Here is a 57092-nt window from a genome sequence, read left to right as displayed (position 1 = left end):
GCTCAGCCGCAGCGTCTCGTACGAGAAGGTCGAGTAGGTCGTCAACGCCCCGCACAGCCCCGTCCCCAGCAACAGCCCTACGTCCTCGGACGCCGCGCCGTGGACGACGGCGCCGGTCAGCACCCCGATGACCAGGCAGCCGGTGACGTTGGCGGTGAACGTGCCCCAGGGGAAGGCGGTGTCATGCCGGGCCTGGACCGCCCGGTCGGTCAGGTAACGCAACACGGCCCCGACCATGCCACCGGCCACCACCAGGAACCAGTTCACCGGACGCCCTCACGCGCGGGACGTCTCCAAGCGATCAGGCGGCGGGTGACGGTCGCCGCGAACCACACCGCCGCCAGCGCGACCAGGACCGTGCCCGCCAGGTACGCCAGGGCGGTTCGGGCGTGACCGCCGTCGAGCAGGCGTTGGATGTCGGCGGCATAGGTGGAGAACGTGGTGAAACCGCCGAGCACCCCGGTGCCGAAGAACGGGCGCACCAGCCGATGGGCGGCCCACACCTCACTGATGATCACCATGAACACGCCGATGACCGCGCAGCCGACCGCGTTCACGCCCAGCGTCGTCCACGGGAAGGCGTCCGGGCCGCTGGGCCAGATCAAGGACGCCGCGTAACGGGCCGCGGCACCCAGACCACCACCGCCCGCGACCGCCGCGACCACCGACGCCCGCACCCGCTGAGCGGGCACCGCCGGTTCGACGTCGGGGTCGACGGGCTCGGCCACAGGGGCACCTCCAAGCACGTCGCCCGGCACCGGCGGCAAAGGAGGGACCGTTCCCGGCCCGCTGCCGCCACCGTAACACGCCCCCCAGCAGCACGAACCGCACCGGACTCCGAGTTAAATATGAAAACTAATAGAATAGAATAAACATTGACTTTATTAATGACTCAGAAATAATCTGGCAGTGATTCTCGGGCCCGCCAGGATCTTCGTGGCCGTGCTGGAAACGGCATGGCCGTCCCCCCACGTCCGACCTGGAAGGCTGCCATGTTGAACACCGGACGCGTCCTGCCCGCCATCTTGGGCGCCACGCTCGCGCTGCCCGCCCTGACCGCCACAAGTGCCGGCGCCGCGGTCACGGACCCCCCACCGGACGGAGTGACCGTCGAGGTAGCGGTGGTCAACGGCACGGGCTGCGTGCAGGGAGGGATGTCGGTCTACTTCTCGGTGGACAAGCAGGCCCTCACCCTTCTGCGGGACGAGGTGCGCGTCGAGGTCGGCGGCGGCAAGAACCCGGCGACTGACAGGAGGACCTGCCAGGTCCTCCTGCGGATACACGTTCCGCAGGGCTACAGCTACGCCATCAAGCCGGCCGTCGACTACCGCGGCTACGCAGAACTTGAGGCGGGTGCCTCCGGTGTGCTGACGTCGTCCAGCCACCTTCAAGGCACGCCGAATCCGGCGCCGAAGACCTTCAAGCTCGACGGTCCGTTCTCCGGCCCCTGGCGATTCCAGCCCCCGGACTCCGACCCGGTTTTCAAACCGTGCGGGGAGCAGCGCAGTTTCGTCATCAGCTCGGACTTGCGGGTCAGCCTCGGCACCTCCGACAAGACCAAGATCAGCTACATGACGATGGAGGGTAAAGAGGTCTACCCGATGGTCTGGAAGCGCTGCTCCACCACGTAGTCCCCGCGAACGGGCGACGGCCTGACGCGGCGGCACCGATCGGGGGACGCCAGAGGGCCCCGGTTCCTGAAGCAGCGGCGGCTCAGGAATCGAGGCCTCGTGGTGGGCGACCGGGCCTGCCTCCGTCGGCGTCCGGCTTCGGTCAGGCGGGTGGGGGCTCGTAGTCGAGGCCGAGTGTCGCGGCCAGGTCGCGGAGGCATTCCTCGTAGAGGAACTCCATGTCGGTGTAGATGTAGTCGAGCTGGTTGAGAACCTCCATGCACAGGATGCCGTAGAGGCGGATCCAGCAGGACGTCGTCACGTAGACGGCCTCGACGGGTAGCTCGATGCCGAGTTTCTCCGTGTAGGCGCGCAGTTGCTCCCGGATCGCGGGCGGGAGGTCGTCCGGGACGGGAAACGGGCGCGTTTCCCACAGCTTCGCGATCTCGTCCTGGAAAACGCGTTCGAAGTCGCGTCCGGCGAGGTTGCGGGCGGAGTCCGGGGCCCGGGTGACCGAGGACGGGACGGGGCTGGTGAAGATCCAGCCGAACTCGGCGGGATGCGCGATCGCCCAGGCGCGCATGGCGCGACAGGCGGCGAGGAGGCGGGCGGAGATCGAGCCGCCGGGCCGGGCGTCGCGGGCGGCCCGCATCGCCGCGGCGAGCTCGGCGAAGAAGTCGGCGGTGACGGCCTGGACCAGCTCCTGGTGACCGGAGAAGTAGTGGTAGAGGGCCGGGCCGCTCATGCCGACCTCGCGGGCGACCGCGTTGATCGTCACCGCGGCGGTGCCCCGGGTGGTCAGCAGGGTGCGCGCCGCTTCGCGGATCTCCGTCAGGGTGCCGTCCCGGAGCCGGTCGCGGCGACTGGTGTTCATGGGCGTCCTCCCGGGGTCGATGGCGTTGACAGTCTATGGCTTCTATGTTTCCTTAATACCTCTAAGAAAATCTAGGAGGGATAAGGAGCATGGCCCGTAACCCGCTGAACCGGCTGGTCGGCCGGTACGCGATCGGAGCGACGGTCACCGCTGTCGGGGAGGTCACGCCGACGATGAAACGGATCCGGCTCGTCGCCGAGGCGCCGATCACGTTCCCCTACTCGCCCGGCCAGCACGTGCGGATCCAGATCCACGACCCGCTGTCGATGTACGGGCTGCTCCACCCGGTCGAGACCCTCCGCACCTACACGATCTGGGAGTTCGACCGGGGCGCGCGGACGTTGGAGCTTCGCGCGCACCTCTACGACGGCGACGGCGTCGGGCTCCGATGGGCGCGGGCGGTCCAGGTCGGCGACGCGGTGACGTTCTGGTGGCCGCAGGGAGACTTCTTCGTCCGGGACGCCGAGCACCACGTGTTCGTCGGGGAGGAGACCGCGTCCGTCGCGTTCGGGGCGATGCTGCGGGAGTTGGACGCGTCCGCGCGGGTCTGCGGGGTGGTGGAGAGCGAGACCCCCGAACTCGATCCGCCGCTGCCCGGACCGCACCGGCTGCACCGCGTGCACCGCGAGGGGCGGCCCGCGACGGCGTCCACCGTCATGCTGGACGCCGTGTCACGCCTTGAACTCCCCGAGGGCCCGGGGGCCGCCTACGTGGCCGGGGAGGCGCGAACGTGCCAGTTGATCCGCGATCATCTGGTGCGCGACCGGGGATGGCCCCGGACGTCGATCAAGGTCAAGCCGTTCTGGGCGCCCGGCAAGCGCGGCCTGCACTAGACGCGGTCGATGATCAAGGGGAGGAGGGTCGGCTTGCCGTCGGCGATCTCGTAGGCGCCGTCCAGGGATTCGAGGGCGCGGGGCAGGCGGGCCTCGTCGTCGGTGTGCAGGGTCAGCAGCGGCCGGCCCTCGGTGACGGTGTCGCCCGGTTTGGCGTGGCAGATGATGCCCGCCGCGGCCGAGACCGGGTCCTCCTTGCGGGCCCGGCCCGCGCCGAGACGCCACGCGGCCACCCCGACGCCGTAGGCGTCCAGGCGGGTCAGGACGCCGCTCGACGGGGCGACGACCGTGTGGGTCTCGCGGGCGGACGGGAGCGGCGCGTCCGGATCGCCGCCCTGGGCGGTGATCATGCGGCGCCAGACGTCCATGGCGGACCCGTCCTTCAGCGCGTCGGCCGGATCCCTCGACTCCAGACCGGCGGCCGACAGCATCTCCCGCGCGAGGGTCAGCGTCAGCTCGACCACGTCGGCCGGGCCTCCCCCGGCGAGCACCTCCACCGCCTCGGCGACCTCGACGGCGTTGCCCACGGCGTCGCCGAGCGGACGGTCCATCGCGGTGAGCAGCGCGGTCGTGCGCACGCCGTGGTCGGTACCGATCGCGACCATGGTCTCGGCCAGTTCGCGGGCGTTCGCCACGGTCTTCATGAAGGCGCCGGAGCCGACCTTGACGTCCAGGACGAGGGCGCCGGTCCCCTCGGCGATCTTCTTCGACATGATCGAGGACGCGATCAGCGGGATCGACTCGACGGTTCCGGTCACGTCGCGGAGGGCGTAGAGCTTGCGGTCGGCGGGGGCGAGGCCGCTGCCCGCCGCGCACACCACGGCCCCGGCGGCGCGCAGCACGTCCAGCATCTCGGCGTTCGTCAGGGACGCCCGCCAGCCCGGAATGGACTCCAGTTTGTCGAGCGTGCCGCCGGTGTGGCCGAGGCCGCGTCCCGACAGCTGGGGAACGGCGGCGCCGCACGCCGCCACCAGCGGCGACAGCGGCAGGGTGATCTTGTCGCCGACCCCGCCGGTGGAGTGCTTGTCGGTGGTCGGACGGTCCAGCTCCGCCCAGTCCATGCGCTCCCCGGAGCGGATCATCGCGTCCGTCCAGCGGGCCACCTCGGGACGGGTCATGCCGTTCAGCAGGATCGCCATCGCCAGCGCCGCCATCTGCTCGTCGGCGATCGCGCCGCGCGTGTAGGCGTCGACGGCCCAGTCGATCTGCTCGGGGGTGAGGGCCGCGCCGTCCCGTTTGGCGCGGATGACGTCGATGGCGTCCACGATCTCAGGCTCTTTTCACGAGGTCGTCGGGGCCGAACGCGTCCGGCAGGACGGCCGACATGGGCAGGATGCCGGTGGTCGTCTCGATCAGCATCGTGGCGCCGCCGTGCTCCCAGAGGAGCTGGCGGCAGCGCCCGCACGGCATCAGAGTGTCACCGTTGCGGTCGACGACCACGACCGCGACGAGCCGGGGGGCGTCGGACTTGCCGGGGCCGTGCAGGGCCGACACGAGCCCGCACTCCGCGCACAGCGTGTTGCCGTACGCGGCGTTCTCGACGTTGCAGCCGGTGATGATCCGGCCGTCGTCCACCAGACCCGCGGCGCCGACGGGGAAACCCGAGTACGGACAGTACGCGCGGCTCAGCGCCTCCCGCGCGGCGTCGCGCAGTGCAGGCCAGTCGATCTCCATCTCCTTATCGTGCCTCACCGCGCCGGTAACGGACCCCGTTCGCGGCGGGCATGCGGAGCCGTTGGCTGGCCAGCGCGAGGACGAGGAGCGTCGTCAGATGCGGCGTGAACGAGACCAGCTCACCCGGGACGATGTCGCTCATCAGGAACCAGACGAGCAGCGCGACGGCCGCGACCAGCGCCAGCACGGAGCTGAGGGACGCGTTGCGGACCTCGCGGCGACCGAGGTCGGTGACCGCGTCCGGACGCAGCCGGTTCGCCCGCACCGCCTGCCAGACCGCGACGCCGACCAGCAGGATCGCGACGAACAGCAGCAGCGCGTGCACCGACTGCCCGCCGCCGCGCACGTTCATCGCGTCGGTGTACCCGAACAGCAGCGAGCCCGCGGTGAGGCCGCCCGGACGCCAGTTCCCGAAGATCATGGCGGCGAGGCCGATGAAGCCGCGCCCGTTGGTCTGACCGTCCTGGTAGACGGAACTGATGGTGACGAGGAACGCGCCCGCCAGGCCGGAGAACGCGCCGGAGATGATCACCGCGGCGTACTTCATGCGGTACACCTGCACGCCGAGGGACTCGGCGGCGTACGGGTCCTCGCCGCAGGAGCGGACCCGCAGCCCGAACGGCGTCCGCCACAGCACCAGGAAGGTGAGCGGCACCAGGAGCAGCGCCACGAACGTCAGCAGCGACATGTCGCTCGTCAGACCGCGCAGGATGCCCGCGAGGTCGGACACCAGGAACCAGTGGTGGTCTTCGAGCGAGCCCAGCCAGTCCGGGCTCTGCCAGCCGCCGATCTTGCCGCCGGACAGCACCGGCAGCGTCAACGTCGAGATCGCGTCGACGGGCGGCGACTGGCGCGGGCCGCCGCCGAGCGCCTTCGCCTCGCCCTGGTCGAAGATCAGGTCGGCGAGGAACTGGGTCAGCCCGAGCCCGAGGATGTTGATCGCGACACCGGACACGATGTGGTCGACGCCGAACGACACCGTCGCGATGGCGTGCAGGAGGCCGCCGAGCGCGCCGCCGATGACGCCCGCCAGCACGCCGATCCAGGGACCCCACTGGTAGCCGGCCCACGCGCCCGTCCAGGTCCCGAGGATCATCATGCCCTCAAGCCCGATGTTGATCACGCCGGAGCGCTCCGACCAGAGCCCGCCGAGGCCCGCCAGGAAGATCGGCACGGCGAGGCGGAGCGCGGCGCTGACCGTCCCGCTGGACGTCACCGGGTCCGCGTCGTCGATCACCCGGACGAGCGACAGCAGCACCAGCAGCCCGGAGGCGATCAGCAGGTAGTGGGGCCAGCGCAGCCGGCGCCCGCCGTTCGGGGCCTTCTTCGCGGGCGCCGTCCCGGTCGCGGTGCTCATGAGGTGCTCCCCTCGCGGGCCAGGTCGTGGCCGGTGGCCAGCTCGGCGGCGACGGCCCGCTGCTGGAGCCGGATCTCCCAGCGCCGGACGAGCTCGTACACGATGACGACGGTCAGCACCACCACGCCCTGCATCACCCCGACGATCTCCTTGGGCACGTCGACCTCCTGGAGCACGTCGGAGGTCTGGTCGAGGAACCCGAACAGCAGGGCGGCGAGCGCGATCCCGACCGGATGGTTGCGGCCGAGCAGCGCGACCGTGATACCGGTGAAGCCGAGGCCCGCCGGGAAGTTCAGCGAGTACTCGTAGGACGCGCCGAGCAGCTCCGGCATGCCGATCAGCCCGGCCACCACCCCGGACGCCACCATCGTGTAGACGACCATGCGGCGGGCGTCGACGCCGCTGGCCCGCGCGGCCGACGGCGACAGCCCCGACACCTTGAGATCGAACCCGAACCTGGTGTGGTTGAGCACGACCCAGAACACGATGCCGACGACGATCGCGAGCGGCAGCAGCCCGTACACCTCGCCGGGGAGGTCGATCCCGATCGCGGACAGGAAGCCGTTCAGCGAGCCGACGCGTCCCTCGTCAGGAATCCGCGGCGTCGCGACATTGTTGCTGCCCGGCCGCACCTCCGCGAGCCGCTGGTCGTTCAGCAGGTACGCGATCAGGCCCGTCGCGATCGCGTTCAGCATGATCGTGGACAGCACCTCGCTGACCCCGCGGGTCACCTTCAGCACGCCCGCGATCGCCGCCCACAGCCCGCCGACCACCATCGCCGCGACGATCACCAGCATCTGCCCGAACGGCGCCGGCAGGGTGAGCGCCCCGCCGAGCGCGGCGGCGAGGAACGCGGCGAGCCGGTACTGGCCGTCCACGCCGATGTTCAGCAGCGCCATCCGGAACCCGATCGCGACCGCGACCGCCGACAGGTAGTAGCGGGTCGCGCGGTTGACGATGTCGACGATCGAGTTCTCGGTGGTGCCGTAGTCGACCATGCTCTGCACCGAGCTGAACGGGTCGGCGCCGGTGACCCGCAACAGGATCATCGTGATGACCAGGGAGATCAGCAGCGCCAGCACCGGCGCGCCGATCCGCAGGCCCAGCCCCCGCGGGCCGAGCCCCCGCAGGATCGCCTGCCACGCCGGAACCGGCTCCGGACCGGACCGACCGGACGGATCGGACCGATCGGACGGGCCGGACGGGTCGGCGTCCTTTCGGGGGGACGGCCCTTCGCCCCCGCCGTTCGGTTCGCTCATGAGCGCGCTCCGGCGCCGGTCATCGCGGAGCCGAGCTCCTCCGGGGTGACGGTCCGCGGATCGACCTCCGCGACCAGCCGTCCCCGCAGGATCACGTGCAGGGTGTCGGACATACCGATGAGTTCCTCAAGGTCGGCGCTGATCAGCAGCACGGCCAGCCCGTCCGCGCGGGCCTGCCGCAGGTGGTCCCAGATGGCGGCCTGGGCGCCGACGTCGATCCCGCGCGTCGGATGCGCGGCGATCAGCAGGCGCGGCTCCCCGGACATCTCCCGCCCGACGATGAGCTTCTGCTGGTTGCCGCCCGACAGCGCGGCGGCGGGCACGTCGATCCCCGGCGTCCGCACGTCGTACGCCTGGACGATCCGGGTCGTGTCGCGGCGGGCGCCGCGCCGGTCCACCCACGGGCCGCGGACGTTCGGCGGCCGCGTCTGGTGGCCCAGCATGCGGTTCTCCCAGAGCGGCCCCTCCAGGACGAGCCCGTGCCGGTGCCGGTCCTCCGGGATGTAGGCGATGCCCGCCTCGCGACGCCGCCGCGTCGTCCAGTGGGTGACGTCCTCGCCGCCGAAGAGGACCGTCCCGGCGTCCGCGTGCCGGATCCCCATGATGGTCTCGATCAGCTCGCTCTGACCGTTGCCCTCGACGCCCGCCAGACCGACGATCTCGCCGCGACGGATGCGCAACGACACGTCGTCGACGACGGGACGGCCCTCCGGGGTGAAAACCGTCAACCCGGACACGTCGAGCTGGACGTCCTCGGTGACCGTGGACTCGCGCAGCTCCGGGGTCGGCAGCTCCGATCCGACCATCAGCTCCGCCAGCCGCCGGGACGTCGTCTCGCGCGGGTCGAGCCGCGTCGCGACGGTGGTGCCGCGCCGGATCACCGAGATCGTGTCGGCGACGGTCAGCACCTCGTCGAGCTTGTGGGAGATGAACAGCACGGTCAGGCCCTCGGCGCGCAGCTCCCGCAGGTTGCCGAACAGCTCGTCGACCTCCTGCGGGACGAGCACGGCGGTCGGCTCGTCCAGGATCAGCACGCGGGCGCCCCGGTACAGCACCTTGAGGATCTCCACGCGCTGCCGTTCGCCGACGCCGAGCGTCTCGACCAGCACGTCGGGGTCGACGCGCAGCCCGTACGCCTGCGCCATCTCCCTGATCTTGGCGCGGGCGGAGGCGAAGTCGATCCGGCCGAACCGGCGGGGCTCGGCGCCGAGGATCACGTTCTCCAGGACGGTCAGGTTGTCCGCCAGCTTGAAATGCTGGTGGACCATGCCGATGCCGCGGTCGATGGCGTCGGCGGGCGTCCGGAACGACACCGCTTCGCCCTCGACCTCGATGGTGCCCTCGTCCGGCCGCTGCATCCCGTAGAGGATCTTCATCAGCGTGGACTTGCCGGCGCCGTTCTCGCCGCACAGCGCGTGCACCTCGCCGCGCTCGATGGTGAGATCGATGTCGCGGTTGGCGACCACGCCGGGAAACCGCTTGGTGATCGATGTCAGTCGCACGGCCGGAACCTGGTCAGGCACGAGCGCCCCCTCCGCCTCGAACTCCGCCTCGAAACGTCCCGTCCGGACGTGATGTGCCGCGGCACCGGACGTCATCGGGTCGACGACGCCCGGCGCGCGTGGCTCCAGCCGGACGAAACCGGATCAGACCTTGGTCGGGACCTGGATCTCACCGCTGACGATCTTGGCCTTGAGCTCCTCCAGCCTGGCCTTGATGTCGTCGACGTTGCCCCCGGACGGCGCGTAGCCGACGCCGTCGTTCTTCAGGTCGTACTGCTTGGTGCCGGCCTTGAACGTGTTGTTCGCGACGCTCTCCACGAAGTCGTACACGGCGAGGTCGACGTGCTTGACCATCGAGGTGAGGATCTGCTGCTTCACCCCGGCGACGGCGGGCTGGTTGTACTGGTCGGAGTCGACGCCGATCGCCCACTTGCCGGCCTGGCCGACCGTCTTGATGACGCCGATCCCGGCGCCGCCCGCGGCGTGGTAGATGACGTCCGCGTCCTGGTCGAGCTGGCCCTTGGCGGCCTCGTTGCCGAGTCCGGTGTCCTTGAAGCCGTTGAAGTTCGGCGGCTGCGTCAGGTACTTCGGCGGCAGGACCTTGATGCCGGGCTTGGCGGCCTTCGCCCCGGCCTGGTACCCGGCGAAGAACTTCTGGATCAGCGGCACGTTGACGCCGCCGATGAACCCGATCGTGCCGGACTTGGACTTCAGCGCCGCGGCGGCGCCGACCAGGTAGGAGCCCTGCTCCTCGGAGAAGCAGGCGCCGCTGACGTTGGCGCCCTCGACCTTGCACTGGTCGGCGTCCACGACGAGGAACTTGGTGTTCGGGAAGTCCTTGGCGACCTTGATGATCGCGGTGGTGTACGCGAAGCCGACGCCGATGACGGGGTTGTAGCCCTTGTTCGCCATCAGCCGCAGCCGCGACTCCTTGTCGGCGTCCGGCTCGTCCGGCTTGGCGGAGATCTCCTCGGTCTGGACGTTCAGATTCTTCTTGGCGCGGTCGAGCCCGGCGGCGGCGGAGTCGTTGAACGACTGGTCGCCGCGTCCACCGATGTCGAAGGCGAGACCGATCTTGAGGGACTTCTTGTCGCCTCCGCCGCCGTCATCGCTGTCGGCCTTCTTACCGCCGCAGGCGGACGCGCTGAGCGTCAGCGCCGCACCCGTCACGGCGACGAGCGTAATCTTCAGTCCACGGCGCAACGTCGCGCTCCTTCCGTCCCACCTTCGCTGTGGCGGCCCGGTCAGGTCACCGAAAACGCTGCGGACGCTACCCCTCGAACAAGGGCAAACTTCTCGCGTGCATCGATTCGCAACAGGTCCGTTACCAACGCGTAGGCATCTCGCCATGGACCGGACAGAACGGTTGGTACCGCAGGTCAGCGCAGGATCAGGACATGCGACGGCCCCGCCGCACCGGCACCGGGGCCGGTGGGCGGAACCGTGACATTCGGGCGGCGCGCGTCGGGAAGGGGACGGGCCGTGGTCAGGGACTAGGCCAGTGCCGCGCCCTCGATCGTCGTCTCCGCGTCGCCGGGACGGCCGCCCTCCCACAGCGCGGTCAGCGCCGTCGCGCTCAGCACCCGCACGCCCACGGCGAGGCAGCGCTCGTCCACGTCGAAGTCGCCCCGGTGCAGGTCGTACTCGCCGGGCGAGCCGGGGGTGCGGACGCCGAGCCGGGCCAGCGCGCCGGGGATCGACTCCAGGTACCAGCCGAAGTCCTCGCCGCCGAGGCTCTGCGGGGTGGGCACCACGCCGTCCTCGTCGATGACCTGCGCGGCGGCGTCCCGGAACATCTGCACGCTGGTCGCCTCGTTCACGGTCGGCGGGACGCCCCGGACGTACTCCAGCGACGCCTCCACGTCGTACGCGGCGGCGACCGACTGCAACAGCGCCTTCATCATCTCCGGCGCCCGGTGCCACGCCTCGTCGTCCAGGCAGCGGACCGTGCCCTCGGCGATCCCGTCGTCGGGGATGGCGTTGGCGACGGACCCGGCCGACACCCGTCCCCACACCAGCGACAGGCTGGAGCGCGGGTCGACGCGGCGCGACAGCGCGGACGGCAGCTCGGTGACGATCTTCGCGAGGGCGTAGACGAGGTCGGCGGTCAGATGCGGCCGGGCGGTGTGCCCGCCGGGCCCGGTGACCTTCACGTACACCTTGTCGCACGCGGCGGTGATCGGACCGGTGCGCAGGCCGAGCTGCCCGACCTCGATCCGCGGGTCGCAGTGCAGCGCGAACGCCCGGTCGACGCCGACGATGCCGCCGGCCGCCATCACGTCCAGCGCCCCGCCCGGGGTCTCCTCGGCGGGCTGGAACAGCAGCCGGACCCGGCCGGGTAGCAGCCCCGCCTCCGCCTGCTGCGCGAGGAACAGGCCCGCGCCCAGCACCATCGCGGTGTGGACGTCGTGGCCGCACGCGTGCGCGACGCCCGGGACCGTGGACCGGTACGGGGCGTCCGCCTTCTCGTCCTGGAGCGGGAGCGCGTCGATGTCGGCGCGCAGCGCGACCGTGCCGCCGTCCTCGGGCCCGATGTCGCAGAACAGCCCGGTGCCCTTCGGGAGGATCACCGGCTTCAGGCCCGCGGCGCGCAGCCGCTCGGCGAGCTTGCGCGTCGTGCGGTGCTCGGCGTAGCCCAGCTCGGGATGCATGTGCAGGTCGCGGCGGAACTCGATCAGCTCGTCCTCGTGGGCGGCCAGGAAGGCGTCGAGCTGCGGTTGCAGCACCGCGCCGCCGAGAACCGCCGATCCCGCGGACGCGGCGCCCTCCACCGGGGCGCCCGGCACGATCTCCCCCGTTCCGGGCCCCTGCGGGACGATCCCCGGTGCGAGGGTTTCGTCCGGGACCGTTCCTTCCGGAATACTTTCGTCCGAACCGTCCTCCCCGCCGGACGTGTTCCCGGTCACCGCGCCCCCGCCGATCCCGGTGGCGCCCATCCCCGTGGCGCCCATCCCCGTGGACGGCACCTTGGACTCCACGGGGGACGGCACGGGCGACGACACGGTGGGCGGCACCGTCTCGTGGCGGCCCGCGGGACTCGCGGGCCCCGGGGGGTTGGGTGGTTCAAGGCCGGGCATCACCCCGGGCCCCGGATGTGTCATCTGCGCCCCCTGTGTCACGGCGGAGCCGGAGGGTCCCCGCCCTGTGGTGTTCATGTTCTGTTTCCCGGATTCGGCTTCCCGACCGGGGAACGCCTCGCGTCCCGGCGCGGGTTCCGCCCGGCGTACCTGTGCGCGCGCCGGCCCACGTCCCGGCGCGTGTCCCGGCTCCTGTCCCGCCATGTGTCCCGGTCGGTGTCCCGGGGCGGGTGCCGGCGCGTGGTCCCGGTCGTCCACGGGGGCCGCCGCCTCGCGGGCGGGGACGGCGGCGGCGCCGGGTGGGTTGCCCGGAACGGCCGGTTCCTCAGGTGCCGGCATGTGCGACCTCCCCAAGTGTGACGAACCTGTCCTCCGCCAGTTCGACGATCGCCGCGTCGACGATGTTCTCCAGCGTCCCGCCTTCGGCGCGGATCGCGCGCTGGCGTTCGTACGGCGCGCCGTACTCCAGGATCTCGCCCGCCACCTTGAGCTCCTCCGCGCAGCCGAGCCGGTCGGCCACCGGCTCCAGCTCCCTGATCAGCTCGTACAGGTCGTCGCGGAGGGGTGCGGTGTTCCCCGCGTCATCGGTGATCACGATGGCGTCGAGCCCGTACCGCGTCGCGCGCCACTTGTTGTCGCGCACCACCCAGGCGGCCGGTCGCGGCAGCGTGTAGCCGCGGTCGAGCTGCTGGTCGAACAGCGTGACCAGGCTCTGGCACAGCGCCGCGGCCATGCCCACCTCGCGCATGGTCGGAATCCCGTCGAACATTCGGATCTCGACCGTGCCGAAATCCGGATGCGGACGGATGTCCCACCAGACCTCCTTGATGCTGCGAATAGTTCCAGAACGCAGGAGCGTGTCCATGTAATCCTCGAACGCCGCCCAGTCGTCCAGCAGGTGGGGCGGCCCCGCGGTCGGGAGCTGCCCGAAGACGACCGCCCGGCAGGACGCGAGGCCGGTGTCGCTGCCGCTCCAGAACGGGCTGGACGCGGTGAGCGCCAGGAAGTGCGGAAGGTAGGACGAGAGCGCGTTGACGATCGGGATCGCCTTCTCCGCGTCGGAGACGCCCACGTGGACGTGCACGCCGAACGTCTGGATGCGCCGCGCCAGCCACTGCATCTCCTCGATCAGCTCGGCGTAGCGGCGCATCGGCGCCATGACCGCGTCGCGCCAGTCGCTGATCGGGTGGGTGCCGGTACAGGCCAGCGCGATGCCGCGTTCGGCGGCGGCGGACCGGAGGGCGGCGAGGGTCCCGGCGAGGTCGTTCTTGGCCTCGCCGACCGTGGAGCAGATTCCGGTCACGACCTCGACCGTGGACTCCATCAGCTCGTGGCGGACCGGCGGGTTCTGGTCGTCCTCGCTGAGGGTGGGCAGGGCGGCGAGCACCTCGCGTGCGTCCTGCCGCAGGTGCCTCGTCACCGCATCGACCAGCTGAATCTCCCACTCGACGCCGAGCGTCGGACCGTTCGATGCGTTGAAGTCAATGGCCACGGCCAACCTCCGTCCACAATCCTTGCAGGTCGTTGCGTGGCACGTGGCGCAATTCAGCCAGCGGGTCCTTAAGCCTGGACAAACGCCGGTCCAGGTCACGTGTTCGCACCATGATGACGTCCGTTCTCGCCGTCCTGCCGGGTGTCCATGCCCTTTGCGGGTCAATTGACTCATGCGGACGGTCAGCGGGCGGTCGGGCGTCCTACCTTTCGGTCATCGATCTTGTCTACGACACCATCCGATCGAACTAGTCAGTGCGTCCCAAAATACCGCCGATTACGGACTGTCACCGAAACGGGCCGTCCCATATGTCCCAAAGATAGCGTCCCGTACCTTCCATCACGTACATCCCGTGCTTGTGGCGTTCACCGTCGGGTACCCCTTCGCCGGATAGGTCGCCTAGTCTTTCGGGGGAGTCATGGGCGCCACGCGCACGCGCGGCGGGAGCGATCGCGCTGCCACGGGACCAAGGAGCGTCGGAAGCTTGCGACCAGAGCGACGGGAGCGGACGAGCGTCCGCCGCGCCCTGATGGTGATCACAGTGCCGCTGACGGCGACGTCCCTCGCCACCGGACCCGCGCTCGTGGCGGCGCCCGCCACGGCCGCGCCCCGGCTCACCGAGCCGCGGACCGCCGCCACCCCCTCGTCCGGCACGCCGCGGGAGACCGTCGGCGGCCAGCAGCTCGCCGGACGCGGCGTCGTCGTCAACCAGACGCCCGGCGTCCCCCCGCCGCCGAACATCAAGGCGGCCTCGTACCTGATCGCGGACGCCGACACCGGGGACGTCCTGGCCGCCAAGGACCCGCACGGCCGGTACCTCCCGGCGAGCACGATCAAGACGCTGACCGCGCTCGCCCTCGTGCCCAAACTGGATCCGAACCGGCTCGTGCGGCCCTCCCAGGCGGCCTGCGACGTCGAGGGCACCAAGGTCGGGCTCACGCCGAAGATGAGCTACAAGGTCTCCGACCTGTTCCACGCGATGCTGATGATGTCGGCCAACGACGCCTCGGTGACGCTGGCCGAGGCGTACGGCGGCATGGACGCGACGCTCGCCGCCATGAACGCCGAGGCCAAGCGCATCAACGCGCACGACACCAAGGCCGGGTCACCGAACGGGCTCGACAAGGACCTCGGTCTGGACGTCCGCACGCAGCACACGTCCGCGTACGACCTGGCGCTCATCCTGCGCGAGGGCATGAAGAACCCGGCCTACCGCCGCTACATGCAGGCGATCGACCACCAGTTCCCGGCTCCGCCGACGAAGAAGGAGCGCCAGAAGGGCAAGAAGGTCGGCGGGTACCCCATCCACACCCACAACCGGATGCTGCCGGGCGAGCGGGACGCGTACGCCGGGATGCTCGGCGGCAAGAACGGCTACACGGTCGCCGCCAGGCAGACCTTCGTCGCGCAGGCGCAGCGCGACGGGCACACCATCGTGATCTCGCTGATGCGGGCCGAGGAGCGGCCGTCGAAGTACGCGACCCAGCTGCTGGACTGGGGGTTCGCCGCACGCGGCAAGACCGAGCCCGTGGGCGCGCTCGTCGCCCCCGGCACCCCGAAGTCGGCGGAGAAGGACGACGAGTCCGACGGGGTGCTGCCGAACGCCCCGCTCGCCTCCGACGACACGTCCCGCACATGGCTGCTCGTCAGCGGCGGCACGGTCGGCGCCCTGCTGGCCATCGCGGTCCTGTTCGTCGTGCTGCGCCGTCGGCGCCGCCTGGAGGCACTGCGCTACGGAACGCCCGCCGCCACCGACGACACCGGTTCCTGACCCTGGGCCGAACGCGCGGTAAAGGTTCCCTCAGGGGTCGCCGGGACGCTGGCCTGACGAGGGACACGGGCTTACGCTCACGGTGGCGCCGGTGAAGGAGGAAGCGCGCCATGCCCGACACGCACACGCCCGACACGCACACGCCCGACCCACACATGCCCGGCACGCACGTCCCCGGGGCCGCCGGTGAACATCCGAACGTGTCGCTGCTGAAGGACGGCTACACGGCCTTCGCCAAGGGCGACATGACCTTCATCCGTGATCTGCTCGCCGAGAACGTCGTGCACCGCGTGCCGGGACGCGGGCCGCTGTGCGGCGAGTACCGCACCCCGGAGGAGGTCCTCGGTTTCTACGTCCGGCTGTTCGAGCTGTCGGGCGGGACGTTCCGCGCCGAGCCGTACGCGGTGATGGCGAACGAGGAGTACGGCGCGGCGCTCGTCCAGACGTACGCGGAACGGCCGGGACGTCCGGGCCAGGTGCTGGACGGCCGCGCGGTCGACCTGTTCCGCATCGAGGACGGCAAGATCACCGAGATTCGCACGCTGGCCGAGGATCAGTACGCCGACGACGCCTTCTGGTCCTGAGCCGGAGGCCGCTCCCGTCCTGACGGCTCGTCTCGCGCCGAGGGCGGTTCCTCACCCGCTGGCGGCGCCTCCGCCCGTTCCGGGTTCTCCGCGTCGGCGGTGAGGACGGCGCGGCGGGTGGCCGTCCACGCGGCGACGTACAGGGCGAACCGCGAGACGACGTTGATCCACACCATCAGCCCGACCAGGACGGCGAACGCGCCGTAGACGGGGTTCTCCGTCGTCCGGGCGATGAGCAGCGACGCGATCTGCTTGAGGATCTCGAAGCCCACCGCACCGAACAGCGCGCCGCGGATGATCCGCCGCCAGGGCGCCCGGGTGCCCGAGAGGCGGGTGAACAGCACCAGGAAGACCACGGTGTTGAACGCGGTCGCGCAGGCGAGGGACAGCAGCCGCAGCACGGTCCCGGCGCCGGTGACGTCCTCCATCCCGAACCAGCCGAGGACGGTGTGCGTCGCCGACGTCGTGACGGTCGACACGGCCATGCCGCAGATCAGGACGACGCCGAGGAAGCCCAGGACGGCCATGTCCCACAGCCGTTTGACGGCGTAGTTCCCGCCGCCGCCGGGCTCGTTGCCCCACATGTCGCGCAGCGCCTCGCGCAGGACCTGCACCCAGCCCTGACCGGTGATCAGCAACGCGACCAGTCCGATGATCCCCACGGCCGTCTTGGACTGGGCGATCTGCTCGACCTGGAGCTGGTCGGACAGCCCGGGCAGCTGGGAGTTCACGGCCCGGACGAAGTAGTCGCGGGCCGCGCCGCTGAAGCCGACCAGGTAGCCGAGCAGCGAGTACGCCAGCGCCAGCAGCGGGAAGAACGACAGGAACGCGTAGCAGGTGAGTGCGGCGGCGAGGCGGTCGCCGCGCCGCTCCCGGTACCGCGACAGCGCCCGCGCCTGGTGGTCGAGCCAGGGGCGGCGTTCCCGGGCGCCGTTCAGCCGGTCCTTGGCGTCCCCGAACAGGGCCTCGCCGCGCCGCTGCGCCCGGTTGATCACCTGCCGCATGTACGCAAAGTACCCACAAACCGTGACTCGATGTTCACCCGGCGGGACGACCTTCGGAAACGCGTGGGGCACGCCGAGGGAACGCGCGTGTCACGACGCGGGCCGGTCGGCCCGTGACCTCGGCCCGGGATCGGGGAACACGAAGTCGCGCTGCGGACGCCACACGCCGTCCAGACCGTGCTCGTAGAGGGAGAAGCCCCACACGTCGAAGTCGGCGCTGTACCCGGCGAGCTCCTTGAAGGCCCTGTCCATGACGTCGTCGGGCAGATGGTGGGCGATGGTGACGTGCGGGTGGTACGGAAACGGCAGCGGCCGGGCGAGCGGACCCGTCAGAACCCTTGCCTGAATCCGTTCACAACCGCCGATTCCTTCGGCTAGGGCGACGAACACGACCGGAGAGACGGGTCGGAACGTTCCGCTACCACGGAGCTTGATCGGGAACGGTTCCTCGGTACGGGCGATCTCCCGCAGATGCTCCTCGACGGCGCCGAGCGCGGACTCGTGCACCTCGGTCGGCGGGAGCAGCGTGATGTGCGTGGGAATGGCGTGCGCCATGGGGTCGCCGAACGAGGCGCGCTTCGCCTGCAACCGCGCCCCGTACGGGTCGGGGATCGGGATCGCGACACCGATCGCGCGAAGCCCGTCCTCGCCCGCGTCGCGGGGAGTCGCGGGGGGCGTCTCCTCGGGGCCCTCCGCGGCGTCGTGGGGTCGGCGGTCAGCGACCACGTCCCACGAATCCCACCCGTTCGCGCACGATCTCCATCGTGCGCGCGGCGACACCGGACGCGCGTTCGGCGCCCTGCGCGAGGACCCGGTCGAGCTGCTCCTCGTCGTCGAGCAGCTTGAGCGTGCGCTCCCTGATCGGCGTGAAGGTGTCGACGACGACCTGCGCGAGGTCCTTCTTGAACTGCCCGTACCCGGAGCCCTCGTAGCGCCGCTCCAGGTCGGGGACGGACGTGCCGTCCAGCGCGGAGAAGATCCGCAGCAGGTTGGTGACGCCCGCCTTCTTCTCCTCGTCGTAGACGACCTCCGTACCGGTGTCGGTGACCGCGCGCATGATCTTCTTGCGCATCGGGCCCGGCTCCTCCAGCACATCGATGATCCCCTGCGGGGAGGACGCCGACTTGCTCATCTTCGCGTCCGGCTCCTGGAGATCGGTGATCTTCGCGGCGCCCGGGGGGATATGGGCCTCCGGCGGGACGAACGTCTCGCCGAACCGGTGGTTGAAGCGCTGCGCCAGCGTGCGGGTCAGCTCCAGGTGCTGCCGCTGGTCCTCACCGACGGGGACGCGGATCGCCCGTCCTTCGGCGCCCGGGTCGGGCGTGTAGAGCAGGATGTCGGCGGCCTGGAGGATCGGGTAGGTGAACAGCCCCACCGAGGTGCCGCCCGTCCCCTGCTTGGACGACTTGTCCTTGAACTGGGTCATGCGCCCGGCCTCGCCGAACCCGGTGAGGCAGCCGAGCACCCACGCCAGCTCCGCGTGCTCCGGGACGTGGCTCTGCACGAACAGGGTGGCGCGGTCGGGGTCGACGCCCATCGCGAGGAGCTGCGCAATGGCGACCTTCGTCCGGCGGCGCAGCACCGCCGGATCGTGCTCGATGGTGATCGCGTGCAGGTCGACCACGCAGTAGAAGGCGTCGTGCGTGTCCTGCATCGCGACCCACTGCCGCAACGCGCCCAGGTAGTTGCCGAGGTGGAACGAGTCGGCGGTGGGCTGGATCCCGGAGAACACGCGGGGCCTCACCGCGCCGTTCTGATCGGATGCTGCTGCGGCGCTGGACGCTTCGGACATGTGCACGGACCGATTCTCTCAGGTGTCGGCGGGGTCACCGGTGGCAGCCCGCAGGGTCGCGGGCGGGGTGGCGAGCGGCGCCGCGACGACCTGCGGCGTCACCCGGGGGACGACGCGCACGCGGGCCACCCTCCGGCCGTCCATCCGGGCCACCAGGAGGCGGTGCCCGCCCGCGTCCACCGAGTCGCCCTCGGCGGGCACGCGGCGCAGCGCCGCCATGATGTGCCCGGCGACCGTCTCGTAGGGCCCGGCGGGCAGCCGGATGCCGGTCTCGGCGGCGAAGTCGTCCAGGTTGAGCAGGCCGTCGACCTCGACGACGCCGCCGTGCAGGCGCCGTGCCTGCGCGTCGTGGACATCATATTCGTCGCGGATGTCGCCGATCAGCTCCTCCAGAAGGTCCTCCATCGTGACGATCCCGGCGACGCCGCCGTACTCGTCCATGACGATCGCCAGGTGGCAGCCCTCGCGGCGCATCTCCGACAGCGCCGGAAGGACCCGCTTCGAGGACGGCAGGAACTTCACCGGACGCGCCAGACCGCCGACCGGCCCGTCCCTCCCCGCGGGCCCGGGCGCGAGGAGATCACGGATATGGACGAAGCCGATCACCTCGTCGTGGGACTCGCGGCACACCGGAAAGCGCGAGTGCGGGCTGTTCGCGGCGACCCGGGCCGCGGCGGCCACCGGGAGCGCCGCGTCCAGGAACGCGACCTCGGTGCGCGGGACGAGGACCTCCCGCAGCGGCCGCTCCCCCGCCGCGAACACCTCCTCGATCAGTGCCCGCTCGTCGGCGGTGAGCTGGGTGTTCTCGGCGACGAGGGCTCGCATCCGCTCGGCCGACAGCTCCTCGCGCAGCGCGCCCGGATCGCCGCCCGACAGCCGGACCACCAGGTTGGTCGAGCTCGACAGCAGCCACACCAGTGGCCGGGCCAGGCCCCGCGGCGGCCGGGACGGCGTCCCGGGCGGCGGCCGGGACGGCGTCTGGTCCAGGGGTGGCGTCCGGTCCATGGGTTCAGCCTTCCCCGTTCGCCGTTCCGGATAGCCTGGGCACACCCCCGCGCCACAGTTTTATGTTCATGGAGGTCCGCTCGTGAAGCTGCTCGTCACCGGAGGCGCCGGCTACGTCGGCAGCGTCGTCTCCGCTCAGCTGCTGGAGGCGGGGCACGAGGTCGTCGTGCTGGACGACCTGTCCACCGGCCACGAGGACGCCGTCCCGGACGGCGCCCGCCTGGTCCGCGGCACGCTGCGGGACACGGCGGCCGACGTCCTGGCCGGGGCCGGGTTCGAGGCCGTGCTGCACTTCGCCGCCAGGTCGCTCGTCGGCGAGTCGGTGGAGAAGCCGGGCCTGTACTGGGACAAGAACCTCGGCGAGTCCCTGGCGCTGCTGGACGCGATGCGCCTGGCGAGCGTCCCGCGGATCGTGTTCTCCTCCACGGCCGCGACCTACGGTGAGCCGGAGACGACACCGATCCTGGAGACCGCGCCGACCCGTCCGACGAACCCGTACGGCGCGTCGAAGCTGGCGATCGACACGGCGCTGACCGAGTACGCGCGGCTGCACGGCATCGGCGGGGTGTCGCTGCGGTACTTCAACGTGGCGGGCGCCTACGGGCGGCACGGGGAGCGCCACACCGTCGAGACGCATCTGATCCCGAACGTGCTGAGGATCGCGCAGGGCGACGGGGACGTGGTGCGGATGTTCGGCGACGACTATCCGACGCCCGACGGCACCTGCGTCCGCGACTACATCCACGTGACCGACCTGGGCCGCGCCCATCTCCTCGCGCTGGACGCCTGCGAGCCCGGCACCCACCGGATCTACAACCTGGGCAGCGGCACGGGCGCGTCCGTCCGGGAGGTCGTGGACGTGTGCCGGGAGGTCACCGGCCGCGAGATCCCGGCGGAGGTCGCGCCGCGCCGTCCCGGTGACCCGGCGGTGCTGGTCGCCTCGTCCGACAAGATCCAGACGGAGTTGGGCTGGAAGCCGGAGCGGGACCTGCGGACCATGGTCGACGACGCGTGGACCTTCCTGCGGTCACGATGACCGCCGGGCTCGAAGCCGCGTTCACCGAGATCTTCGGGCGGGCGCCGGACGGTGTCTGGTTCGCCCCGGGTCGCGTCAACCTGATCGGCGAGCACACCGACCACAACGACGGGCTGGTGCTGCCGTTCGCGTTGCCGCTCGGCGTCTCGGTGGCCGCCGCGCCCCGCGACGACGGGATGATCGAGGTCCGCTCGCGCCACGCCGCGACGGCCGTGACGGCGCCGGTGGTCGGCGGCCCGGTCGTCGCCGAGGGGTGGTCGCCCGACCGTGCGTGGGCCGCGTACCCGGTCGGTGTCGCGCGGGTCCTGCGGGAGCACGGCGTGGGCGGCGCGTCCCTGCTGTTCGACTCCGATCTTCCGCGGGGTGCGGGCCTGGCGTCGTCGGCCGCGCTGGAGTGCGCGACCGCGCTGGCGCTGCGCGACCTGTACGGCGTCGACCTCGACCGTCCCGCGCTGGCCCGGCTGGCGTGGCGGGCCGAGAACGAGCAGGTCGGGATGCCGTGCGGGCCGATGGACCAGTCCGCGTCGCTGCTGTGCGCGGCCGGGCACGCGCTGATGCTCGACTGCCGCAGCGGCCTGTCGTCGCGGGTGCCGTTCGACCCCGCCGCCGCGGGTCTGGCGCTGCTCGTGGTCGACACGCGCGCCTCGCACGCCCTGACCGGCGGCGACTACGCCAGGCGGCGCGCCGAGTGCGCGCGGGCCGCGGAGCTGCTCGGCGTCGACGCGCTCCGCGACGTCACCGACCTCACGGCGGCGCTCACGGCGCTGCGCGACCCGGTGCTGCGCCGCCGCGTCCAGCATGTCGTCACCGAGAACCACCGCGTCGAGGCCACCGTCGGGCTGCTGCGGGCCAAGGCGGTCGCGGAGCTCGGCGCGATGCTGAACGCGTCGCACCTGTCGCTCCGCGACCAGTTCGAGGTGTCCTGGCCGCAGGCCGACACGACGGTCGACGCGGCGCTGCGGGCGGGCGCCCGCGGCGGCCGCATGGTCGGCGGCGGCTTCGGCGGGTCCGTGATCGTCCTCGTTCCCGCCGACCGGGCCGCCAAGGTCAAGGACGCGATCGTCGCCGCCTACGCCAGACGCGGCTGGACGGCGCCCGAGTTCCACGACGCCGTCCCGTCCGGTGGCGCGGACCGCCTCACCGCTGCTGCTTCATAGCGTCGTCGATCTCGGCGCGGAGCCGGGCGGCCTCCTCGGCGGGTCCGGTCTCGTCCAGGGTCGTGAACCCGTCCACGGCGGCGGACGCGAGCGACAGCGCCTCGGGGAGCCGGGCCAGCTGGGCGAAGAGACGGGCCTGGTCGAACGACACGAGCGCGGTCTCCCACACGCGGGCCGGTTCGTCGTCGGCCGGGAGGGCCGCGAGCGCCGCGCGGGCCGCGTCCATGACGGTGACGGCCTGGTCGCGGTCGCCGCTCCACATCAGGCAGGTCGCGTGGCGGCGGCGAGCGCGGACCACGCCGTACGGGTCACCGGCCTTCTCGTAGGCGACGGCCGCCTCCGCGTACCGTTCGGCGGCCTGCGCGTCCATGTCGAGGGTGGCGAGGACGTCGGCGGCCTCGTTGAGGAAATGCCCGGCCGCGTCGTGCCGGCCGTCCCGCGCGGCGTTCTCGGCGAGGCCGGTGAACGTCGTGGCGGCGTCCGGCTCGCCCATCCCCTTCTGCGCGTGCGCGAGGATCAGGCGGCACCGCCGCTCCGCGGGGACGTCGTCCGGGGCGGTGAGCGCCGGGAGCGCCTCCTCGGCGGTCTCCGCGGCCTCCAGGTGGCGGTCCGTGGACAGGTAGGCGGCGGCGAGGTCGACGCGGAGATGGAACGCCTGCTCGTGCAGGGCCTCGGCCGTCCACCCGGCGATGGCCTCGGTGAGGTCGGGGATGGCGTCGCCGGGACGATCCAGGGCGAGCAGCGCCAGGCCCCGTTCGGTGTGCGCCGCCGCCCGCATCGGGGTCGGTTCGGACAGCGCGCCGAGCGCCTCGTCCAACAGCGGCAGGGCCTCCGGGTCGGGGCCCTCCTCGCGCCTGGCCAGGGCCCGGCCGAGCAGCAGCGCGGGCGCGGCGACCTCGTCGGCTTCGCCGGACGCGCGCCCCGCCTCCAGGGACCGGCGCAGCTCCGCGACCCCACCGTCGAAGTCGCCGGTCATCAGCAGCGCCTGCCCGCGCCGGAACGCCAGCTCCCCGGCCCGGTCGGGCGCGTCGTCCGGGTCGATCCGGTCGAGGACGGCGACGGCCTCGGCGGGACGCTCCTCCTCGACGTGCACGAGCGCGAGACGGATCAGCGCGCCGGTCGCGTCGCCCTCCGTGCCCGGGTTCCGCGCGAAGTGGTCCGCGGCCTCGGCCACCTGGGCGAGGCCGTCCCCGTCGCCCATCTGCACGCGCATGGTGCCGAGGCGGCTGAGCGTCCGGTACCGGCGCGTCACGTCGCCGAGGTCGTCGAACAGCCGCAGCGCCTCCTCCCAACACGCGACCGCCTCCGCGCGCTCCTCCTCCAGTGCGTGCTCGACGCCCCGCGCGGCCACCCGGCGGGCGTGTTGCAGCGGCGTGAGCTCCGCCTTCTCGGCGAGAACGTCGAACCGGCGCCACGCGGCCTTCGCGCGGGCCATGGCACGTTCGGTGCGGCGGTCGTCCGCGATGTCGAGGAGCGCATCGAGATCGTCCTCCCCGGCCAGCACGTCCTCGGGGGCGGGCTGGGACGGCGCCGCCGGGGCCGGGGCGGGGGCCGGGAGGCGGTGGTGGGCGGCCAGCGGCAGGAACTCGACGATCGGCTCCGCCGTGAGGGCCCTGCGCACCAGGTCGCCCTGGTGGGACGTTCCGTTGCGGGCGTCGAACCGGGCCGCCAGCTCCGTCGCGCGCTCCGCCAGCTCCGCGCGCAGTACCTCCAGCGGCACGTCCGCCGCCGGACGGCCCTCCGCCGCGGGACGCCGCACCGTCAGGTCACCGTGTCCGGCCGCCGCGACCCGGGAGAGCACCAGCGCCGCCGTCGCGCAGAACTCCATCTCCGCGTGCGTGCTCGGCGCCCGGTCGAGCCACCCGAGATGCCGCTGGACGATCTCCAGCCCGCGCGCCTCGTTCCCCGTGACAGCGCAGAACTCCAGGTGCTCGGAGATGTCGCTGAGGTCGGCGAGCCGGGTCCGGTGCACCCGGTACGCGCGGCGGTGCGCGTCGGCGGCCCGTTCGGGGCGGCCCGTCCGCAGGTACACCGGCATCAGCGCGGTGTGGATCGCCTGCGGCTGCTCGTTGCAGGTCAGGGACGCGTCCAGAATGGGCGCGGCGACCTCGAGCGCCTCCTCGTACCGTCCCTGCTCGACGAGATGGCGGGCCTGGCTGGTCGGGTCGCAGCCCTCGCAGTCCGACAGGTCGTCCCGCTGGGCGGCGCGCCACTTCGTGTACCACTCGTCGGCCGTGCCGTCACCGACGTGCCGGGCGACCACGTTCCGGTAGTGGTAGACCGCCTGGAGGCTGTGCCCGCTCGCCTTGTAGCGGCGCTCCATGTCGTCCAGCACCTCGTAGGTGCGGTCGAGGGCGATCTCCGGGAACAGGGTCAGGGAGCTGACGATCGCCTTCATCTGCCACAGCAGACCGTGCGTCTCGTCGAACCTGCCCGGGTCGCGGTCATGGTCGGCGAGCGTCCGGCTGAACGTCGCGAACGCCTTCAACGGCTCGCCGCCGTACCGGTACGCGTCCGTCAACCGGACCCGGACGTGGAACGCGAGCACGTCGTCGCCCGCCGCCTCTGCACGGCGCAGCGCGTCCTCGACCAGGACGGTCTTCGCCTCGCCGTAGGGCAGTTCCTGCGACCGCGTCATCAACGCGTAGACGTCATCCGTGCTCACTGGGGGCCTCCGGGGAATGGACGGCCCACTCCAGCAGGCCGATGAAGGAACGGTTCAGCACCGCCGTGTCGGCGGGCCGCAGCGGATGGTGCCCGAGCAGCAACGCCTGCCCGTACAGGGCTTGGACGGCGACGTCGACGGGCCCGCCGTCACCCAGCGACATGATGCGCCGGGCCAGCGGATTGCGGTGGTTCAACACCAGTTGGGGGCGTTCGTCGCCGACCGTGGCGTGGACGGCGCCGAGCACGTCCGCCCACAGCTCGTCCGCCTCCTCCTGCGCCCGCGCCAGCTCCTCCCGGAACTGGGCGTCACGGCTGGGCAGGTACAGGGCGGGCAGCGACGCCGGATCGAACTCGCGGACGACCACCTCGCAGCCGAGCCGCTCCACCGCCCGCTGCGCCGCCGCCAGGAACGGCCGCAGCGCCAACTCCGTCGCCGGATCGAGGACGCCGAACGTGGTCGTCAGCTCCGCCGCGTCCAGCCGCGCCAGCCGGATGTCGGGGTCGAGCTCGGGCAGCCGCTCGATGATCTCGGTGTCGTGAACATAGCCCCCGTTGACGAGCCCCACGCCCTGCGCGCCCGCCACCGCCGCCAGCCGCCGGAACTCGTCCACACTCCCGGTGAACCGCCCGTTCGGATGGCGACGCCTGAACTCGTGCAGCGTCATCGGCCCGGCGGACGTCTCGTAGTCCAGCCACCGGTCCACGATCCGCAGCATGTCGTCGTCCTGCAGCGCCATCGCCTTCACGCCGAGCTGGTGTAGCCGCAGAAACGCCCGCAACCGCGACGGTTCGGTCTCCGACAGGGTCACCAACCACTGCCGCAGCACATCCCCAAGCCCCTGCCGCGCCGACTCAAGCAACTCGTCCTCGTAGAGCGCCTCCCGGCTGGCGGTCGGCCGCAACTCCCCCGCGTCCACGACACACCGCGCGAAGAACGCCCACTCGGGCAGCAGCCCCTCCACACTCTCAGCAAGGAGCATCCGCTTCAGATACACCCGATGGGACGCACGCGCCGCGGGCGACACCGGCTGGGGCAGCACGAACGCCACCCCCGTCAGCCCGGCCTCCGGCACGCTCATATCGACCACGTCGAACGGCGTGAACCCGTACAAATCCTCGCAGTACCGCTCCAGCGCCCGCCTACGCTCGGCGGGGTCACGGTAGGACGCCTGCCACGGAGGCCCGTCCCCCGTGATCGGCACCCCGTCCACGACAAGTTCAACGGGAAGCAGCGACCCATAAGTCCGGGCCAGCTCCGCCACCACCGACGGACTCAACAACTCCGCCGACCCGGGCCGCGCCCGCAGCGTCACCGTCGTCCCCGGCTCGTCCCTCTCACCCGGCTCGACCAGGTAGCTGCCTTCGGAACGACCCGTCCACCGAACGGCGTCCCCACCCTTCGCGGACCGCGTCACGACCTCGATCTCGTCCGCGACGAGGAACGCCGACAGCAGCCCGATACCGAACTGCCCGAGAAAGTCATGCCGCGCGAAGCCCAACTCGTCCCGCTTGGACGACCGTCCGATGGTGGCCAGCAGCGAGTGCACCTCACTTTCGGTGAGCCCGACGCCGTCGTCCCGGACCCGCAGCACCCCACCACCGGTCTCGATCTCGACCCGACCGCCGCCCTCGCCCCGCGCCGTGATCGCGTCCACCGCGTTCTGCAGCAATTCCCGCAGGTAAACCCGGGGACTGGCATACAGATGCCGACTCAGCAGATCCACCACACCACGCAGGTCGACCTGAAATGCCTGTTCCACCAGCGACACGCCTCCCCGATCACCTTCAAGGGCGATCACACCCTAGCGACCGTTACAGACACCCACAGATCATTTGCCCGGACCAACCACCCAATTCCACCCTGACCCTCACGCCACCCGACAACTACTCTCCGCGTGCACACCCTAACCGTGCGTCCATAGTTTTCCGATAGCAAAGCCCTTGAAGATGTTCACAGGGCGCAGTCGAGCACAGCTCCTGTCCTCCCGGGCGCAAGGGAAACTCCCCTCCCTTGCGCCCACCAGCCTTCCCGCGCCCTCAGCCGAGGGCGCGTCCGCCCGCCTGCCCCGCCCCGTGACCCGCCACAGCAGATTCGCCGTCCGCCCCGAACCCACGGCACCGGCGTCCGCACTGACCTCCCCCAGAACCGGCTCCGCCTCAACCCAGTCACACAGGCAACAAAGCGTTTTACAGTTGTGCAGGTCGATGGAACGGTTCGCGGGGCTGGTCCCCGGGGTGCGCGGTGATCTGTTCTACGGCACCGAGCCGACCGGCGAGGCCACGCTTTGGCTGTTGGACGCGGCCGGGCCCGGCTGTTCATGGGCGTCGGTTGACCACGTTCCCGGCGAGGACGCCTTCGTCGTCGAACAGGCGGGTGGGAGGCGGCTGTGGGACGAGGTCGAGGCCGCCTACTTCCAATGGCTTCGCTGGGGGCGTCCCGCACTGACGCGCTTCGGGCTCACTGTCACGTCGGACGGCCAGCGGGTGTGGCTGGACGAGCCCACCGATCTCATCGGGCCCCGGACATGACGGCCCGGGGCCCGGACGGGCGTTAGATGAGGCCGAGTTTGCGGACGGCTTCGCGTTCCTCGGAGAGTTCGGCGACGGAGGCGTCGATGCGGGTGCGGGAGAAGTCGTTGAGGTCCAGGCCCTGGACGATCTCCCACTGGCCGTCGCGGGTGGTGACGGGGAAGGACGAGATCAGGCCCTCGGGCACGCCGTAGGAGCCGTCCGAGACGACGGCCATGGACGTCCAGTCGCCGTCGGCCGTGCCGTTCACCCAGGTGTGGACGTGGTCGATGGCGGCGGACGCGGCGGACGCCGCCGAGGACGCGCCCCGGGCCTCGATGATGGCGGCGCCGCGCTTGGCGACGGTCGGGATGAAGTCGTTCTCCAGCCAGCCCTGGTCGTTGACCGTCTCGGCGGCGTTCTTGCCGGCGATCTCCGCGTGGAAGATGTCCGGGTACTGGGTGGCGGAGTGGTTGCCCCAGATCGTCATCTTGCGGATGTCGGCGACCGAGACGCCCGCCTTCTTCGACAGCTGGGCGAGGGCGCGGTTGTGGTCGAGGCGCGTCATGGCCGTGAAGCGGTCGGCGGGGACGTCCGGCGCGTGCTGCTGGGCGATGAGGGCGTTGGTGTTGGCCGGGTTGCCGACGACGAGGACCTTGACGTCGTCGGCGGCGCCCGCGTTGATGGCCTCGCCCTGCGGCTTGAAGATGCCGCCGTTGGCCTCCAGGAGGTCGCCGCGCTCCATGCCCTTCGTCCGGGGACGGGCGCCGACGAGGAGGGCGATGTTCGTCCCCTCGAACGCCTTGGTCGCGTCGTCGAAGATGTCGATGCCGGACAGCAGCGGGAACGCGCAGTCGTCCAGCTCCATGGCGGTGCCCTCGGCGGCCTTCACCGCCTGCGGAATCTCCAGAAGTCGCAGCCGTACGGGGACGTCCGCGCCGAGGAGGTGCCCGGACGCGATGCGGAACAGCAGCGCGTAGCCGATCTGGCCCGCGGCGCCGGTGACGGTAACGGTGACTGGGGTGCGCGTCATTGCCTTCTTCTTCTCTCTGCTGCTGTGAACCTGAGCCCGCCGCCGCGCGGGGTCTCTCGCCGTCGAGATATGTGCGAGGTTCAGGCTATCGCGCACCCCCTACCCATCACCCGGCAGGTGCACCATCGGCATGGCGGCAGGTCACACGCGTCGAGGCCGTCCCGGAAGTGCTCCGGGACGGCCTCGGGGACGAACGCTTAAGCCAGGGGCCTCAGCCATTGACCTTTTTCTGGAGGTTGGTGTCGAGGGCCTCCAGGAAGGCCTGCGTGGTCAGCCACGGGGTCTCCCGGCCGACGAGGAGGGCGAGGTCCTTGGTCATCTGGCCGCTCTCGACCGTCTCGACGCAGACCTGCTCCAGGGTGCGGGCGAACTCGATGACCGCGGGGGTGTTGTCGAGCTTGCCGCGGTGTTCGAGGCCGCGGGTCCAGGCGAAGATGGACGCGATCGGGTTGGTCGACGTCGGCTTGCCCTGCTGGTGCTGCCGGTAGTGCCGGGTGACCGTGCCGTGCGCGGCCTCCGCCTCGACGGTCTTGCCGTCGGGGGTCATCAGCACGGACGTCATCAGCCCGAGGGAGCCGAAGCCCTGCGCGAGGGTGTCGGACTGGACGTCGCCGTCGTAGTTCTTGGCGGCCCAGACGAACCCGCCCTCCCACTTCAGCGCCGCCGCGACCATGTCGTCGATGAGCCGGTGCTCGTAGGTGAGGCCCTTGGCCTCGAAGTCGGCCTTGAACTCCGACTCGTAGATCTCCTGGAAGATGTCCTTGAACCGGCCGTCGTAGGCCTTCAGGATCGTGTTCTTCGTCGACATGTACAACGGCATCCCGCGCTCCAGCGCGTACCGCATCGTCGCCCGCGCGAAGTCGCGGATGGACGAGTCGTAGTTGTACATGCCCATCGCGATGCCGCCGCCGGGGAAGGACGCGACCTCGAACTCCATCGGCTCACCCTCGCCCTCGGGCGTGTAGGTGATGGTGACCGTGCCGGGGCCGGGGACGACGAAGTCGGTGGCGCGGTACTGGTCGCCGTGCGCGTGCCGGCCGATGATGATCGGCTTGGTCCAGCCGGGGACGAGGCGGGGGATGTTGGAACAGATGATCGGCTCGCGGAAGACCACACCGCCGAGGATGTTGCGGATCGTCCCATTCGGGGACCGCCACATCTTCTTCAGGCCGAACTCCTCGACGCGCGCCTCGTCCGGGGTGATGGTCGCGCACTTCACGCCGACGCCGTGCTCCTGGATGGCCTTGGCGGCGTCGACGGTGACCTGGTCGTCCGTGGCGTCACGGTGTTCGATTCCCAGGTCGTAGTACTTCAGGTCCACGTCGAGGTAGGGCAGGATCAACTGGTCCTTGATGAATTTCCAGATGATCCGCGTCATTTCGTCGCCGTCGAGTTCGACGACCGGGCCCGCTACTTTGATCTTGGGCATGCTGGTGCTGTCCCTTTCCTACACCGGGGCGAGCTAAAGACTCAGACCTTGTAAGGCTCAACTGGCAAGGCTAGCCGAGGGGGTTCTGAGGTCTAGACCTGGCCTGGGCCGTCCCGGCGCCCGGTGATGAGCAGCCGTACGGCCCGCGCCACCATGGCGAGCAGGATCAACACGCCGAACGCGCCCGCGAGCGCGAGGCCCGGCTTGTTCATCGGTGGGACGCTGAGCGAGACGAACGCGACCATCTCGCCGAGGATCACGAGCGTCCAGCAGTCGATGGACCGGCTGCGGACGGCGAGCGGCCCGAGCTGCGACTCGGGCAGCAGCAGCCGGGCGAGCGCCCCGAACAGCAACGCGGCGGCCATCAGCCCGGACCCTTTGCGGAAGTAGTTGAACGCGCACAGGGTGAGGCCGGCGCCGACTCCGCTGAGCACGATCAGGTAGGGCAGTTGCGCCAGCCAGTGCGGCGCGGCGCCCCGGCGGCGCGGCGCCCTGCGCGTCCGCCGACGCACCTGGGTGCTCATGGTTTACACCGTAGCGGCAATCCCGTCGTGGCACGTCATCGTCCGCCCCGGGGTCGGGACGGATGGGGCCCGGGTGATGCCGGAGAGCCCGGAATCCCTTGCGCCATCGGTGCTACTCGCCAGTAGGAGGGTGTGACGGTGACGCGCCCGGGTAACCCGGCAGACAGGGGTCGCTAACTAGCTGGGAGGACTGCCGTGGAGGGGCCGTTCATGCGGATCGAGGACAGCGGGCTGGTGATGCCGCTGCGCCACGACGTGACGACGGTCGGGAGAGGGAGAGGAGTCGACATACGTCTCGACGACCCGAGTGTGTCCCGCTTGCACGCTGAGCTCGTCCGGCGCGGACCGTACGTCTACGTTGTGGACATGGGTTTGTCCCGCAACGGGACCCGCGTCAACGGGCGACCGATCGCCCGCCGAGTCCTGGATGACGGTGACGTCGTGAGCTTCGGCACGGCGCGCTGCCGGATGGGGGGCATCCCCCGTGAGGAGGTCGACCCGGACGTCGAGCTGCGGCGTGCCGTCGCTCCGGAACTCACCCGACGCGAGGTCGACGTGTTGACCTCGCTCTGCCGTCCCGCCCTGTCGGACGAGGCGTTCGTGGCCCCGGCCACGGCGCGTGACATCGCCGGGGAGCTGGTGGTGACGGAGGCGGCCGTCAAGCAGCATCTGCTGCGCCTCTACCAGAAGTTCCGGATCCCCGAGGGCGCCAACCGGCGTACGCGGCTCGCCAACGAGGTCATCGCGATGGGCCTCGTCCGGCCGCTGCCGCCGGTGCACGTCCCGCAGGGCCGCCCCCCGATGGACGGGCGCGTCCCCGGAGTGCGGCCGAAGCCCGACCCGCGGCGGACGGGTACGGGGCACGGCCACGTCAACGGGCCGTCGGGGCGCGCTCCGAGCCCGGCAGGACGGAGGGCGAGCTGACGTAGTCGGTTTCTCGGCGGCCACCCTCCAGGCAGCGCAACGACGTGAGGGCCACCGCCGAGCCAGTCCGTACGGGGCCGCGTTAGTGACGGCGCGGCCCCGTCCGGCGGACGTGGACGGCGGGGTCGTCACCGGGGGTGCCGGTGGCGGCTCCGCCGATCAGTCGAGGCGTTCAGCGGCCTCGACGACGTTGGCGAGGAGCATCGCGCGGGTCATCGGGCCGACCCCGCCGGGGTTCGGCGCGACCCAGCCCGCGACGTCGCGGACGTCGGCGGCGACGTCTCCGGCGAGTTTGCCGTCCACGCGGGACACGCCGACGTCCAGGACGGCCGCGCCTGGCTTGACCATGTCGGCGGTGATGAGACCGGGCACCCCGGCGGCGGCGACGACGATGTCGGCGGCACGGGTGTGCGCCGCCAGATCACGGGTCGCGGTGTGGCAGAGGGTGACGGTGGCGTTCTCGCTGCGGCGGGTCAGCAGCAGCCCGAGGGAACGCCCGACGGTGAGGCCGCGTCCGACGACGGTGACCTCGGCGCCCTTGATCGGCACGTCGAAGCGGCGCAGCAGTTCGATGATCCCCTTCGGGGTGCACGGCAGCGGCCCCGGCTGCATCAGCACGAGCCGCCCGAGGTTCGCGGGGTGCAGGCCGTCGGCGTCCTTGGCCGGGTCGATGCGCTCCAGCACCCGCTGCTCGTCCAGGCCCTTGGGAAGTGGAAGCTGGACGATGTAGCCGGTGCAGGCGGGGTCGGCGTTCAGCTCGGCGACGGCGCTTTCCACATCGTCCTGGGTGGCGGTGGCGGGCAGGTCGCGGCGGATGCTCTCGATGCCGACCTCGGCGCAGTCGCGGTGCTTCATGTTGACGTAGGAGTGGCTGCCGGGGTCGTCGCCGACGAGGACGGTGCCGAGCCCGACGGACACGCCGCGCGCCTTCAGCGCCTCGACCCGCCCCTTGAGGTCCGAGCGGATCTCGGCGGCCGTCGCCTTGCCGTCCAGAATCTGTGCCGTCATGCGTTCCTCCGCGGAAGGTCTCCCGTCCACCCAGGCGCGCGGCGTCCGGACTGTTCGTTCGCTCCCCGGTGGTGCCCCACCTTGACCGCGCCAGTCGCGTGCGACCTCATGCTATCGACCGGTCCCGGCCGTCTCAGTCTTCGGAGCGCCCCCGCCAGGCGAGCAGCCGGTCCGTCCCGTGCCACCCGAGCTGCGCCGCCAGCATCGCCGCGAGGAGGGCCGCGGCGAGCCCGATCATCTGCCGCGACTCCATCAACAGCGCGTCCGTACGGTAAACGGACACAACGATCATCGCCAAGACCGCTTCCACCGCGCCTCCCATCCAGATCACTCCGCGCCGAGTGGTCAGAACGTTCCGGGGGCGCGGTAAGCCAGAGGCTACCTCCAACAAAAGGTAAAGAACCCACCCTGTACACAGAGGGCTCAGTGGAAGAAGTGCCTTACTCCCGTGAAGTAGAGGGTGATGCCGGCTTTGGCGGCGGCGGCTATGACCTTGTCGTCGTTGACGGAGCCGCCGGGTTGGACGATGGCGCGGACGCCCGCCTCGGTCAGGACTTCGAGGCCGTCGGGGAAGGGGAAGAAGGCGTCGGACGCGCCGACGGCGGACGCGGCGCGGTCGGCGCCCGCGCGGGCCACGGCGAGTTTGGCGGCGTCGACCCGGTTGACCTGGCCCATGCCGACGCCGACGGTGGCGCCGTCGGCGGCGAGGAGGATGGCGTTGGACTTGGCGGAGCGGACGGCGCGCCACGCGAACGCCAGGTCGCGGAGGGTGGCCTCGTCGGCGGACGCGCCGGTCTTGAGTTCCCAGCCGGTCGGGTCGTCGCCGGGGGCGTCGATGCGGTCGACGCTCTGGAGGAGGAGGCCGCCGTCGATGCGCCGGTACTCGGTGGCGCCCGCGGGGGCGTCGGGGCAGACGAGGAGTCGGATGTTCTTGAATCGGTCGGTGAGGACGGTCACGGCCTCGTCCTCGAAGGACGGCGCGATCAGCACCTCGGCGAAGCTTTCGGTGACCTGCCGGGCCATGGCGGCGGTGACGGGACGGTTGGCCGCGATGACGCCGCCGTAGGCGGACACGGGGTCGCAGGCGTGGGCCTTGCGGTGCGCGTCGGCGATGTCGGCGCCGACGGCGATGCCGCACGGGTTGGCGTGCTTGATGATCGCGACGCAGGGGTCGGTGAACTCGTGGGCGGCGCGGAGGGCGGCGTCGGTGTCCACATAGTTGTTGTACGACATCTCCTTGCCGTACAGCTGTTCCGCTCCGGCGAGCCCGGTCTCACCGGGGGTCCGGTACAGGGCGGCGCGCTGGTGGGGGTTCTCGCCGTACCGGAGGGTGTTCGACCGCTCCCAGGTGGCGCCGAGGAAGTCGGGCCAGTTCGTCTCGGCGGCGGTCTCGTCGGGGGCGTAGGCGCTGGCGAACCAGGACGCGACGGCGACGTCGTACGACGCGGTGTGCGCGAACGCCTGCGCGGCGAGGCGGCGGCGTTCGTCCAGGGTGAAGCCGCCCGCGTTGACGGCGTCGAGGACGGTCCCGTACGCGGACGGGTCGACGACGACGGAGACGCTCGCGTGGTTCTTCGCGGCGGCGCGGACCATCGTCGGGCCGCCGATGTCGATCTGTTCGACGCACTCGTCGGGCCGGGCGCCGGACGCGACGGTCGCGGAGAACGGGTACAGGTTGGCGACGAGCAGGTCGAACGGTTCGACGGAGAGGTCGTCGAGCTGCTGGAGGTGGTACTCCTTGCGGCGGTCGGCGAGCAGGCCCGCGTGCACGTTCGGGTGGAGGGTCTTGACCCGTCCGTCGAGGCATTCGGGGAAGCCGGTGAGCTTCTCCACCTTCATCACCGGCACCCCGGCGGCGGCGATCCGCCCGGCCGTGGAACCGGTCGAGACGATCTCGACACCGGCCTCGTGCAGGCCGCGGGCCAGTTCCTCCAGCCCGGTCTTGTCGTAGACGCTGATCAAAGCCCGCTTAATCGCCACCCGACTCACCGGCCGAGCTCCCCTCTTGATCGGACGTGTCCCTGCCGTTGGATTCACCGCAGGTCTTGCATTTCAGTGAGACGCGTCTGCCGCGCGCCGTCCAGCCGTCGCGGGCGAGCCGTCCGACGACGTCGACCAGGAGCCGGCGCTCCACCTGCTTGATGCGCTCGTGCAGGGAGTCTTCGTCGTCATGCCAGCGCACGGGGACGGTGTCCTGGGCGATGACGGGTCCGGTGTCCACTCCTTCGTCGACGAAGTGAACCGTACATCCCGTGACCTTCACCCCGTACGCCAGGGCTTCCCGTACGGCGTGGGCGCCGGGGAAGGACGGCAGCAGCGCGGGATGGGTGTTGACGGTCCGGCCGCCGAACCGCGCGAGGAAACGCGGCCCGAGGATCTTCATGAACCCGGCGGACACCACCAGGTCGGGTTCGTGCGCCGCGACGGCCTCGGTGAGCGCCGCGTCCCAGTCGTCCCGGGACGGGAAGTCCGGAATCCGGACGGTGAACGTGGGCACGCCGGACCGTTCGGCGCGGGCGGTTCCGCCGGTATCGTGACGATCCGCCCCCACGGCCACGACTTTCGCCCCGTAGGCTGGATCCGCGCACGCGTCGAGCAGCGCTTGTAGGTTGGTCCCCGCGCCGGAGACGAGGACGACGAGCCGGGCGGACACCATGACTCCCTGGTGGACGATGGGGTTTGCCGTTTCGGGCCGACCAGCAGCCTATCGGGCCGGCTCGGCGCCCCCCGAGGACGGACCGGGGTCAACCATGCCAGGGGCTAGGAGGAAGAGAACGTGAGCGAGCAGCCGGGCCCTCCGGCCCAGCCGGAACACCGCCCGGACGATCACCCGGGCGGACCGCCGGCGGGGCCGACGCCGCCTCCGCCACCCGGCCCGCCGCAGCGCGGCGGCTGGCGGGCCCTGTGGCTCGGCGGCATCGCGCTGGTGACCGCGTTCTTCTTCTACCCGCTCGGCCTCGTGCTCGGCGTCGCCGCGCTCGTCGTCGGCATCCGGGCCCGCCGGAACGCGCGGCGGGCGCGGGCGGCCGCGCCGGGCGCCGTCCCGGGCATCGTCCTCGGCGTGATCGGTCTGGTGTTCTCGACGCTGTCGGTGTCGCTGACGGCGTTCCTGTGGCCGGAGCTGAGCGGCTACCAGAGCTGCATCAGCGGATCCAACACCACCGTCGACAAGCAGGCGTGCCGCGACGAGTACTACCCGAAGATCGAGGACAAGCTCGGCCTGCCGTCCGGCAGCATGGACAAGTACGGCGACCTGCTCTAGTCGTCCCGTTCGGGGTCTTCGCGGAGCACGTAGATGGCTCCGCCGCGGGTCTCGATGCGTTCGGGGTCCTCGCGTGGCGGCGGAACGTCGACGGGTTCGTCGAGGATGTGCCCTTCGAGGACGTCATGGGCCGGCTCCGGTTCGGGTTCGGACGGTTCTTCGGGCAGGTCGGGCGGCGGGGCCGGGCGGCGGCGCGGACGGCGCGGGCCGAGGACCGGTTCGGCCTCCTCGAACTGGAGCGGGTCCGGTGCGTGTGGCGGCCTCGGGGCGGGACGCGGCTCGGGGGCCTTCTCCTCGACCTCGACCTCGACCTCGGCCGGGACGGGCGCGGACAGCGGCACCGGCGCCGCGACGTTCCGCCCCCGCTTCTTCGGTTTGACCGTGTCCTTCCCGGCCGCCTTGTCGACCGCCTTCCCTGCCGCCTTCTTGGCCGCTCTCCTGGACGCCCGTTTCCGCGCGGGCGCGCGGGTCTCCGCCGGGGGGCGGGCGGCACGGCGCAGGATCAGCGCGTTCGCCGCCCACGCCGCGATCGCCGCGGAGATGCCGACCTCCAGGGCCGCGAGCAGGCCGACCTGCCAGGCGGAAGGCCCCATGGTCGCCATCCGCCCGTCGCCGAGCGGCCCGCCGGACAGCACGGTCAGCAGCGCCGCCACGGCACCGGTCAGCGCCCCGGACGTGAACCCCCACAGGGGAGCCCCCTCCGACACGGGCGTGGGCATCGACCGGATCGTGAGGACGCCGCCCACCGCGCCCGCGAGGAACGGCGCGGCCAGCGCGAGCAGCGACACCGCGGGCGCGGGTCCCGGCTCCGGCAGCGCCGCGAGCGGCGGGAACGCCGGGACGAGGTCGAGGACCACCCCGGTCGGCGACACGCTCGTCCCGGAGCCGACGGAGAAGCCCGGCCCGATCGCGTACGCCATCCCCCAGATCACCGCGTTCGGCAGGAAGGCCAGCTCGACCAGCAGCAGCAGGGCGCCGCCGACGACACCGGGGGCGAGCATGTCGTACAGGTGGTCGGCGTCGCCCATGTTCACGGCGAGCGACGCGCCGACGAGCACCGCGCCGGACCCCAGCAGCACGGCCAACGCCCCCGACACGCCGATCACGAGGGAGCGCGGACGGTCCGGCAGCAGCCGCAGCAGCGCGCCCAGGCCCGATCTGACCCGCCGTCCCTTCGCCTCCGCCGCCACCTGCGCGGCGACGACGGCCCGCGCGGCGCCGAGGCCGCCCGCGATGACCGCGACGAGGAAGCACGCGACGAGCGCCTGCCCCGCCGACGGCCGCACCTGCGGGGACGACGCCGCCAGCGCGAGCAGCGCGGCCAGCGCGGCGTAGGGCGTGGCCAGCGCGACCGCGACGCGCATCACCGCGGCCCGCGGACGGTGCGGCAGCCCCGCCACCCGGATCATCCACCCGCCGCCCCGGTACAGCATGACCCCGGGCAGGACGAGCACGCCGAGCGGCAGCAGCCCGACCCGGCCCTGCCCGTAGGAGAAGCCGGCGTGGTGGGAGACGAGCCAGAAGTTCACGGCCGTCCGGAAGACACCGGACATCCCGTCGCCGAACGCCGTCCTGGGCGCCGCGATCCACCCGATGAGCGTGATGGTGGTGAGGACGGCGAGCCCGATCCCGATGCACCACAGCGCCGCGACCAGGCCCGTCACGTACAGCGGCCGGGCCACCGTCACCGGGGCCGGTGCCTCCGGCGGCGGCTGGGCGCGGCCGCGCGCCTCCGGACGCCGCGCGGCCCGTCCCGCCGCCGTCGCGGCACCACGGTCGGGGGTCGCACGCCTTCCAGGGGTCGCATCGCTCACGCGCACCATGCTGGCACCACGCCCGCGCCCCGGACGTCCCCTCGCCCGGCGTGTCGCCGCGCCGTCGCCGGACGTCGGACGGAAACCGAAAAGACGCCCGGCCACGGCGGCCCGGACGTCTTCCGGCGACGAGAAAACGACGATCAGCGGTTCTTCATGATCTCCCGCATGAGGACGGCGGTCTCGCTCGGGGTCTTGCCGACGCGGACGCCGACCTTCTCCAGGGCGTCCTTCTTCGCCTGCGCGGTGCCCGCCGAGCCCGAAACGATCGCGCCGGCGTGGCCCATCGTCTTGCCCTCGGGCGCGGTGAACCCGGCCACGTAGCCGACGACCGGCTTGGTGACGTGCTGCTCGATGTAGGCGGCGGCGCGCTCCTCGGCGTCCCCGCCGATCTCACCGATCATGACGATCGCGTCGGTGTCCGGGTCGTCCTGGAACGCCTGGAGGGCATCGATGTGGGTCGTCCCGATGACGGGGTCGCCGCCGATGCCGACGCACGTGGAGAAGCCGATGTCGCGCAGCTCGTACATCATCTGGTACGTCAGCGTGCCCGACTTGGACACCAGGCCAAGGCGGCCCGGCGTGGTGATGTCGGCAGGGATGATGCCCGCGTTCGACTTGCCGGGCGAGGCGATGCCGGGACAGTTCGGCCCGATGATGCGGGTCTTGTTGCCCTTGGACTCGGCGTACGCCCAGTAGTAGGCGGTGTCGTGGACGGGGATGCCCTCGGTGATGACGACGCACAGGGCGATCTCCGCGTCGATGGCCTCGACGACGGCGTCCTTGGTGAACTTCGGCGGGACGAACACGACGGAGACGTCCGCGCCGGTCTCGCCCATCGCCTCCTTGACGGTGCCGAAGACGGGCAGGACCGTCCCGTCGAAGTCGACGGTCTGCCCAGCCTTGCGGGCGTTCACGCCACCGACGACCTGCGCGCCGGACGCGAGCATCCGGCGGCCGTGCTTGGTGCCCTCCGACCCCGTGATGCCCTGAATGATGATCTTGCTGTTCTCGGTGAGCCAGATGGCCATCGCTCATGCACCTGCCGCGAGTTCGGCGGCGCGCCTCGCCGCGTCGTCCATGGTGTCGACCTGCTGGACGCCGGGCAGCGCCGCGTCGTTGAGGATCTTGCGTCCGAGCTCGGCGTTGTTGCCGTCGAGGCGGACGACGAGCGGCCGGTCGACGGACTCGCCGCGGTCGCCCAGCAGCTTGTACGCCGACACGATGCCGCTCGCGACGGCGTCGCAGGCCGTGATGCCGCCGAAGACGTTCACGAACACCGACTTCACGTCCTTGTCCGACAGGACGATCTCCAGCCCGTTCGCCATGACCTCCGCGGACGCGCCGCCGCCGATGTCGAGGAAGTTCGCGGGACGCTGCCCGCCGAACTCCTCACCCGCGTACGCGACCACGTCCAGGGTCGACATGACGAGCCCCGCGCCGTTGCCGATGATGCCGACGCTGCCGTCGAGCTTGACGTAGTTGAGGTCCTTGGCCTTCGCCGCGGCCTCCAGCGGGTCGGCGGCGGCCTTGTCCTCGTACTTGTCGTGGTCCTGGCGGAAGTCCGCGTTGTCGTCGAGGGTGACCTTGCCGTCGAGGGCCGTCACCCGCCCGTCCGCCGTGAGGATCATCGGGTTCACCTCGACGAGGGACGCGTCCTCGTCGGTGAACACCGCCCAGAGGCGCTCGATGAGCTCGGCTGCGCCCTCGACGGCCTGCTCCGGCAGCCGGCCCTTCTCCGCGATCTCGCGGGCGAGGGCCCGGTCGACGCCGTGCAGCGGCGAGATCGGCACCATCGCCAGCCGGTCGTGCGGCACCTCCTCGATCTCCACGCCGCCCTCGACGGAGCAGATGGACAGGAAGGTGCGGTTGGCGCGGTCGAGCAGGAAGGAGAAGTAGAACTCCTGCGCGATCGCGCTGCCCTCCTCGATCAGGACCTTGTGGACCGTGTGGCCCTTGATGTCCATGCCGAGGATCTGGCCGGCGAGCGTTTCCGCCTCGTCGGCCGAGTCGGCCAGCTTCACACCGCCGGCCTTGCCGCGGCCACCGGTCTTCACCTGGGCCTTGACCACGACCTTCGAGCTTCCCGCGGCGAACAGCTCCGCCGCGATGGCCCGGGCTTCCTGGGGAGTATGGGCGACCTTGCCGGTGGGCACCGGTACCCCGTACTCGGCGAAGAGTTCCTTCGCCTGATGTTCGAACAGGTCCACGAGGCGTCCTTTAACGGATCGACATTCGATCGACCACACGAGTGGGGGTTTGCACGGGACTCCGCGCGGCCGGCACTCTGCGGTCCGCTCCGTCGACGCAGCCTAGTCAACCCGGCCGCATGATGAGGCCACCGGGTCCCCTCAGGGAGTGTTACCGGGACGTGGGTATGTCTCACCCCTGAGGAGGGCAGGAGTGGCACGTGAGGAGGATGAACCAATTGACGTAGTTTGATGTACTTATTTTCGTTCCGGGATCAGTCCGGCGGGCGATGCGGTGGAGGGGGCGACGCATGGCGAGGGCGGATGAGCGGGACACCCCCCTCGCGGGACCTGTTCTCACCGGTCCCGCCCTCGACGACGCCCTCCTCGCGGAGACCGTGCCGAGCGGGATCGTGGCGGCCGACCCCGTCCGCACCCCGCCACCTCGCCCCCGGCGCAGGCGCAGGCGCGGGTCGACACGCACGTTCCGCCGCGTCACCGCGCTCCTGATCGTGGCGGCGATCATCGCGACGGGCGGCGCGAACGTCCCCGACCGGTCAGGCGAGGGCTGGGTGAGCCCCGGCCTCGTCGGCGGGGGCGGGTGGCCGTTCGCGGGCGCCCCGCTGTCCCCGGAACTGGCGCCCGGGGCGTACTACCTGCCCGACAGTTCGGTCGTCCGGCTCGCCGACGGGCGTGTCCGTCTCATCCCGTTCGGCGGCGACAAGCCCGTCACGGTGGACGCGTCCGACCCGCGCGTCGCCCAGGCGCTGCGGTCCGACCGCTCCTGGCTGGCCCAGGGCACCGTCCCCACCGGCGGCCGCGCCGGCTACCACGACATGGCCGCACGCGCCCTGCTCGACCTGCGGCTCCTCACCCGCCCGAACGGCGCGTCCCTCGCCTCCTGGTACACCAAGTGGCGGTACTGCTGGCCCCGCGACTCCGCGTTCGCCGTCGCCGCGTTCACCGCGACGGGGCACCCGTCCGAGGCCCGCCGCATCCTGCGCTTCCTCGCCCGCGTCCAGCACGACGACGGCATGTGGGCCGCCCGCTACCACCCCGACGGGACGGCCGTCGCCGACGGGCGGGCCCCGCAACTCGACTCGGTCGGCTGGGTGCTGTGGGCGACCTGGTTCCACCTCGTCACGACGAAACCGCTCGACGAGGAACCGCCCAACCTGTGGCCGATGGTGCGGCGCGCCGCCGACCACCTCGCCGGCTCGCTGGACGCCGAGGGCCTGCCGCCCGCCTCGTCCGACTACTGGGAACGCGACCACCGCAAGGAGGAGGACCCGCGGCGCCCCACCCTCGGGGTCGTCGCGCCGGTGCTCGCCGGCCTGCGGTCCGCCGCCGACCTGGCGCGGGCCCGCGGCGAGCACGGCAAGGCCGCCGAGTGGCGGAAGGCCGCGCGGCAACTGTCGGACGCCGTGGACCGCCAGTTCGCCCCGTACGGCTACCCGCGCTCCCCCGTCCGCGACGGCCTCATGGACACCTCGGTGACGTTCCTCGCGCCGCCGTTCGCCCCCGCCGACCCGGCGGTGACCGCCGCGATCGCCGACGCGCGGCGCAGGCAGACGTTGCCGAACGGCGGCGTCCTGCCGGGCGAGCGCTGGTCCGGCGACCCCGACGTCGCCTGGACCCCGGAGACGGCCATGTTCGGGCTGAACTCCGCCGCGTCCGGCCGGACGTACGAGGCCCTCGGCCGCCTCGACTGGCTGAACGCGAACCGCACGACCCTCGGGGTCCTGCCGGAGAAGGTCGGCTCCAAGGGCGGGCAGGCGGGCCCGGCCCCGCTCGGCTGGACGGCGGCGCTCGCCCTGCTCACCCTCACCGCCCTGGACAAGCCCCTTCCGATCCCGCCCACGGGCTGACCGGCACCGGGGACGCCCCGTGGCGGTGCGGGCCGTGGCGGCGGCTCATTCGTCCCACTCGTCCGCGAGGATCGCCCAGACCTGGACGTCCCGCCGGTCGCCGTCCAGGACGAACCCCTGCCGATGGACGCCCTCCAGGGTCATCCCCAGCCGCTTCGCCACCGCCGCGCTCGCCGTGTTGCGCGGATCGCACAGCCACTCGACCCGGTGCATCCCCCGCGCCCGGAACGCCCAGTCGATCATGTGCCGGACGGCCGTGGTGATCAGCCCCCGCCCGCGCGCCTCCGCCGAGAGCCACACGCCGGCCTCGCACACCCCCATGGCGGCGTCGAACGTGCGGAACAGCGTCCCGCCCTGGAGGACGCCGTCCACCCAGATGCCGTAGAGCCGCCCGGTGTCCTTGGCCTGCTTGACCGCGTACGACCGCAGGAACTCCAGCGCGGTCGCCTCGTCCACGATGGTGCGCGCCCAGGGAATGTAGAAATCGATGTCATGGCGGACGCGGTCCGCGTGTTCGGCGAACTCGGCCGCGTTCCACGGCTCCAGAGGGCGAAGCTCGGCGTCGTCGGCGAGCTTGAGAGCGAACATATGGGGGGGCTCCTCCCGACCGCCGCGCGGTCAGAGTTTCTCGATGGTGGCGTAGCGGAGGACCAGGGTCCGGACGCCGTAGTCGCCGCCGAAGTCGACGCTGGCCTTCTGACCGCCGTCGTAGACGGAGACCACGGTTCCGAGGCCGAAGGCGTCGTGAGTCACCTTGTCGCCCGGGGTGAGGGACGGGACGGGCCGGTTGCCGGACGACCGCACCCCCGGGCGGGACGCCATCTGCGCCATCGCCGAACCGGACGTCGAGGTCGCCTCCCGCTCCCACTCCACGAGCGACTTCGGGACCTCGCCGAGGAACCGGGACGGCGGGTTGACCTGCGGCGCGCCCCACGAGCTGCGCATCGCGGCACGGGACAGGTAGAGCCGCTGCCGGGCGCGGGTGATGCCGACGTAGGCGAGCCGCCGTTCCTCCTCCAGCTCCTTCGGGTTGCTCATGGCGCGCAGGTGCGGGAAGACGCCGTCCTCCATGCCCGTCAGGAACACCACGGGGAACTCCAGCCCCTTGGCGGTGTGCAGGGTCATCAGCGTGACGACGCCGCCCTCGGTCTCCTCCGGCTGTTCGCCGGGCGGGACCGGCCCGCCCTTCGCGCCACCGGGGATCGAGTCGGCGTCGGCGACCAGGGCCACCTGCTCCAGGAACTCGGCGAGGCGTCCCTCGGCGGACTCGCCCTCAAGGCGCTCTTCGAATTCGCGGGCGACGGCCTCCAGTTCCTGGAGGTTCTCGATGCGGGTCTCGTCCTGCGGGTCCTTGGAGGCCTGGAGTTCGGCGAGATATCCGCTGGCCTTCAGCATCTCGCCGACGAGGTCGGCGGGGGTGAGGGACTCGGCGGCGCCGCGCAGGTCGTCCAGCAGGGCGACGAAGTCGCGGACGGCCTTGATCGACCGGGTCGCCATGCCCGGCACGTCCTCCGGGTTCCGCAGCGCCTGCCAGAACGAGATCCGCTCGCGGGACGCGTACGCCTCGACGCACGCCTCGGCGCGGTCGCCGATGCCGCGCTTGGGAACGTTCAGGATTCGGCGCAGCGAGACCGTGTCCTCGGGGTTGGCGAGGCAGCGCAGGTACGCGAGCGCGTCGCGGATCTCCTTGCGCTCGTAGAAGCGGACCCCGCCGACGACCTTGTACGGCAGCCCGACCCGGATGAACACTTCCTCGAACACGCGGGACTGCGCGTTGGTGCGGTAGAACACGGCGACGTCCCCCGCGCGGGCCTCGCCGTCGTCGGCGAGCCGGTCGACCTCGCGGGCGACGAACGCGGCCTCGTCGTGCTCGTTGTCGGCCACATAACCGGTGATCTTGTGGCCTTCGCCCTGGTCGGACCAGAGCTTCTTGGGCTTGCGGTCGGCGTTGCGCTCGATGACGGCGTTGGCGGCCGACAGGATCGTCTGCGTGGACCGGTAGTTCTGCTCCAGCAGGATCGTCGTGGCGTCCGGGTAGTCGCGCTCGAACTCCAGGATGTTCCGGATCGTCGCGCCCCGGAACGCGTAGATCGACTGGTCGGCGTCACCGACGACGCACAGCTCGGCCGGCTCCAACCCCTCGACGGGGGCGGTCAGCTCCCGGACCAGCTCGTACTGCGCGTGGTTGGTGTCCTGGTACTCGTCCACGAGGACGTGCCGGAACCGGCGCCGGTAGTGCTCGGCGGCCTCCGGGAAGACCTGCATCAGGTTGACCGTCATCATGATGAGGTCGTCGAAGTCCATGGCGCCGGCCTGCTGGAGCCGCGCCTGGTACATCTCGTACGCCTCGGCGAGCGTCTGCTCCATGTGGGTGGACGCCCGCGCTTTGAACGTCTCGTAGTCGATCAGCTCGTTCTTCAGGTTGGAGACCTGCGCGCTGAACGCCTTCGGCGGATACCGCTTCGGGTCGAGGTCGAGCTCCCGGCAGACGAGCGCCATGAGACGGTTCGCGTCGGCCTGGTCGTAGATCGAGAAGCTGGTCGGGAAACCGAGCCGCTTGGCCTCGCGCCGCAGGATCCGCACGCAGGCCGAATGGAACGTCATGACCCACATGGCGCGCGAGCGTGGCCCGACGAGGGCGTCCACCCGCTCCTTCATCTCGGCGGCGGCCTTGTTGGTGAAGGTGATCGCGAGGATCTGCCCGGGGTGCGCGTTCCGCTCGCCGAGCAGGTGCGCGATCCGGTGGGTGAGCACGCGTGTCTTGCCCGAGCCCGCGCCCGCGACGATCAGCAGCGGACCGCCGGAATGCACCACGGCGGCGCGCTGCTGCGGGTTGAGTCCGTCGAGCAAGGGGCTGGCTTCGGTCTTCGACATCATGTGCGAGTCTACGGCTCCGGCCGGACGATTTCGGCGTCTCCACGAAGGAGCGGCGCGGGCATGACAATCCGTCCTGTCACCACCCGATGGCAGCCTGTGGACGTCCCGCGGCAGCTTGTGGACAGATGGCGGGCCTTTTGGACTCCGCGGGTTGACTCGATCTCCTGACCGGCGGAGCGTGTGGCGGGACGGGGCGGACACGACCCGCCGGCCCCGACCCGGCCCGGCGCGTACAGGCCCGCGTGCAGACAGGGCCCCGGCGGACGCGCGTCCACCCGCGAAAGCGCGGAGTCATCAGGGGTTCGCGCGCCGTGAGGGGGAGGTGGTTTCCATGGAGATCCACCAGCAGGACTTCCAAGATCGTCGGGGTACCGGGACGATGGACGTCGAGGTCCCCGCGCAGCGACCGGCCTCGGCCGGACGCGTGTCCGGGGCCACGGCCGCGGTGCAGGCCGCCGTCCAGGCGGCGGCGCCGGCGGTGCCGAGGCCGGTGCCGATTCCCGCGCCGATACGGACCGGGCACCGGTTCCTCATCTACAAGCAGGACCCGTCCGTCGCCGAGTTGGGCGCCCGGCTGGCCTTCGTCCCGTCGGTGGTGCTGAACGGTCCGACGGACGCGCGGGTCCGGACGGTCCTGGACGGCGTCACCCCGGTCGCCCGCAACGTCAACGGCGACTTCGTGTTCGCCGCCGGAACCCCGCAGTTCGACTGCGCGCACACGTTCGCCGTCGTCCGGCAGGCCCTCGCCATGTACGAGCGGCACAACGGCGGCAGGCCGATCCCGTTCGCGTGGAACGTCGACGGCAACACCGACCGCATCACGGTGTACCCGCACGCCGGTCTCGGCGCGAACGCGTTCTACAGCCGGACGGCCAAGGCGCTGAAGTTCCTGTTCTTCACGCCGGAGGGGCAGCCGCAGTCGACCGTGGTCCACACGTGCCGGTCGTTCGACATCGTCGCGCACGAGACGGGTCACGCGCTGCTCGACGGCCTCAAGCCGGGCTGGCTGGCGGCGGACTGCCCGCCACAGACCGGCGGGTTGCACGAGGCGTTCGGCGACCTCACCGCGATCTTCCTGGCGCTGGCGCAGCCGGACCAGGCGGAGGCCCTGGTGGCGTTGACCAAGGGGAACCTGCACGACAAGTCGTTCCTCGCGGACGTCGCGGAGGAGTTCGGGCGGGCGCTCGGCATGCCGTCCGGGCTGCGCAACTGCGACAACGACCTGAAGCTGAGCCAGGTCGGCAACGAGGTGCACGGGATCTCCCAGGTGTTCACCGGCGCGATCTACGACGTGCTCGCCGACGTCTGCGCGTTCGAGACGGCGCGGCAGCGGCGCACCAAGGACCCGACGCTCGTGCTGATCGAGGTCGCGGCGGAGCTGTGCCGGCTGGTGTTCGACGCGATCGTCGCGTCCCCCGCGACGGGCGCCCGGTACGTGGACGTGGCGAACGAGATGTTGCGGATCTCGGCGGGTCGCGGCCACCCGCCGATCTACCGGACGTTCGTCCGCAACCGGTTCGCCGTCCGGGAGATCACGACCGCGGCGACGTCGCTGACCGACCTGATGAGCGGGCGGATGAGGATGACCGACGCGGACTACACCGGGGACGGGCGGGACGTCACCGAGGTCGAGCAGCTCGACGAGCACTCGGCGAGCCTGCGCGCCGAGCAGGACCGGACCCGGTGCTGCGGCACGATGCAGATGCCCGAATACCAGGTCGTCTCCGCGGAGAAGCTCGCCAGGCACGGCTCCCTGGAGGACGACGACATCCTCCACGATGACCTCGAAGAGCTGCGCGAGGCGTTCGGCTAGTCGTCCGGGGAAACGAGAGACCGGCGGAGGTGCGGAAGCGGTGCGCGTCACGGTCGAGAGCACCGGGGGCTTCACAGGTCGGAGCACGGTCGTCGCGCGGTACGACACCGCCGCGCTTCCCGCCGGGGAGGCGGAACGCATCCGGGAGGCGGTGGACGCGCTCGCCGCGGCGCAGGCCCGCGGCGAGCGCGGTGAGATCGGCGCCGACCTCCCCGGCTACCGGATCACCGTCGAGGACGGCGCGGGCGAGGCTCCCCGCGTCTACGAGGTGCGGGGCGACCCGACGGTGCGCGCGCCGTCCGTCCTCGGCACCCTCCTGCACGGCCCCGCCGAGTAAAGCCGGGCGGCCGGGGGGCGGCCGGGCGGTCAGCGGGTCTTGCGGTGGTCGTAGGCGGCCTCGGCGGCGGCGTGGACGGCCGTGAGGTCGGCGCCGGTCGCGGCCATGGACGCGGCGGCGACCGCGCCCTCCACGAGCGGCGCGTCCGCGAGCAGCACGTTCTCCCCGTCGGTGTCCTCGATGAGCATCCTGGCGGTGAGCACGGAACTGCCGAGGTCGGCGACGAGCACGACGCCGTCACCGTCGTCCGCGGCGGCGACGGCGGCCTCGACGAGATCGATGCTGGTGCCGAGCCCGCCGTCGAGGGCGCCGCCCGCGGGCTCCACGACGGCCTTGCCGACGCCCATGGCGCGGGCCACCTCGGCGGCGCCCTCGGCGAGCGTCCGGCTGTGCGCGATGATCACGATTCCGACCATGTCACCCGGTCCCCCCGACGATCTCGGCGAGGGCGCGCAGCACGAGCCCGGTGGAGCACGCGCCGGGGTCCATGTGCCCGACGCTTCGCGGGCCCAGGTAGCTGGCCCGTCCCTTGCGCGCCTGCATGGGGATCGTCGCCTCGGCGCCCCGGGCGGCGGCGTCGGCGGCGGCCCGCGCGCAGCCCGCGAGGTCGGCGCCGTCTCCCAGCGCGGCTTCGTAGGCCGCGGCGGCGGGGGCGAGCGCGTCGACCATCGTCTTGTCGCCCTCCACCGCCTTGCCGAGGTCCTGGACGCCCTCCAGCGCGGCGCGCAGCGCGGTCCCGAAGGCGGCGGCGTCGACGTCGGCGGCGTCGCCGAGGGCCTTGCCGGCGCGGCGCAGCGCCGTCCCGTAGAGGGGGCCTGACGCGCCGCCGGTCTTGGATACGACGGCCCGCCCTGCGGCGATCAGCGTCCTGCCCGGCGGGGCGTCGTCAGGGAGCGCCGCCACAGCGGCACGGAAACCTCGGTCGAGGTTGTGGCCGTGGTCGCCGTCGCCGATGGCGGCGTCGAGCCGGGTGAGCCGCTCGGTGTCGGCGGCGACGAGTTCCGCCGCGCGCCGGATCCAGTTCGCGACGTCCGCGGCGTTCAGCGACTCCACCGCCGTCACCGGCCCCACCGCAGACCGGGGGTCTCGACGGGCGCGTCCCAGAGCCGGGTCAGCTCCGGTGTCATCCGGCACACGCTGATCATGCATCCGGCCATCTCCAGGCTCGTCACGTACGGCCCGACGAGCCTGCGGACGACGGTCGCGCCATGATCCTCCAGCCAGGCGGCGGCCGCCGCGTAGGCGATGTACTGCTCGATCAGCGGGGTGCCGCCCATCCCGTTCACCAAGACCAGCACCTCGGCCCCCGACAGCGGCATGTCGGCGTCGATCGCGCCGAGCGCCGCGTCGACGATCTCCGCCGCCGTGGCGATCTTGACGCGTTCGCGGCCGGGCTCGCCGTGGATGCCGATGCCGAGTTCCATCTCGTCGTCGCCGAGCTCGAACGTCGGCGTCCCGGCGGCCGGAACGGTGCAGGGCGACAGCGCGACCCCGAACGACCGGCTGCGCTCGTTCACCTCGCGCGCCACGGCCGCGACGGCGTCCAGGCCGGCGCCCTCCTCGGCGAGCGCGCCGGCGATCTTCTCGACGAACAGCGTGGCCCCGGTGCCGCGCCGCCCGGCGGTGAACGTGCTGTCCTCGACGGCGACGTCATCGTCGATGATCACGGACGTGACCTCGATGTCCTCGTCCTCGGCCAGTTCGGCGGCCAGCTGGAAATTCATGACGTCGCCCGTATAGTTCTTCACAAGATGGACGACGCCCGCGCCGCCGTCGACCGCCATCGTCGCGGCGATGATCTGGTCGGGCACCGGTGAGGTGAAGACCTCGCCGCAGCAGGCCGCGTCCAGCATCCCGTGGCCGACGAACCCGGCGTGCAGCGGCTCGTGCCCGGACCCGCCCCCGGACACGAGGGCGACCTTCCCGGCGCGGGGCGCGTCCGCGCGGAGGACCGTGCCCTGCTCCGGATCGACCCGCAGGGACGGGTGCGCGGCGGCGAGGCCGCGCAGCGCGTCGGAGACCACGTCCGCCGGGGCGTTGATGAGTTTGCGCATGTCTCATGCTCTACCCTGACGCGACCCCACGTCCCGGACCCAATGATGATCAATATCGGGTCCCGGACGGATAGGTTGCATTCGTGACGAATCCACCCTCCTTTCTTTATGACTGCGACACGGGCGTCGACGACGCGTTGACGCTGCTGTATCTGGCGTCCCTCGTCCGGGCGGGCGAGGCGAAGCTGGTGGGCGTCGGCACGGTGCACGGCAACATCGACCCGCTGACCGGCGCGTTGAACACGATCCGCGTGCTGGAGGCGGCGGGCGTCCACGCCGGTGACGTCCCCCACGGTGAGCCGGGCGTGCCGGTCGCGGTCGGCGCCGCCCGGCCGATGGCGCAGGCCGTCCACTTCGCGACCGACTGGCACGGAACGGACGGCCTGGGCGACACGCACCTCCCCGAACCGGTGGGACGGCCCGCCGGCGAGTCGGCCGCCGCGCAGATCGTCAGGCTGGCCCGCACCATGCCCGGCGAGCTGACGCTCCTCGCGACGGGCCCGCTGACGAACCTGGGCGCGGCGCTGCTGCTGGACGAGGAGCTGCCGTCACTGCTCCGGGAGGTCGTCGTGATGGGCGGCGCGTTCGACCATCCCGGCAACATCACCACCCACGCCGAGGCGAACATCTGGCACGACCCCGAGGCCGCCGACCTGGTGTTCGCGGCGGACTGGCCGATCGTCCTGGTGCCGCTGGACGCCACCCACCCGACCGCCGTCCACGACGACTGGCTGGACCGGCTGGCCGCGCACGACACGCCCGTCGCCCGCTTCGCCGCCCGCATCCTGGAGTTCTACGCCGACGCCTACACGCCGACGCTCCGCCGCCGGGGCGCGGTCATCCACGACGCGCTCGCCGCGATGCTGGCCGCCGACCCGGATCTCGGGGAGTACGCGCACCGTCCGGTCCGGGTGGAGTTGCGCGGCGAGCTGACACGCGGCACGACCGTGTGGGACGCGCGTTCGCTGCCCGCCGAGGACACCCGCCGTCCGGTGAAGGTGGCGGTCGGCAGCGACGTGGCGGAGTTCCAGGAACGACTGCTCGCGTCGATCATGTCGCTGTAGTCAGTCCTGAAGGTCACAGACCTCTGCTGATCTGGGGGTGTACCAGTAATCGTCCAGGGTCTTTACAGTTGAATCCGTGACCAACGTTCTGGACGACGGCGAACTGCAACGCATCCTCGTCGTGATGGCCCATCCCGACGATGTCGACTTCGGCGCGGCGGGAACCGTCGCGGGCTGGACCGACCGCGGCATCGACGTCGTGTACCTCATGGTCACCGACGGCGACGCGGGCGGGTTCGACGACACGATCACACGTGCGGAGATGGCGGCGCTGCGGCGCGAGGAGCAGCGCGCGGCCGCCAAGTGCGTCGGGGTCGACGACATCCGGTGGCTCGGCTACCCCGACGGGCGGGTCGAGGCGACGCTGGGCCTGCGCCGCGACATCGCGCGGGTGATCCGGCAGGTGCGGCCGGACCGGCTGCTGATGCCGAGCCCGGACCGCAACTACGAGCGGATATACCCGAGCCACCCCGACCACCGCGCGGTGGGCGCGGCGGCGCTCGACGCCGTCTACCCGGACGCCCGCAACCCGTACGCGTTCCCGGAGCTGCTCGCCGAAGAGGGCCTGGAGGCCTGGACGACGCGGGAGGTGTGGGCGACCGGCGGCCCGGTGGTGAACCACTACGTCGACGTCACGGAGCGTTTCGACCGGAAACTGCACGCCCTCCGGTCCCATGCCAGCCAGACCGCGCACATGGGCGACGGGCTGGTGGAGATGCTGCGCGGCTGGATGTCGGGCAACGCCGCGGCGGCGGGTCTCCCGGAGGGTCGTCTGGCCGAGCCCTTCCAGGTCATCGACACGGCGTAGGGCGGCACAGCATCGTCCCGGGAACGGTCATCACTTCCCAAATACAGCCGTTCACAGGTCGTGATTGACCCGACGTCGGGCATGTCCCCCCATGTGACGGGAGTCGGGGGGTTGTCATGCCGCATGACATCGGGGGCCATGAGCTCGGGGACCTTGAAGGCTGGGCCCATGAGGTCGAGGCCACCGCCACTTCCAGGGCCGCGCCGGACGTGATCTTCAAGCATCTGTGCGTGGCGGAGGCGTGGGGCGAGTGGGGCGGGTTCCTGGTCCGGGCGCGGCGGGAGTCCGCGGGCACGGACCATCCGAACGGGATCGGGGCCGTCCGGTACGTCCGGCCGCGGCGTGAGGAGGTCGTGGTCTGGGATCCGCCCCGGCACTACGGCTACATCGCGCTGGCCTGGCCTCCATCGCGCCGCTTCCGCGCGGACGTCACGCTGGAGCCGCATTTCACGGGCACGCTGATCCGCTGGCGCGGCGCCTTCGAGGGGTTCCCCGGCGTCCGGTCGTTGACGCGGGCGGTGCTGCGCCGCCGGTTCGACTCGTACGCGCGCCGGGTGGCGCGGCATTCCGAGCGCTGCGAGCCGGGCTGCCCGGCCCGCCTGCCGGGCGCTCTCTGATCAGCGGAACGGTCCATATCGGGGCAGGTCGCACGGATTTCGGGGGGATCGATGCGACGTCACCTCATCGTGCTCGCTCTCGCCGCGGGCGCCACCGGGGCGGGTTTCACCGCCCACTGGTTCGTCTCGGACGAGCCGAAACGCGAGGGCGTCGTCGCGGGCGCCACGGAATCGGCCGGCCGGTCGCCCGCCGGGCGGGCGACCGTGGCCGGGGCGACGACCCGTCCGTTCGACGCGGCGCGGCTGCGGCGGGCCGTCCGGGCCTACATCGAGAAACGTCCGGGCAAGGCCGGGGTGATGGCCACCGACCTGCGCACGGGCCTGTCCTTCGGGGAGAACGAGAAGGGCGAGTTCGTCAGCGCCAGCGTCATGAAGGTGGACATCCTGGCGAGCCTCGTCCTGCAACGGCAGCGGGCCCGGCGGGGCCTCGGCCTGTCGGACGGCGAACGCGACCTGGCGAGTTCGATGATCCGGGTCAGCGACAACTCGGCGGCGGACTCGCTGTACTCCAAGGCGGGTCACGGCAGCGGCGTCACGAAGTCCAACAAGCGTCTGGGGCTGGTGGAGACCACGCCGTTCTCGACGTCATGGGGGTCGTCGACGACGAGCCCGGCCGACCAGGTCCGGCTGCTCAGGGACCTGGTGTCGGACACCAGCCCGATCGGGGCGTCCGGGCGCCAGTACATCCTCGGCCTGATGGGCTCCGTCGTCGAGGAGCAGGCGTGGGGCGTCAGCGCGGCGGCGCTGCCGGGCGAGAAGGTGGCGCTGAAGAACGGGTGGACACCCGTCCGCCACCAGGGAACCGGGTGGACGGTGAACAGCATCGGCCGCATCACCGGACGCGACCACGACTTCCTCGTCGCGGTGTGCAGTGGGGACAACCCGACGATGGGGGCGGGCGTGACCACGGTCGAGCATGTGGCGGGAATGGTGGTGAGCACTCTGCGCGCGTCCCGTCCTTGAGACCACGGGGGACACCCGTGACGGCAGGGGCAGGTTCGGACAGGCACGGGAGGGCCCGATGAGTGTTACGCGGCCGACGACCACCGAGACCGAGGCGCTTGGAGAGCTGGCGGCCTTCCCGCTGGTGGAAGCGTTGTTCGGTCGCCGTTCCCGGCGATTCGCGCTGGGCGGAGAGATCCCTGACGGCCCGCTCGCCTACCGTTCCAGGCACGAGCCGCTCCCGCTCACGGAGCTGGAACGGATGCTCGTGCTGAGCGCGATGGGCGGGACGACGGGCTGGCACTACGCGATCACGCGGCACGCCCGGTACGCGCCGCACGTCTCGAACTATTCCGGCGCCGCCGCCGGTCGCACGTTCCCCTCCGCGGCCGGGTTCCATACCGCCGAGTTGTTCTTCACCGACGATTCGGGCCTCTACTTCTTCCCCACCCGTGACGCCGGTGCGCTCGTCGACCCGTCCATCGAGACGCTCACGCCGGAGCTGATGGTCGCGCGCCACCGGGAGCGCGTGCGAAGGCTCTCCCCCGAGCGGCTTCATCTGCCCGCGCAGGAGCCGTACCTGGAGGGGCACAACACCTGGTGCGTCAACGTTCCCGGCTCGCTGCTCGTCATCCCGGTGGCGGACATAGCCCAGCACCTGATCGCGGTTCTGTGCTTCCTCGTCCAGAACGGCTACGCCCTCTACGACGACGTCGGCGACCGCCGGATCCCCGGGCTGGAGGACTTCCGCGGCCTGGTCGACGTGGAGGAGCCGTTCCCGCTCACGTTCGCCGAGCAGTACGCGTTGACCGAGGCGACCGCCGAACTCGCGACCGCCTGTTACGCGGGCGTCCTGACGCTCCAGGCGATGGGGCTCGGCGGCTGGATGTTCGACGGGATCGACCGTTTCTGCATGCTCGGCGCGTCAGGCGACCCGGACGTGCCCGGTCTCGGCTTCCGCTACGACGAGGACGAGCGCTGGTCGACGCCCAATCCCACCGGCAGGGAAGGGGTCTTCGAGGCTTACTGCCCGCCCCACCACCGCGACATGGCGGCGGCCGTGGAGGCCTTCGCCCGTCGCAAGTTCGGGCCGGGCGGCCCGTTCCACCGCGACACGCCGGGCGCGTGGACCGACAGTCCCGGATTCCGCGGGAGCGCCCAGGTTCACGACGACGAGTTCAAGGCGTGTGTCGCGCTCCAGGCACAGTACGTCTGGGACACGTTCGGTAAGTTCCCCGGCACCGTGCCGACCGTGTTCATCATGAACTACGTCCAGGCGCACCATCTGGACCTCGACTTCTACGACCGCTTCTTCAAACCCGGGGCGTACCTGGACACCCACGCCACGCACCTGGAGAAATGGCACGGCCGGGACGGGAAGTGATCAGGCGCTCGGGAAACGTGCGCGGTCGCGGTGACGCGACGCTGGGCGGCGGGCCGGCCGCCCACGAACGCCGGCATCAGGACTTCCGGATCGGCCGGGTGAGCTTCTTGCCTTCGGTGGCGGACACGACGACGCAGGTGACGGAGCGGTCGCCCAGCCGCCACGAGAGCGAGGTCGGGTAGTAGTAGGACAGGCTGAGCGACTCGGCCGCGGGGTCGCGGCGGATCTGCTTCGTCAGCCGCTTCTCGCAGCCGGTGGCCGCCAGCCGCATCATCTCCTGCTCGGGCGGCATGCTGCCGCCCGGCACGCGGAAGGTGGCCATGACCTCGCCGTCGTGCGGCCGGGTGCACGGGACGACCTTGACGCTCTCGACCTTGACCGACTCCCCCTCGGGGGTGGAGGCGACCTTGGAGTCGTTGATGCAGTCGCCGATCCGCATCTTCCGGGCGTCGACCTCCGACGTCTTCGTCGGGGACGGCCCGGGGTGCTTCGCCGTGGACGAGGGCGAGTCGAAGTCGGTGAGGCCGAGCGCGTAGGCGAGCGCGCCGGCCGCGACCCACAGGCAGGACAGGACGATCCCGGCGATCGCTAAGCCGCGGCCCTTGCCTCCGCGGGCACTGATCTGCCGCAGGGACACGAATCCGAGGATGGCGCCGAGGACGCCGAAGCAGCCGAGGAGGCCGGTGACGAACGCGGCGATGGACATGCCGTTGGTCCGGTCGTCCTGGTAGGGAGACCCGTGGCCGGGTGACGGCGGGTACTCGGGACCGGACGGATAGCCGGGGATGGGCGGGTAGGGGGGCCCACCGAATCCGCCGGCCCCACCGGGGCCACCGGGTCCACCCGGTCCGCCCGGTGGGGGCGGGGGCGGATAGGGCCCTTGCTGACCGGGCTGGCCGGGATCAGGGGGAGGAAAGGTCATGAAAAGGGACTGTCCCACACCCGGCCGCCACCACGATCATGAAGCACGGAAAAGGACTATTACGATTTACCAACACTTAACAGATCTTGTTTACTTTATGCCACCGATCAGACATAGAGCGTGATTTCCCGAACTCCACGGGCGGCCGGGGGCAAGCGCGCCGGGCGGGCGTCTCAGACCAGGCGGCGGGCGGCGGCCCAGCGCGACAGCTCGTGCCGGTTGGACAATTGGAGTTTGCGCAGAACGCTGCTGACGTGCGTCTCCACCGTCTTGACCGAGATGAACAGCTCCTTGGCGATCTCCTTGTAGGCGTAGCCGCGGGCGATCAGCCGCAGCACGTCCCGCTCCCGCTGCGTGATCTGGTCCAGCTCGGGATCGACGGCGGGGACGTCCGTGGCGGCGAACGCGTCCAGGACGAACCCGGCCAGGCGCGGCGAGAACACGGCGTCGCCCTCCGCGACACGGCCGATCGCGTCCGTCAACTCGGGCCCGGAGATGCTCTTGGTGACATAGCCGCGCGCCCCGCCCCGGACGACGCCGATCACGTCCTCCGCCGCGTCCGAGACCGACAGCGCCAGGAACTTCGACGGGACGGCGCCCTGCGACCGCCGCAGCACCTCGATGCCACCGCCGCCGGGCAGGTGCACGTCCAGCAGCACGACGTCCGGCCGCGCCGCCTTGATCACGGCGACCGCCTCGTCGACGTCGCCGGCCTCCCCGACGATCTCGACGGCGCCGCCGAGCTCCGCCTTGACCCCGGTCCGGAACATCTGGTGGTCGTCGACCAGGACCACCCTCTTCAACGCCTCGCTCACGACCTCTGCATCTCCAAACGCACTTCGGTGCCCTCGCCTGGCGCGGTGCGGACGGTGGCCCTGCCGCCGTTGCGCTCCATACGTCCGATGATGGACCCTCGTACGCCCATCCGGTCGTCCGGGACCTGGTCGAGATCGAAACCCTTGCCACGATCCCGGACGAAGATGGCGATCTCCTCGCGCTCGACCTCCGCGTACACCGACACCGACGGCGCCTCGGCGTACTTGGCGGCGTTCACCATCGCCTCCCGCGCGGCCTGCAACGCCGCGCCGAGCCGCTCGTCCAGCGACGTGTCGCCCACGCACACGACCTCGATCGGCACGCCGTGGTCGTCCTCCACCTCCCCCGCGATCTCCCGGATCGCGGCGGCGAACGTCTGGTCGGGGTCGGCGCGCGGCTGGTAGAGCCAGGTCCGCAGCGTCCGCTCCTGGGACCGGGCGAGCCGCTGCACCTGCCGGGTGTCGTGCGCGTTCCGCTGGATGAGCGTCAGCGTGTGCAGCACCGAGTCGTGGATGTGCGCGGCCAGCTCGGCGCGCTCCTGCGACCTGATCCGCTCGTGCCGCTCGGCGTCCAGGTCCTGCCAGAGCCGCACCACCCACGGCGTCACGATCACCGCGACGCCGGTGAGGATGATCAGCATGGCGATGACGACGGAGCGGGCCTGGTCGGCGTCGACCTTCTGGACGAGGAACCCGCCGATGCCGCCGACGACCAGGAGCAGCCCGAGCAGGCTGCGCAGCCACCGCTGGCGCAGCGGCAGCGTCCACCGCTGCCGCTGGTCGCGGTCGGCCTGCTGCCACAGGATCGCCGCGCCGAGGCCGCCGACGACGAACGGCCACAGCGCCCACTGGACGGCCCCGGCCGCGCCCCACGGCAGCACCGCCAACCCCAGCGCGACCGCCGAGTAGGCGAGGAGCTGTCCCCAGTCGCGGCGGTGACGGGCCGGAACCGGTTCGGACGACTCCGGCGGCCGGTGTGCCGGGACGAGAATCCAGAGCGCGATGTACGCGGCGACCCCGATCCCGCTCGCCATGATCAGCAGCATGAACGCGGCGCGGACGATGAACACGTCCACGCCGAGATGCGCGGCCAGGCCGCGGGACACGCCCGCGACGATCCGGCCCTCCGCGACCCGCTCCAACCGCCGCGCGGCGGTGTCCGGCGCCATGGCGGCCGTCGCGGCCGTCGCGCCGGGCTCCTCGGTCGCCGTCTCCTCTTCCACGTGACCGATCGTCACACGTGGGGAACGCCGACCGCATCAGGGGCGCACCCCTGCTTCGCTTCAGGGTCGGATCAGGGACGTCCCGGATACCGTGCGCGCGGGACGGCGCGTCAGGATGGTCGCCATGGGCAGGGAACAGGACGGCGGGCGGCAGGACGGTCACCGGTACCAGCGGCTGGCGCGCAACGCCGAACGCCGCGTGCTCGCCGGGGTGTGCACCGGACTCGGCCGCCACACCGGCATCGATCCCGTCGTGTTCCGGGTGGGGTTCGCGATCCTCGTCCTCGCGCACGGGCAGGGGATCCTTCTCTACGTCGCGGCGGTGCTGCTGATGCCCGCGGACCCCGACAAGTCCTCGTTCGCGGAGCAGCTGCTCAAGCGGTGGTTCGACGCCGCGACCGTGCTGACGATCCTCGGGGCCCTGATGACCGCCGGGGTCGTGTTCAACGCGTTCGGCCCGGCCGTCACCGACACGATCGCGCTGCTGGTCGTGTTGGGGCTGGCGCTGCTGATCGCGCATTCGCGGGGGGTCAAGCTGGTGGCGTTGGCGCGGTCCGTCCCGGAGCGGCTCGCCGGGCACCCGCCGGGGACGTCCACGGACCGGACACACGCCGAGAGCGGCGGCGGCGTGACCCTCACCAAGGACGCCCCGTCCGCGCGTTCCGGCGGCCTGCCCGAGGGCATGATCGACCTTGCCGCCTACTCGGCCGCGCACACCACCTCCCCCCTGGACACCGACACCGCCGACACCCGCATCGAGACCGGCATCGACACCGGCATCGAGCCCACCGGAACGGGCGGGGCCGGTGTGGCGCGGCGGTCGCGTGCGGGCTCACCGGTGGGAACGATCACGCTGCTGGTCGCCATGGCGGCCGGAGCGGCGTTGATCCCCGTCGCGCGGGACCATCCCGCCCCGGACTCCTGGCTGATCGTCATGGCGCCCGCGCTCGCCGTCGTCGGGTTCGGTCTCGTCCTCGGCGGCT

At 71.6% G+C, this 57092-nt stretch carries 53 protein-coding genes and 1 riboswitch (2 of these 54 only partly in view); of the genes, 18 read left to right on the top strand and 35 right to left on the bottom strand.

Translation table 11 applies throughout. The features are described from left to right. On the bottom strand, positions 1-267 hold the 5' portion of the coding sequence (crcB, locus tag D0T12_RS06805) for a fluoride efflux transporter CrcB (protein WP_117398577.1). It extends 108 nt beyond the left edge of the window; 267 of the gene's 375 nt are visible here — the first part of the coding sequence; its start codon is at positions 265-267; its stop codon lies beyond the left edge, outside the window. Further along, positions 264-728, bottom strand: coding sequence for a fluoride efflux transporter CrcB (gene crcB / locus D0T12_RS06800; RefSeq protein ID WP_233525875.1), 465 nt, complete (start codon positions 726-728; stop codon positions 264-266). The genes crcB (D0T12_RS06805) and crcB (D0T12_RS06800) overlap by 4 nt, the downstream gene beginning before the upstream one ends. A 267-nt stretch (positions 729-995) precedes the next feature. On the opposite strand from crcB (D0T12_RS06800), the gene D0T12_RS06795 reads away from it, so the two are divergent. Further along, positions 996-1631, top strand: a complete 636-nt coding sequence (locus D0T12_RS06795; RefSeq protein ID WP_158581430.1) for a DUF4360 domain-containing protein — start codon at positions 996-998, stop codon at positions 1629-1631. 142 nt (positions 1632-1773) lie between these two features. On the opposite strand, the gene D0T12_RS06790 is transcribed toward D0T12_RS06795, so the two are convergent. Next, on the bottom strand, positions 1774-2484 hold the full coding sequence (locus D0T12_RS06790) for a TetR/AcrR family transcriptional regulator (RefSeq protein WP_117398575.1): 711 nt from the start codon (positions 2482-2484) through the stop codon (positions 1774-1776). Positions 2485-2573: 89 nt separating this feature from the next. On the opposite strand from D0T12_RS06790, the gene D0T12_RS06785 reads away from it, so the two are divergent. Next, on the top strand, positions 2574-3317 hold the full coding sequence (locus D0T12_RS06785) for a siderophore-interacting protein (RefSeq protein WP_117398574.1): 744 nt from the start codon (positions 2574-2576) through the stop codon (positions 3315-3317). Here the strand turns inward: D0T12_RS06785 and D0T12_RS06780 are convergent. The 8 genes from D0T12_RS06780 to D0T12_RS06745 all read right to left on the bottom strand — a co-directional run bounded on the left by D0T12_RS06780 (position 3314) and on the right by D0T12_RS06745 (position 13678). Next, entirely contained in the window at positions 3314-4582 is a 1269-nt protein-coding gene (locus tag D0T12_RS06780) for a thymidine phosphorylase (RefSeq protein WP_117398572.1), read from the bottom strand. The two genes, D0T12_RS06785 and D0T12_RS06780, sit on opposite strands and share 4 nt — an antisense overlap. Positions 4583-4586: 4 nt before the next feature. Next, positions 4587-4991, bottom strand: a complete 405-nt coding sequence (locus D0T12_RS06775) for a cytidine deaminase (RefSeq protein WP_117398570.1) — start codon at positions 4989-4991, stop codon at positions 4587-4589. A 4-nt stretch (positions 4992-4995) separates the two neighbouring features. After that, positions 4996-6348, bottom strand: coding sequence for an ABC transporter permease (locus D0T12_RS06770; protein WP_117398568.1), 1353 nt, complete (start codon positions 6346-6348; stop codon positions 4996-4998). Further along, positions 6345-7607: an ABC transporter permease gene (locus tag D0T12_RS06765; protein ID WP_117398566.1), complete on the bottom strand. Its 1263-nt coding sequence runs from the start codon at positions 7605-7607 to the stop codon at positions 6345-6347. The genes D0T12_RS06770 and D0T12_RS06765 overlap by 4 nt, the downstream gene beginning before the upstream one ends. Next, a complete protein-coding gene (locus D0T12_RS06760; protein ID WP_117398564.1) occupies positions 7604-9205 on the bottom strand; it encodes an ABC transporter ATP-binding protein in 1602 nt (533 codons plus the stop codon). The genes D0T12_RS06765 and D0T12_RS06760 overlap by 4 nt, the downstream gene beginning before the upstream one ends. 48 nt (positions 9206-9253) lie before the next feature. Beyond that, positions 9254-10312 carry a BMP family lipoprotein gene (locus tag D0T12_RS06755; RefSeq protein WP_117398562.1) on the bottom strand — a complete coding sequence of 353 codons (1059 nt, stop codon included), beginning with the start codon at positions 10310-10312 and terminating at the stop codon, positions 9254-9256. 290 nt (positions 10313-10602) lie between these two features. Then, positions 10603-11895, bottom strand: a complete 1293-nt coding sequence (locus tag D0T12_RS06750) for a M20 family metallopeptidase (RefSeq protein ID WP_407642056.1) — start codon at positions 11893-11895, stop codon at positions 10603-10605. A 616-nt stretch (positions 11896-12511) separates the two neighbouring features. Next, complete coding sequence (locus tag D0T12_RS06745) at positions 12512-13678, bottom strand: glutamate--cysteine ligase (protein WP_117398560.1); 1167 nt, start codon at positions 13676-13678, stop codon at positions 12512-12514. A 484-nt stretch (positions 13679-14162) separates the two neighbouring features. On the opposite strand from D0T12_RS06745, the gene D0T12_RS06740 reads away from it, so the two are divergent. Both D0T12_RS06740 and D0T12_RS06735 read left to right on the top strand, forming a co-directional pair. Next, the gene (locus D0T12_RS06740; protein WP_233525874.1) at positions 14163-15449 is read left to right on the top strand and encodes a D-alanyl-D-alanine carboxypeptidase family protein; all 1287 of its coding nucleotides are present in this window, start codon (positions 14163-14165) and stop codon (positions 15447-15449) included. Positions 15450-15559: 110 nt separating this feature from the next. Further along, complete coding sequence (locus D0T12_RS06735; protein ID WP_117398556.1) at positions 15560-16033, top strand: nuclear transport factor 2 family protein; 474 nt, start codon at positions 15560-15562, stop codon at positions 16031-16033. Here D0T12_RS06735 and D0T12_RS06730 read toward each other — a convergent pair. From D0T12_RS06730 to D0T12_RS06715, 4 genes are all read right to left on the bottom strand, one after another. Continuing rightward, entirely contained in the window at positions 16003-17037 is a 1035-nt protein-coding gene (locus D0T12_RS06730; RefSeq protein WP_117398554.1) for a YihY/virulence factor BrkB family protein, read from the bottom strand. The genes D0T12_RS06735 and D0T12_RS06730 overlap by 31 nt on opposite strands. A gap of 90 nt (positions 17038-17127) precedes the next feature. Then, positions 17128-17763: a 2'-5' RNA ligase family protein gene (locus D0T12_RS06725; RefSeq protein WP_233525873.1), complete on the bottom strand. Its 636-nt coding sequence runs from the start codon at positions 17761-17763 to the stop codon at positions 17128-17130. Next, positions 17753-18829 (bottom strand): tryptophan--tRNA ligase, encoded by a 1077-nt coding sequence (gene trpS / locus D0T12_RS06720; RefSeq protein WP_117398552.1) that lies wholly within the window; start codon positions 18827-18829, stop codon positions 17753-17755. Before trpS ends, D0T12_RS06725 begins: the two co-directional genes overlap by 11 nt. A gap of 18 nt (positions 18830-18847) precedes the next feature. Beyond that, complete coding sequence (locus D0T12_RS06715; protein ID WP_117398550.1) at positions 18848-19834, bottom strand: hemolysin family protein; 987 nt, start codon at positions 19832-19834, stop codon at positions 18848-18850. A gap of 82 nt (positions 19835-19916) precedes the next feature. On the opposite strand from D0T12_RS06715, the gene galE reads away from it, so the two are divergent. Next, positions 19917-20870: a UDP-glucose 4-epimerase GalE gene (gene galE, locus D0T12_RS06710; protein ID WP_117398548.1), complete on the top strand. Its 954-nt coding sequence runs from the start codon at positions 19917-19919 to the stop codon at positions 20868-20870. Beyond that, a complete protein-coding gene (gene galK, locus D0T12_RS06705; RefSeq protein WP_117398546.1) occupies positions 20867-22027 on the top strand; it encodes a galactokinase in 1161 nt (386 codons plus the stop codon). The genes galE and galK overlap by 4 nt, the downstream gene beginning before the upstream one ends. On the opposite strand, the gene D0T12_RS06700 is transcribed toward galK, so the two are convergent. Beyond that, positions 22008-24692, bottom strand: a complete 2685-nt coding sequence (locus D0T12_RS06700) for a hypothetical protein (protein ID WP_117398544.1) — start codon at positions 24690-24692, stop codon at positions 22008-22010. The genes galK and D0T12_RS06700 overlap by 20 nt on opposite strands. Then, positions 24679-26454 carry an HSP90 family protein gene (locus D0T12_RS06695; protein ID WP_117398955.1) on the bottom strand — a complete coding sequence of 592 codons (1776 nt, stop codon included), beginning with the start codon at positions 26452-26454 and terminating at the stop codon, positions 24679-24681. Before D0T12_RS06695 ends, D0T12_RS06700 begins: the two co-directional genes overlap by 14 nt. Before the next feature lie 445 nt (positions 26455-26899). Between D0T12_RS06695 and D0T12_RS06690 the strand changes: the two genes are divergently transcribed. Next, complete coding sequence (locus D0T12_RS06690) at positions 26900-27223, top strand: hypothetical protein (protein WP_117398542.1); 324 nt, start codon at positions 26900-26902, stop codon at positions 27221-27223. A gap of 22 nt (positions 27224-27245) precedes the next feature. Here D0T12_RS06690 and D0T12_RS06685 read toward each other — a convergent pair whose 3' ends face one another. From D0T12_RS06685 to D0T12_RS06675, 3 genes are all read right to left on the bottom strand, one after another. Next, complete coding sequence (locus D0T12_RS06685) at positions 27246-28235, bottom strand: malate dehydrogenase (RefSeq protein ID WP_117398540.1); 990 nt, start codon at positions 28233-28235, stop codon at positions 27246-27248. Between the two features lie 211 nt (positions 28236-28446). After that, positions 28447-29664: an NADP-dependent isocitrate dehydrogenase gene (locus D0T12_RS06680; protein WP_117398538.1), complete on the bottom strand. Its 1218-nt coding sequence runs from the start codon at positions 29662-29664 to the stop codon at positions 28447-28449. Between the two features lie 92 nt (positions 29665-29756). Continuing rightward, positions 29757-30188 carry a DUF3017 domain-containing protein gene (locus tag D0T12_RS06675; RefSeq protein WP_117398536.1) on the bottom strand — a complete coding sequence of 144 codons (432 nt, stop codon included), beginning with the start codon at positions 30186-30188 and terminating at the stop codon, positions 29757-29759. Positions 30189-30383: 195 nt separating this feature from the next. Here D0T12_RS06675 and D0T12_RS06670 point away from each other — a divergent pair, with 195 nt between their 5' ends. Next, entirely contained in the window at positions 30384-31112 is a 729-nt protein-coding gene (locus D0T12_RS06670; protein ID WP_117398534.1) for an FHA domain-containing protein, read from the top strand. 159 nt (positions 31113-31271) lie between these two features. Here D0T12_RS06670 and D0T12_RS06665 read toward each other — a convergent pair whose 3' ends face one another. The 4 genes from D0T12_RS06665 to purN all read right to left on the bottom strand — a co-directional run bounded on the left by D0T12_RS06665 (position 31272) and on the right by purN (position 34776). Next, positions 31272-32120, bottom strand: coding sequence for a bifunctional methylenetetrahydrofolate dehydrogenase/methenyltetrahydrofolate cyclohydrolase (locus D0T12_RS06665; protein ID WP_117398532.1), 849 nt, complete (start codon positions 32118-32120; stop codon positions 31272-31274). 21 nt (positions 32121-32141) lie between these two features. Beyond that, positions 32142-32228: riboswitch (ZMP/ZTP riboswitch) on the bottom strand. A gap of 25 nt (positions 32229-32253) precedes the next feature. After that, complete coding sequence (locus D0T12_RS35255) at positions 32254-32430, bottom strand: hypothetical protein (RefSeq protein WP_158581429.1); 177 nt, start codon at positions 32428-32430, stop codon at positions 32254-32256. Between the two features lie 113 nt (positions 32431-32543). Beyond that, positions 32544-34109: a bifunctional phosphoribosylaminoimidazolecarboxamide formyltransferase/IMP cyclohydrolase gene (gene purH / locus D0T12_RS06655; protein ID WP_117398528.1), complete on the bottom strand. Its 1566-nt coding sequence runs from the start codon at positions 34107-34109 to the stop codon at positions 32544-32546. Beyond that, complete coding sequence (purN, locus tag D0T12_RS06650) at positions 34090-34776, bottom strand: phosphoribosylglycinamide formyltransferase (RefSeq protein WP_117398527.1); 687 nt, start codon at positions 34774-34776, stop codon at positions 34090-34092. The genes purH and purN overlap by 20 nt, the downstream gene beginning before the upstream one ends. Positions 34777-34896: 120 nt before the next feature. Between purN and D0T12_RS06645 the strand changes: the two genes are divergently transcribed. Beyond that, the gene (locus D0T12_RS06645) at positions 34897-35382 is read left to right on the top strand and encodes a hypothetical protein (RefSeq protein WP_117398525.1); all 486 of its coding nucleotides are present in this window, start codon (positions 34897-34899) and stop codon (positions 35380-35382) included. Here D0T12_RS06645 and D0T12_RS06640 read toward each other — a convergent pair. The 3 genes from D0T12_RS06640 to sucC form a co-directional block, all read right to left on the bottom strand. Continuing rightward, positions 35379-37196, bottom strand: a complete 1818-nt coding sequence (locus D0T12_RS06640; protein WP_147339417.1) for a cell division protein PerM — start codon at positions 37194-37196, stop codon at positions 35379-35381. The two genes, D0T12_RS06645 and D0T12_RS06640, sit on opposite strands and share 4 nt — an antisense overlap. 143 nt (positions 37197-37339) lie before the next feature. Continuing rightward, complete coding sequence (sucD, locus tag D0T12_RS06635; protein ID WP_117398522.1) at positions 37340-38227, bottom strand: succinate--CoA ligase subunit alpha; 888 nt, start codon at positions 38225-38227, stop codon at positions 37340-37342. A 3-nt stretch (positions 38228-38230) separates the two neighbouring features. After that, complete coding sequence (sucC, locus tag D0T12_RS06630) at positions 38231-39406, bottom strand: ADP-forming succinate--CoA ligase subunit beta (RefSeq protein ID WP_117398520.1); 1176 nt, start codon at positions 39404-39406, stop codon at positions 38231-38233. Between the two features lie 290 nt (positions 39407-39696). Between sucC and D0T12_RS06625 the strand changes: the two genes are divergently transcribed. Beyond that, complete coding sequence (locus D0T12_RS06625; protein WP_233525872.1) at positions 39697-41253, top strand: glycoside hydrolase family 15 protein; 1557 nt, start codon at positions 39697-39699, stop codon at positions 41251-41253. Positions 41254-41298: 45 nt separating this feature from the next. Here the strand turns inward: D0T12_RS06625 and D0T12_RS06620 are convergent, their stop codons facing one another. Then, the gene (locus tag D0T12_RS06620) at positions 41299-41841 is read right to left on the bottom strand and encodes a GNAT family N-acetyltransferase (RefSeq protein WP_117398519.1); all 543 of its coding nucleotides are present in this window, start codon (positions 41839-41841) and stop codon (positions 41299-41301) included. A gap of 30 nt (positions 41842-41871) precedes the next feature. After that, positions 41872-44127, bottom strand: a complete 2256-nt coding sequence (gene pcrA, locus D0T12_RS06615; RefSeq protein WP_199487324.1) for a DNA helicase PcrA — start codon at positions 44125-44127, stop codon at positions 41872-41874. Between the two features lie 334 nt (positions 44128-44461). On the opposite strand from pcrA, the gene D0T12_RS06610 reads away from it, so the two are divergent. Further along, positions 44462-45943 (top strand): gluzincin family metallopeptidase, encoded by a 1482-nt coding sequence (locus D0T12_RS06610; protein ID WP_147339416.1) that lies wholly within the window; start codon positions 44462-44464, stop codon positions 45941-45943. 40 nt (positions 45944-45983) lie between these two features. Beyond that, positions 45984-46280: a protealysin inhibitor emfourin gene (locus tag D0T12_RS06605; protein ID WP_117398515.1), complete on the top strand. Its 297-nt coding sequence runs from the start codon at positions 45984-45986 to the stop codon at positions 46278-46280. A gap of 29 nt (positions 46281-46309) precedes the next feature. Here D0T12_RS06605 and D0T12_RS06600 read toward each other — a convergent pair whose 3' ends face one another. The 3 genes from D0T12_RS06600 to dhaK are packed head-to-tail and all read right to left on the bottom strand — an operon-like array spanning position 46310 to position 48334. Beyond that, entirely contained in the window at positions 46310-46696 is a 387-nt protein-coding gene (locus tag D0T12_RS06600; RefSeq protein WP_117398513.1) for a PTS-dependent dihydroxyacetone kinase phosphotransferase subunit DhaM, read from the bottom strand. A gap of 1 nt (position 46697) precedes the next feature. Continuing rightward, the gene (gene dhaL, locus D0T12_RS06595) at positions 46698-47342 is read right to left on the bottom strand and encodes a dihydroxyacetone kinase subunit DhaL (protein WP_233525871.1); all 645 of its coding nucleotides are present in this window, start codon (positions 47340-47342) and stop codon (positions 46698-46700) included. Beyond that, on the bottom strand, positions 47339-48334 hold the full coding sequence (dhaK, locus tag D0T12_RS06590; protein ID WP_117398509.1) for a dihydroxyacetone kinase subunit DhaK: 996 nt from the start codon (positions 48332-48334) through the stop codon (positions 47339-47341). The genes dhaL and dhaK overlap by 4 nt, the downstream gene beginning before the upstream one ends. An 83-nt stretch (positions 48335-48417) precedes the next feature. Between dhaK and D0T12_RS06585 the strand changes: the two genes are divergently transcribed. From D0T12_RS06585 to D0T12_RS06565, 5 genes are all read left to right on the top strand, one after another. After that, on the top strand, positions 48418-49398 hold the full coding sequence (locus tag D0T12_RS06585) for a nucleoside hydrolase (protein WP_117398507.1): 981 nt from the start codon (positions 48418-48420) through the stop codon (positions 49396-49398). 124 nt (positions 49399-49522) lie between these two features. Next, positions 49523-50206, top strand: coding sequence for a PIG-L deacetylase family protein (locus D0T12_RS06580; RefSeq protein ID WP_117398952.1), 684 nt, complete (start codon positions 49523-49525; stop codon positions 50204-50206). Between the two features lie 116 nt (positions 50207-50322). Next, a complete protein-coding gene (locus D0T12_RS06575) occupies positions 50323-50823 on the top strand; it encodes an SRPBCC family protein (protein WP_117398506.1) in 501 nt (166 codons plus the stop codon). A 51-nt stretch (positions 50824-50874) separates the two neighbouring features. Further along, on the top strand, positions 50875-51786 hold the full coding sequence (locus D0T12_RS06570) for a serine hydrolase (protein WP_117398504.1): 912 nt from the start codon (positions 50875-50877) through the stop codon (positions 51784-51786). Positions 51787-51844: 58 nt separating this feature from the next. After that, positions 51845-53149: a hypothetical protein gene (locus D0T12_RS06565; protein ID WP_117398502.1), complete on the top strand. Its 1305-nt coding sequence runs from the start codon at positions 51845-51847 to the stop codon at positions 53147-53149. A gap of 76 nt (positions 53150-53225) precedes the next feature. On the opposite strand, the gene D0T12_RS06560 is transcribed toward D0T12_RS06565, so the two are convergent. The 3 genes from D0T12_RS06560 to D0T12_RS06550 all read right to left on the bottom strand — a co-directional run bounded on the left by D0T12_RS06560 (position 53226) and on the right by D0T12_RS06550 (position 56055). Beyond that, on the bottom strand, positions 53226-53855 hold the full coding sequence (locus D0T12_RS06560) for a DUF4190 domain-containing protein (RefSeq protein ID WP_117398500.1): 630 nt from the start codon (positions 53853-53855) through the stop codon (positions 53226-53228). A gap of 389 nt (positions 53856-54244) precedes the next feature. After that, a complete protein-coding gene (locus D0T12_RS06555) occupies positions 54245-54886 on the bottom strand; it encodes a response regulator transcription factor (RefSeq protein ID WP_325050741.1) in 642 nt (213 codons plus the stop codon). Then, positions 54883-56055 (bottom strand): ATP-binding protein, encoded by a 1173-nt coding sequence (locus D0T12_RS06550; RefSeq protein WP_117398951.1) that lies wholly within the window; start codon positions 56053-56055, stop codon positions 54883-54885. The genes D0T12_RS06555 and D0T12_RS06550 overlap by 4 nt, the downstream gene beginning before the upstream one ends. 178 nt (positions 56056-56233) lie before the next feature. Here D0T12_RS06550 and D0T12_RS06545 point away from each other — a divergent pair, with 178 nt between their 5' ends. After that, a protein-coding gene (locus D0T12_RS06545) for a PspC domain-containing protein (RefSeq protein ID WP_158581428.1) crosses the window boundary here: on the top strand, positions 56234-57092 show its 5' portion. The gene runs 455 nt beyond the window's last position; the window shows 859 of its 1314 coding nt (coding positions 1-859); it begins with the start codon at positions 56234-56236; the stop codon falls past the right edge of the window.

Source organism: Actinomadura spongiicola, from assembly GCF_003432485.1.
Lineage (GTDB): Bacteria > Actinomycetota > Actinomycetes > Streptosporangiales > Streptosporangiaceae > Spirillospora > Spirillospora spongiicola.
This window is presented reverse-complemented; position numbering and strand designations above follow the sequence as displayed.

Excerpts from the sequence above, each read along its gene's own strand:
- D0T12_RS06790 (WP_117398575.1), bottom strand. The coding sequence starts at position 2,484 with ATGAACACCAGTCGCCGCGACCGGCTCCGGGACGGCACCCTGACGGAG.
- D0T12_RS06785 (WP_117398574.1), top strand. The coding sequence starts at position 2,574 with ATGGCCCGTAACCCGCTGAACCGGCTGGTCGGCCGGTACGCGATCGGA.
- D0T12_RS06775 (WP_117398570.1), bottom strand. The coding sequence starts at position 4,991 with ATGGAGATCGACTGGCCTGCACTGCGCGACGCCGCGCGGGAGGCGCTG.
- D0T12_RS06770 (WP_117398568.1), bottom strand. The coding sequence starts at position 6,348 with ATGAGCACCGCGACCGGGACGGCGCCCGCGAAGAAGGCCCCGAACGGC.
- D0T12_RS06765 (WP_117398566.1), bottom strand. The coding sequence starts at position 7,607 with ATGAGCGAACCGAACGGCGGGGGCGAAGGGCCGTCCCCCCGAAAGGAC.
- D0T12_RS06760 (WP_117398564.1), bottom strand. The coding sequence starts at position 9,205 with ATGACGTCCGGTGCCGCGGCACATCACGTCCGGACGGGACGTTTCGAG.
- D0T12_RS06735 (WP_117398556.1), top strand. The coding sequence starts at position 15,560 with ATGCCCGACACGCACACGCCCGACACGCACACGCCCGACCCACACATG.
- D0T12_RS06730 (WP_117398554.1), bottom strand. The coding sequence starts at position 17,037 with ATGCGGCAGGTGATCAACCGGGCGCAGCGGCGCGGCGAGGCCCTGTTC.
- trpS (WP_117398552.1), bottom strand. The coding sequence starts at position 18,829 with ATGTCCGAAGCGTCCAGCGCCGCAGCAGCATCCGATCAGAACGGCGCG.
- D0T12_RS06715 (WP_117398550.1), bottom strand. The coding sequence starts at position 19,834 with ATGGACCGGACGCCACCCCTGGACCAGACGCCGTCCCGGCCGCCGCCC.
- galK (WP_117398546.1), top strand. The coding sequence starts at position 20,867 with ATGACCGCCGGGCTCGAAGCCGCGTTCACCGAGATCTTCGGGCGGGCG.
- D0T12_RS06690 (WP_117398542.1), top strand. The coding sequence starts at position 26,900 with ATGGAACGGTTCGCGGGGCTGGTCCCCGGGGTGCGCGGTGATCTGTTC.
- D0T12_RS06685 (WP_117398540.1), bottom strand. The coding sequence starts at position 28,235 with ATGACGCGCACCCCAGTCACCGTTACCGTCACCGGCGCCGCGGGCCAG.
- D0T12_RS06680 (WP_117398538.1), bottom strand. The coding sequence starts at position 29,664 with ATGCCCAAGATCAAAGTAGCGGGCCCGGTCGTCGAACTCGACGGCGAC.
- D0T12_RS06675 (WP_117398536.1), bottom strand. The coding sequence starts at position 30,188 with ATGAGCACCCAGGTGCGTCGGCGGACGCGCAGGGCGCCGCGCCGCCGG.
- D0T12_RS06665 (WP_117398532.1), bottom strand. The coding sequence starts at position 32,120 with ATGACGGCACAGATTCTGGACGGCAAGGCGACGGCCGCCGAGATCCGC.
- purN (WP_117398527.1), bottom strand. The coding sequence starts at position 34,776 with ATGGTGTCCGCCCGGCTCGTCGTCCTCGTCTCCGGCGCGGGGACCAAC.
- sucD (WP_117398522.1), bottom strand. The coding sequence starts at position 38,227 with ATGGCCATCTGGCTCACCGAGAACAGCAAGATCATCATTCAGGGCATC.
- D0T12_RS06625 (WP_233525872.1), top strand. The coding sequence starts at position 39,697 with ATGGCGAGGGCGGATGAGCGGGACACCCCCCTCGCGGGACCTGTTCTC.
- D0T12_RS06620 (WP_117398519.1), bottom strand. The coding sequence starts at position 41,841 with ATGTTCGCTCTCAAGCTCGCCGACGACGCCGAGCTTCGCCCTCTGGAG.
- pcrA (WP_199487324.1), bottom strand. The coding sequence starts at position 44,127 with ATGTCGAAGACCGAAGCCAGCCCCTTGCTCGACGGACTCAACCCGCAG.
- D0T12_RS06610 (WP_147339416.1), top strand. The coding sequence starts at position 44,462 with ATGGAGATCCACCAGCAGGACTTCCAAGATCGTCGGGGTACCGGGACG.
- D0T12_RS06600 (WP_117398513.1), bottom strand. The coding sequence starts at position 46,696 with ATGGTCGGAATCGTGATCATCGCGCACAGCCGGACGCTCGCCGAGGGC.
- dhaK (WP_117398509.1), bottom strand. The coding sequence starts at position 48,334 with ATGCGCAAACTCATCAACGCCCCGGCGGACGTGGTCTCCGACGCGCTG.
- D0T12_RS06580 (WP_117398952.1), top strand. The coding sequence starts at position 49,523 with ATGGCCCATCCCGACGATGTCGACTTCGGCGCGGCGGGAACCGTCGCG.
- D0T12_RS06575 (WP_117398506.1), top strand. The coding sequence starts at position 50,323 with ATGCCGCATGACATCGGGGGCCATGAGCTCGGGGACCTTGAAGGCTGG.
- D0T12_RS06570 (WP_117398504.1), top strand. The coding sequence starts at position 50,875 with ATGCGACGTCACCTCATCGTGCTCGCTCTCGCCGCGGGCGCCACCGGG.
- D0T12_RS06565 (WP_117398502.1), top strand. The coding sequence starts at position 51,845 with ATGAGTGTTACGCGGCCGACGACCACCGAGACCGAGGCGCTTGGAGAG.
- D0T12_RS06560 (WP_117398500.1), bottom strand. The coding sequence starts at position 53,855 with ATGTCCATCGCCGCGTTCGTCACCGGCCTCCTCGGCTGCTTCGGCGTC.
- D0T12_RS06550 (WP_117398951.1), bottom strand. The coding sequence starts at position 56,055 with ATGGCGCCGGACACCGCCGCGCGGCGGTTGGAGCGGGTCGCGGAGGGC.